Annotated in this window: 76 protein-coding genes (1 of these 76 only partly in view); 16 read left to right on the top strand and 60 right to left on the bottom strand. The window is 37.2% G+C overall.

Annotated elements, in window-relative coordinates:
• Positions 1-172 precede the first annotated feature (172 nt).
• Together radC and GYY69_RS04315 are read left to right on the top strand one after the other, a co-directional pair.
• Entirely contained in the window at positions 173-841 is a 669-nt protein-coding gene (radC, locus tag GYY69_RS04320; RefSeq protein WP_174796561.1) for a RadC family protein, read from the top strand.
• Positions 842-900: 59 nt separating this feature from the next.
• Positions 901-1,104, top strand: a complete 204-nt coding sequence (locus GYY69_RS04315) for a SlyX family protein (protein ID WP_085247156.1) — start codon at positions 901-903, stop codon at positions 1,102-1,104.
• A 191-nt stretch (positions 1,105-1,295) separates the two neighbouring features.
• On the opposite strand, the gene rplQ is transcribed toward GYY69_RS04315, so the two are convergent.
• The 35 genes from rplQ to iscR all read right to left on the bottom strand — a co-directional run bounded on the left by rplQ (position 1,296) and on the right by iscR (position 20,633).
• Positions 1,296-1,682, bottom strand: a complete 387-nt coding sequence (gene rplQ / locus GYY69_RS04310) for a 50S ribosomal protein L17 (RefSeq protein WP_034884211.1) — start codon at positions 1,680-1,682, stop codon at positions 1,296-1,298.
• 29 nt (positions 1,683-1,711) lie between these two features.
• The gene (locus tag GYY69_RS04305; protein WP_034911133.1) at positions 1,712-2,701 is read right to left on the bottom strand and encodes a DNA-directed RNA polymerase subunit alpha; all 990 of its coding nucleotides are present in this window, start codon (positions 2,699-2,701) and stop codon (positions 1,712-1,714) included.
• Between the two features lie 25 nt (positions 2,702-2,726).
• Positions 2,727-3,347 carry a 30S ribosomal protein S4 gene (rpsD, locus tag GYY69_RS04300; protein WP_065567150.1) on the bottom strand — a complete coding sequence of 207 codons (621 nt, stop codon included), beginning with the start codon at positions 3,345-3,347 and terminating at the stop codon, positions 2,727-2,729.
• Between the two features lie 41 nt (positions 3,348-3,388).
• Positions 3,389-3,778, bottom strand: coding sequence for a 30S ribosomal protein S11 (rpsK, locus tag GYY69_RS04295; protein ID WP_025314405.1), 390 nt, complete (start codon positions 3,776-3,778; stop codon positions 3,389-3,391).
• Positions 3,779-3,793: 15 nt separating this feature from the next.
• Positions 3,794-4,150 (bottom strand): 30S ribosomal protein S13, encoded by a 357-nt coding sequence (gene rpsM / locus GYY69_RS04290; RefSeq protein WP_065638313.1) that lies wholly within the window; start codon positions 4,148-4,150, stop codon positions 3,794-3,796.
• A gap of 169 nt (positions 4,151-4,319) precedes the next feature.
• The gene (gene rpmJ, locus GYY69_RS04285) at positions 4,320-4,433 is read right to left on the bottom strand and encodes a 50S ribosomal protein L36 (RefSeq protein ID WP_025314403.1); all 114 of its coding nucleotides are present in this window, start codon (positions 4,431-4,433) and stop codon (positions 4,320-4,322) included.
• A gap of 26 nt (positions 4,434-4,459) precedes the next feature.
• Positions 4,460-5,800, bottom strand: a complete 1,341-nt coding sequence (gene secY, locus GYY69_RS04280) for a preprotein translocase subunit SecY (protein WP_174796560.1) — start codon at positions 5,798-5,800, stop codon at positions 4,460-4,462.
• A gap of 8 nt (positions 5,801-5,808) precedes the next feature.
• Entirely contained in the window at positions 5,809-6,243 is a 435-nt protein-coding gene (gene rplO / locus GYY69_RS04275) for a 50S ribosomal protein L15 (protein ID WP_065567153.1), read from the bottom strand.
• Between the two features lie 5 nt (positions 6,244-6,248).
• Positions 6,249-6,428 (bottom strand): 50S ribosomal protein L30, encoded by a 180-nt coding sequence (gene rpmD, locus GYY69_RS04270; protein ID WP_025314400.1) that lies wholly within the window; start codon positions 6,426-6,428, stop codon positions 6,249-6,251.
• Positions 6,429-6,434: 6 nt separating this feature from the next.
• Complete coding sequence (gene rpsE, locus GYY69_RS04265; RefSeq protein ID WP_025314399.1) at positions 6,435-6,935, bottom strand: 30S ribosomal protein S5; 501 nt, start codon at positions 6,933-6,935, stop codon at positions 6,435-6,437.
• A 14-nt stretch (positions 6,936-6,949) separates the two neighbouring features.
• On the bottom strand, positions 6,950-7,303 hold the full coding sequence (gene rplR / locus GYY69_RS04260; RefSeq protein ID WP_025314398.1) for a 50S ribosomal protein L18: 354 nt from the start codon (positions 7,301-7,303) through the stop codon (positions 6,950-6,952).
• A 9-nt stretch (positions 7,304-7,312) separates the two neighbouring features.
• Positions 7,313-7,846, bottom strand: a complete 534-nt coding sequence (gene rplF, locus GYY69_RS04255; protein ID WP_065638311.1) for a 50S ribosomal protein L6 — start codon at positions 7,844-7,846, stop codon at positions 7,313-7,315.
• An 11-nt stretch (positions 7,847-7,857) separates the two neighbouring features.
• The gene (rpsH, locus tag GYY69_RS04250) at positions 7,858-8,250 is read right to left on the bottom strand and encodes a 30S ribosomal protein S8 (RefSeq protein ID WP_065567155.1); all 393 of its coding nucleotides are present in this window, start codon (positions 8,248-8,250) and stop codon (positions 7,858-7,860) included.
• Between the two features lie 17 nt (positions 8,251-8,267).
• A complete protein-coding gene (gene rpsN / locus GYY69_RS04245) occupies positions 8,268-8,573 on the bottom strand; it encodes a 30S ribosomal protein S14 (RefSeq protein ID WP_025314395.1) in 306 nt (101 codons plus the stop codon).
• A gap of 11 nt (positions 8,574-8,584) precedes the next feature.
• Positions 8,585-9,124, bottom strand: a complete 540-nt coding sequence (gene rplE, locus GYY69_RS04240) for a 50S ribosomal protein L5 (protein WP_065558584.1) — start codon at positions 9,122-9,124, stop codon at positions 8,585-8,587.
• A 17-nt stretch (positions 9,125-9,141) separates the two neighbouring features.
• On the bottom strand, positions 9,142-9,456 hold the full coding sequence (gene rplX / locus GYY69_RS04235; RefSeq protein ID WP_065561017.1) for a 50S ribosomal protein L24: 315 nt from the start codon (positions 9,454-9,456) through the stop codon (positions 9,142-9,144).
• 10 nt (positions 9,457-9,466) lie between these two features.
• Positions 9,467-9,838 carry a 50S ribosomal protein L14 gene (gene rplN / locus GYY69_RS04230; protein ID WP_025314392.1) on the bottom strand — a complete coding sequence of 124 codons (372 nt, stop codon included), beginning with the start codon at positions 9,836-9,838 and terminating at the stop codon, positions 9,467-9,469.
• Positions 9,839-10,032: 194 nt separating this feature from the next.
• Entirely contained in the window at positions 10,033-10,293 is a 261-nt protein-coding gene (rpsQ, locus tag GYY69_RS04225; RefSeq protein ID WP_034911151.1) for a 30S ribosomal protein S17, read from the bottom strand.
• Position 10,294: 1 nt separating this feature from the next.
• A complete protein-coding gene (gene rpmC / locus GYY69_RS04220; protein WP_034902373.1) occupies positions 10,295-10,486 on the bottom strand; it encodes a 50S ribosomal protein L29 in 192 nt (63 codons plus the stop codon).
• A complete protein-coding gene (rplP, locus tag GYY69_RS04215; RefSeq protein WP_034911153.1) occupies positions 10,487-10,897 on the bottom strand; it encodes a 50S ribosomal protein L16 in 411 nt (136 codons plus the stop codon). It lies immediately after the preceding gene.
• 12 nt (positions 10,898-10,909) lie between these two features.
• Entirely contained in the window at positions 10,910-11,647 is a 738-nt protein-coding gene (rpsC, locus tag GYY69_RS04210; RefSeq protein ID WP_065638310.1) for a 30S ribosomal protein S3, read from the bottom strand.
• 14 nt (positions 11,648-11,661) lie between these two features.
• Positions 11,662-11,994: a 50S ribosomal protein L22 gene (rplV, locus tag GYY69_RS04205; protein ID WP_034884235.1), complete on the bottom strand. Its 333-nt coding sequence runs from the start codon at positions 11,992-11,994 to the stop codon at positions 11,662-11,664.
• Positions 11,995-12,007: 13 nt separating this feature from the next.
• Entirely contained in the window at positions 12,008-12,286 is a 279-nt protein-coding gene (gene rpsS / locus GYY69_RS04200) for a 30S ribosomal protein S19 (RefSeq protein ID WP_024496505.1), read from the bottom strand.
• 19 nt (positions 12,287-12,305) lie between these two features.
• Positions 12,306-13,130 carry a 50S ribosomal protein L2 gene (gene rplB / locus GYY69_RS04195; RefSeq protein ID WP_065558580.1) on the bottom strand — a complete coding sequence of 275 codons (825 nt, stop codon included), beginning with the start codon at positions 13,128-13,130 and terminating at the stop codon, positions 12,306-12,308.
• A gap of 18 nt (positions 13,131-13,148) precedes the next feature.
• Positions 13,149-13,451: a 50S ribosomal protein L23 gene (gene rplW, locus GYY69_RS04190; RefSeq protein ID WP_034885052.1), complete on the bottom strand. Its 303-nt coding sequence runs from the start codon at positions 13,449-13,451 to the stop codon at positions 13,149-13,151.
• A complete protein-coding gene (rplD, locus tag GYY69_RS04185) occupies positions 13,448-14,050 on the bottom strand; it encodes a 50S ribosomal protein L4 (protein ID WP_174796559.1) in 603 nt (200 codons plus the stop codon). The genes rplW and rplD overlap by 4 nt, the downstream gene beginning before the upstream one ends.
• Before the next feature lie 16 nt (positions 14,051-14,066).
• Positions 14,067-14,693, bottom strand: coding sequence for a 50S ribosomal protein L3 (gene rplC, locus GYY69_RS04180; RefSeq protein WP_174796558.1), 627 nt, complete (start codon positions 14,691-14,693; stop codon positions 14,067-14,069).
• Between the two features lie 31 nt (positions 14,694-14,724).
• Positions 14,725-15,036 (bottom strand): 30S ribosomal protein S10, encoded by a 312-nt coding sequence (rpsJ, locus tag GYY69_RS04175; RefSeq protein WP_006120582.1) that lies wholly within the window; start codon positions 15,034-15,036, stop codon positions 14,725-14,727.
• A gap of 374 nt (positions 15,037-15,410) precedes the next feature.
• Complete coding sequence (gene fdx, locus GYY69_RS04170; RefSeq protein ID WP_065638308.1) at positions 15,411-15,749, bottom strand: ISC system 2Fe-2S type ferredoxin; 339 nt, start codon at positions 15,747-15,749, stop codon at positions 15,411-15,413.
• Positions 15,750-15,763: 14 nt separating this feature from the next.
• Positions 15,764-17,623, bottom strand: coding sequence for a Fe-S protein assembly chaperone HscA (gene hscA / locus GYY69_RS04165; protein ID WP_174796557.1), 1,860 nt, complete (start codon positions 17,621-17,623; stop codon positions 15,764-15,766).
• Between the two features lie 36 nt (positions 17,624-17,659).
• Complete coding sequence (gene hscB, locus GYY69_RS04160) at positions 17,660-18,178, bottom strand: Fe-S protein assembly co-chaperone HscB (RefSeq protein WP_174796556.1); 519 nt, start codon at positions 18,176-18,178, stop codon at positions 17,660-17,662.
• A gap of 15 nt (positions 18,179-18,193) precedes the next feature.
• Positions 18,194-18,517 carry an iron-sulfur cluster assembly protein IscA gene (gene iscA, locus GYY69_RS04155; RefSeq protein WP_065638305.1) on the bottom strand — a complete coding sequence of 108 codons (324 nt, stop codon included), beginning with the start codon at positions 18,515-18,517 and terminating at the stop codon, positions 18,194-18,196.
• On the bottom strand, positions 18,517-18,903 hold the full coding sequence (iscU, locus tag GYY69_RS04150) for a Fe-S cluster assembly scaffold IscU (protein ID WP_065586702.1): 387 nt from the start codon (positions 18,901-18,903) through the stop codon (positions 18,517-18,519). The genes iscA and iscU overlap by 1 nt, the downstream gene beginning before the upstream one ends.
• A gap of 15 nt (positions 18,904-18,918) precedes the next feature.
• A complete protein-coding gene (locus GYY69_RS04145; protein WP_174796555.1) occupies positions 18,919-20,133 on the bottom strand; it encodes an IscS subfamily cysteine desulfurase in 1,215 nt (404 codons plus the stop codon).
• A gap of 44 nt (positions 20,134-20,177) precedes the next feature.
• The gene (gene iscR, locus GYY69_RS04140; RefSeq protein ID WP_065638303.1) at positions 20,178-20,633 is read right to left on the bottom strand and encodes a Fe-S cluster assembly transcriptional regulator IscR; all 456 of its coding nucleotides are present in this window, start codon (positions 20,631-20,633) and stop codon (positions 20,178-20,180) included.
• A 164-nt stretch (positions 20,634-20,797) separates the two neighbouring features.
• On the opposite strand from iscR, the gene sltY reads away from it, so the two are divergent.
• The gene (sltY, locus tag GYY69_RS04135; RefSeq protein WP_174796554.1) at positions 20,798-22,738 is read left to right on the top strand and encodes a murein transglycosylase; all 1,941 of its coding nucleotides are present in this window, start codon (positions 20,798-20,800) and stop codon (positions 22,736-22,738) included.
• A gap of 11 nt (positions 22,739-22,749) precedes the next feature.
• On the top strand, positions 22,750-23,040 hold the full coding sequence (gene trpR / locus GYY69_RS04130) for a trp operon repressor (protein WP_202984945.1): 291 nt from the start codon (positions 22,750-22,752) through the stop codon (positions 23,038-23,040).
• A 45-nt stretch (positions 23,041-23,085) separates the two neighbouring features.
• Here the strand turns inward: trpR and robA are convergent, their stop codons facing one another.
• The 3 genes from robA to GYY69_RS04115 all read right to left on the bottom strand — a co-directional run bounded on the left by robA (position 23,086) and on the right by GYY69_RS04115 (position 25,452).
• Positions 23,086-24,003: an MDR efflux pump AcrAB transcriptional activator RobA gene (robA, locus tag GYY69_RS04125; protein WP_174796552.1), complete on the bottom strand. Its 918-nt coding sequence runs from the start codon at positions 24,001-24,003 to the stop codon at positions 23,086-23,088.
• A 95-nt stretch (positions 24,004-24,098) separates the two neighbouring features.
• Positions 24,099-24,674: a Fe-S biogenesis protein NfuA gene (gene nfuA, locus GYY69_RS04120; protein ID WP_174796594.1), complete on the bottom strand. Its 576-nt coding sequence runs from the start codon at positions 24,672-24,674 to the stop codon at positions 24,099-24,101.
• A gap of 106 nt (positions 24,675-24,780) precedes the next feature.
• Entirely contained in the window at positions 24,781-25,452 is a 672-nt protein-coding gene (locus GYY69_RS04115; protein WP_174796551.1) for a phosphoribosyltransferase family protein, read from the bottom strand.
• Between the two features lie 276 nt (positions 25,453-25,728).
• On the opposite strand from GYY69_RS04115, the gene GYY69_RS04110 reads away from it, so the two are divergent.
• Positions 25,729-26,295 (top strand): peptidylprolyl isomerase, encoded by a 567-nt coding sequence (locus tag GYY69_RS04110; protein ID WP_174796550.1) that lies wholly within the window; start codon positions 25,729-25,731, stop codon positions 26,293-26,295.
• Positions 26,296-26,354: 59 nt separating this feature from the next.
• Here the strand turns inward: GYY69_RS04110 and pepB are convergent, their stop codons facing one another.
• Entirely contained in the window at positions 26,355-27,635 is a 1,281-nt protein-coding gene (gene pepB, locus GYY69_RS04105) for an aminopeptidase PepB (RefSeq protein WP_174796549.1), read from the bottom strand.
• A gap of 103 nt (positions 27,636-27,738) precedes the next feature.
• Between pepB and GYY69_RS04100 the strand changes: the two genes are divergently transcribed.
• Positions 27,739-28,512 (top strand): tyrosine-protein phosphatase, encoded by a 774-nt coding sequence (locus GYY69_RS04100; protein WP_174796548.1) that lies wholly within the window; start codon positions 27,739-27,741, stop codon positions 28,510-28,512.
• Positions 28,513-28,562: 50 nt separating this feature from the next.
• On the opposite strand, the gene GYY69_RS04095 is transcribed toward GYY69_RS04100, so the two are convergent.
• Positions 28,563-29,180, bottom strand: a complete 618-nt coding sequence (locus GYY69_RS04095; protein ID WP_174796547.1) for a 4'-phosphopantetheinyl transferase family protein — start codon at positions 29,178-29,180, stop codon at positions 28,563-28,565.
• Between the two features lie 120 nt (positions 29,181-29,300).
• Here GYY69_RS04095 and metC point away from each other — a divergent pair, with 120 nt between their 5' ends.
• From metC to GYY69_RS04075, 4 genes are all read left to right on the top strand, one after another.
• On the top strand, positions 29,301-30,518 hold the full coding sequence (gene metC / locus GYY69_RS04090) for a cystathionine beta-lyase (protein ID WP_174796546.1): 1,218 nt from the start codon (positions 29,301-29,303) through the stop codon (positions 30,516-30,518).
• A gap of 32 nt (positions 30,519-30,550) precedes the next feature.
• Positions 30,551-31,849 (top strand): tRNA lysidine(34) synthetase TilS, encoded by a 1,299-nt coding sequence (tilS, locus tag GYY69_RS04085; RefSeq protein ID WP_174796593.1) that lies wholly within the window; start codon positions 30,551-30,553, stop codon positions 31,847-31,849.
• Between the two features lie 154 nt (positions 31,850-32,003).
• On the top strand, positions 32,004-32,312 hold the full coding sequence (locus tag GYY69_RS04080; protein WP_174796545.1) for a hypothetical protein: 309 nt from the start codon (positions 32,004-32,006) through the stop codon (positions 32,310-32,312).
• A 39-nt stretch (positions 32,313-32,351) separates the two neighbouring features.
• Positions 32,352-33,752 carry an FAD-binding oxidoreductase gene (locus tag GYY69_RS04075; RefSeq protein ID WP_174796544.1) on the top strand — a complete coding sequence of 467 codons (1,401 nt, stop codon included), beginning with the start codon at positions 32,352-32,354 and terminating at the stop codon, positions 33,750-33,752.
• A gap of 103 nt (positions 33,753-33,855) precedes the next feature.
• On the opposite strand, the gene GYY69_RS04070 is transcribed toward GYY69_RS04075, so the two are convergent.
• On the bottom strand, positions 33,856-36,045 hold the full coding sequence (locus tag GYY69_RS04070) for a heavy metal translocating P-type ATPase (protein ID WP_174796543.1): 2,190 nt from the start codon (positions 36,043-36,045) through the stop codon (positions 33,856-33,858).
• Positions 36,046-36,164: 119 nt separating this feature from the next.
• A complete protein-coding gene (gene suhB / locus GYY69_RS04065) occupies positions 36,165-36,968 on the bottom strand; it encodes an inositol-1-monophosphatase (protein WP_174796542.1) in 804 nt (267 codons plus the stop codon).
• 181 nt (positions 36,969-37,149) lie between these two features.
• On the opposite strand from suhB, the gene GYY69_RS04060 reads away from it, so the two are divergent.
• Together GYY69_RS04060 and GYY69_RS04055 are read left to right on the top strand one after the other, a co-directional pair.
• Positions 37,150-37,293: a hypothetical protein gene (locus tag GYY69_RS04060; RefSeq protein WP_174796541.1), complete on the top strand. Its 144-nt coding sequence runs from the start codon at positions 37,150-37,152 to the stop codon at positions 37,291-37,293.
• Between the two features lie 701 nt (positions 37,294-37,994).
• On the top strand, positions 37,995-38,330 hold the full coding sequence (locus GYY69_RS04055) for a zinc ribbon domain-containing protein YjdM (RefSeq protein ID WP_174796540.1): 336 nt from the start codon (positions 37,995-37,997) through the stop codon (positions 38,328-38,330).
• Between the two features lie 285 nt (positions 38,331-38,615).
• Here the strand turns inward: GYY69_RS04055 and GYY69_RS04050 are convergent, their stop codons facing one another.
• The 14 genes from GYY69_RS04050 to fliF form a co-directional block, all read right to left on the bottom strand.
• A complete protein-coding gene (locus GYY69_RS04050) occupies positions 38,616-38,960 on the bottom strand; it encodes a hypothetical protein (RefSeq protein WP_174796539.1) in 345 nt (114 codons plus the stop codon).
• A gap of 176 nt (positions 38,961-39,136) precedes the next feature.
• Positions 39,137-39,931: a flagellar biosynthetic protein FliR gene (gene fliR / locus GYY69_RS04045; protein ID WP_174796538.1), complete on the bottom strand. Its 795-nt coding sequence runs from the start codon at positions 39,929-39,931 to the stop codon at positions 39,137-39,139.
• Between the two features lie 5 nt (positions 39,932-39,936).
• Positions 39,937-40,206 carry a flagellar biosynthesis protein FliQ gene (gene fliQ, locus GYY69_RS04040; RefSeq protein WP_174796537.1) on the bottom strand — a complete coding sequence of 90 codons (270 nt, stop codon included), beginning with the start codon at positions 40,204-40,206 and terminating at the stop codon, positions 39,937-39,939.
• Between the two features lie 8 nt (positions 40,207-40,214).
• On the bottom strand, positions 40,215-40,952 hold the full coding sequence (gene fliP / locus GYY69_RS04035) for a flagellar type III secretion system pore protein FliP (RefSeq protein ID WP_342354059.1): 738 nt from the start codon (positions 40,950-40,952) through the stop codon (positions 40,215-40,217).
• A gap of 6 nt (positions 40,953-40,958) precedes the next feature.
• On the bottom strand, positions 40,959-41,396 hold the full coding sequence (gene fliO / locus GYY69_RS04030) for a flagellar biosynthetic protein FliO (RefSeq protein ID WP_174796536.1): 438 nt from the start codon (positions 41,394-41,396) through the stop codon (positions 40,959-40,961).
• Entirely contained in the window at positions 41,396-41,776 is a 381-nt protein-coding gene (gene fliN, locus GYY69_RS04025) for a flagellar motor switch protein FliN (RefSeq protein ID WP_238786513.1), read from the bottom strand. The genes fliO and fliN overlap by 1 nt, the downstream gene beginning before the upstream one ends.
• Entirely contained in the window at positions 41,769-42,818 is a 1,050-nt protein-coding gene (fliM, locus tag GYY69_RS04020; protein WP_174796534.1) for a flagellar motor switch protein FliM, read from the bottom strand. The genes fliN and fliM overlap by 8 nt, the downstream gene beginning before the upstream one ends.
• Before the next feature lie 5 nt (positions 42,819-42,823).
• A complete protein-coding gene (locus tag GYY69_RS04015) occupies positions 42,824-43,291 on the bottom strand; it encodes a flagellar basal body-associated FliL family protein (RefSeq protein ID WP_174796533.1) in 468 nt (155 codons plus the stop codon).
• A gap of 172 nt (positions 43,292-43,463) precedes the next feature.
• The gene (locus tag GYY69_RS04010) at positions 43,464-44,648 is read right to left on the bottom strand and encodes a flagellar hook-length control protein FliK (RefSeq protein WP_174796532.1); all 1,185 of its coding nucleotides are present in this window, start codon (positions 44,646-44,648) and stop codon (positions 43,464-43,466) included.
• Positions 44,638-45,102, bottom strand: coding sequence for a flagellar export protein FliJ (gene fliJ / locus GYY69_RS04005; protein ID WP_065586391.1), 465 nt, complete (start codon positions 45,100-45,102; stop codon positions 44,638-44,640). The genes GYY69_RS04010 and fliJ overlap by 11 nt, the downstream gene beginning before the upstream one ends.
• A 9-nt stretch (positions 45,103-45,111) precedes the next feature.
• Entirely contained in the window at positions 45,112-46,485 is a 1,374-nt protein-coding gene (gene fliI / locus GYY69_RS04000; RefSeq protein ID WP_342354058.1) for a flagellar protein export ATPase FliI, read from the bottom strand.
• 1 nt (position 46,486) lies between these two features.
• Positions 46,487-47,251, bottom strand: coding sequence for a flagellar assembly protein FliH (locus tag GYY69_RS03995; RefSeq protein ID WP_174796530.1), 765 nt, complete (start codon positions 47,249-47,251; stop codon positions 46,487-46,489).
• Positions 47,238-48,236, bottom strand: a complete 999-nt coding sequence (gene fliG, locus GYY69_RS03990) for a flagellar motor switch protein FliG (RefSeq protein ID WP_065637743.1) — start codon at positions 48,234-48,236, stop codon at positions 47,238-47,240. Before fliG ends, GYY69_RS03995 begins: the two co-directional genes overlap by 14 nt.
• The gene (fliF, locus tag GYY69_RS03985; protein ID WP_174796529.1) at positions 48,233-49,942 is read right to left on the bottom strand and encodes a flagellar basal-body MS-ring/collar protein FliF; all 1,710 of its coding nucleotides are present in this window, start codon (positions 49,940-49,942) and stop codon (positions 48,233-48,235) included. Before fliF ends, fliG begins: the two co-directional genes overlap by 4 nt.
• A gap of 174 nt (positions 49,943-50,116) precedes the next feature.
• Between fliF and fliE the strand changes: the two genes are divergently transcribed.
• Complete coding sequence (gene fliE, locus GYY69_RS03980) at positions 50,117-50,425, top strand: flagellar hook-basal body complex protein FliE (RefSeq protein ID WP_174796528.1); 309 nt, start codon at positions 50,117-50,119, stop codon at positions 50,423-50,425.
• A gap of 9 nt (positions 50,426-50,434) precedes the next feature.
• On the opposite strand, the gene GYY69_RS03975 is transcribed toward fliE, so the two are convergent.
• On the bottom strand, positions 50,435-50,626 hold the full coding sequence (locus GYY69_RS03975) for a hypothetical protein (protein ID WP_174796527.1): 192 nt from the start codon (positions 50,624-50,626) through the stop codon (positions 50,435-50,437).
• A gap of 84 nt (positions 50,627-50,710) precedes the next feature.
• On the opposite strand from GYY69_RS03975, the gene GYY69_RS03970 reads away from it, so the two are divergent.
• Together GYY69_RS03970 and GYY69_RS03965 are read left to right on the top strand one after the other, a co-directional pair.
• A complete protein-coding gene (locus tag GYY69_RS03970) occupies positions 50,711-51,058 on the top strand; it encodes an STY0301 family protein (protein WP_174796526.1) in 348 nt (115 codons plus the stop codon).
• A gap of 89 nt (positions 51,059-51,147) precedes the next feature.
• The gene (locus tag GYY69_RS03965) at positions 51,148-52,266 is read left to right on the top strand and encodes a hypothetical protein (protein ID WP_174796525.1); all 1,119 of its coding nucleotides are present in this window, start codon (positions 51,148-51,150) and stop codon (positions 52,264-52,266) included.
• A gap of 67 nt (positions 52,267-52,333) precedes the next feature.
• On the opposite strand, the gene fliT is transcribed toward GYY69_RS03965, so the two are convergent.
• Genes fliT through fliD form a run of 3 tightly spaced genes read right to left on the bottom strand, consistent with a single transcriptional unit; the run spans position 52,334 to position 54,517 of the window.
• Positions 52,334-52,681, bottom strand: coding sequence for a flagellar protein FliT (gene fliT / locus GYY69_RS03960; RefSeq protein WP_174796524.1), 348 nt, complete (start codon positions 52,679-52,681; stop codon positions 52,334-52,336).
• A gap of 12 nt (positions 52,682-52,693) precedes the next feature.
• Entirely contained in the window at positions 52,694-53,074 is a 381-nt protein-coding gene (fliS, locus tag GYY69_RS03955) for a flagellar export chaperone FliS (RefSeq protein ID WP_174796523.1), read from the bottom strand.
• Positions 53,075-53,083: 9 nt separating this feature from the next.
• Positions 53,084-54,517 carry a flagellar filament capping protein FliD gene (gene fliD, locus GYY69_RS03950; protein ID WP_174796522.1) on the bottom strand — a complete coding sequence of 478 codons (1,434 nt, stop codon included), beginning with the start codon at positions 54,515-54,517 and terminating at the stop codon, positions 53,084-53,086.
• Positions 54,518-54,854: 337 nt separating this feature from the next.
• On the opposite strand from fliD, the gene GYY69_RS03945 reads away from it, so the two are divergent.
• Positions 54,855-54,877: the start of a flagellin N-terminal helical domain-containing protein gene (locus GYY69_RS03945; protein ID WP_174796521.1), read on the top strand. The gene runs 790 nt beyond the window's last position; the window shows 23 of its 813 coding nt (coding positions 1-23); the start codon lies at positions 54,855-54,857; its stop codon lies off the right edge, out of view.

Here is a 54,877-nt window from a genome sequence, read left to right as displayed (position 1 = left end):
CCACCTATTAAAATGAAATTATAAAAGGCGCTGTATAGCGCTTTTTATTTGCCATCTATTAAATTTTACTTAATAAGTTGTGAAATAACTCCCAATATTTTACATTACAATTTTACCTTGCTAATTTTTCCTATAATAATCTGAATTTTACAATTATTGGAACCTAACAATTATGCCTTCACAATCAGTTGCATTAATGCCACGTGAAAAGCTTTTGAAATTTGGGGTTGAAACACTCAGTGATGCAGAATTACTGGCTCTTTTTTTACGCACTGGCACACGTAATTTACCGGTTTTAGAGTTATCGCAAAAATTATTAAATGAGTTTGGTTCAGTTTATCATCTAATAAATGCAAGCCATAATGATTTTTGCCAAAAAAAAGGATTAGGTACAGCCAAATACACACAATTAAAAGCGGTTGTTGAACTTTCACATCGATATTTAAAAGTTAAAATGACCAAAGAAAATTCGCTTACCTCACCAACTCTAACACATCACTATTTAGCGAGTCGATTAGCGAATAAAGATCAAGAAGTTTTTATGGTGATTTTTTTAGATAATCAAAATCATGTGATTTATTCAGAAGAGATGTTTATCGGTACCTATAATTGTGTAGAAGTTCATCCACGCGAAATAGCAAGGCGAGCATTACAACATAATGCAGCAGCATTAATTTTAGCGCATAATCACCCTTCAGGAGTGTCAGAACCAAGTCAAGCTGATCGTATTCTTACCCAAAAAATCGAACAAGTATGTGACTTAATTGATATTCGAATCGTTGATCATATCGTGATCGGAAAAGGTGAGTACGTCTCTTTTGCTGAACGCGGATGGATTTAATCGCTATTTTTACTTACAATGTAGTTTATTATCTAATAACTTATACATGAACATATTTTATGAATAAACAACTAGAACTACTTGAAACTAAAGTTGCCTTTCAAGAAGTCACCATTGAAGAGTTAAACCAAATGGTGACACACCTTCAGGCAGACATTAGTAAATTAAAAGAACAATTAACGTTATTGTCCCAAAAACTGCAAGCTACTCAGCCATCAAATATTGCAAATTTATCTGAAGAAACACCACCACCGCATTATTAATGCTGCTTATACAGTAAATCGTTGTCATTTGGAAATTTATCTACCAAATCATTAATATCTTGGATACCATTTAGTAGATAGCAATCCCTTAATAAGTTTAACGAACTGTAAAATCAGGTAGTGACGATCAATCTAAATTAGAAAATAAAAAACCGGCATATAGCCGGTTTTAATACACAATGATTTAATAATTATTCAGCTGCTGCTTCTGCTTCTACTGCAGGGCGGTCAACTAATTCAATATAAGCCATTGGAGCATTATCTCCATCACGGAAACCACATTTTAAAATACGTACATAACCACCAGGACGGGTAGCAAAACGTGGACCTAAATCTGAAAATAATTTTTTAACTGTATCTTTATCACGGATACGAGCAAAAGCCAGACGGCGATTAGCTACGCTATCGCTTTTGGCTAGCGTAATTAACGGTTCAACAACACGACGCAACTCTTTTGCTTTAGGCAATGTAGTTTTGATGATTTCATGTTCAACAAGTGAACTAGTCATGTTACGAAACATTGCTTGACGATGGCTGCTATTTCGGTTCAGTTGACGACCACTTTTACGATGGCGCATAACTTTATCCTTCTTATATAAATTTTATCTTAGTCTTCAACAATACTTGCTGGTGGCCAGTTCTCAAGACGCATGCCTAAAGATAAACCACGAGATGCGAGTACATCCTTAATTTCAGTAAGCGATTTCTTACCAAGATTAGGGGTTTTAAGTAACTCAACTTCGGTACGTTGCACTAAATCACCAATATAATGAACTGCTTCTGCTTTTAAGCAATTAGCAGACCGAACAGTTAATTCCAAATCATCTACTGGACGTAAAAGGATTGGATCAAACTCCGGTTTATCTTCTTTCACTTCAGGTTGACGCACATCACGTAAATCAACGAAAGCTTCAAGTTGTTCAGCCAAAATAGTTGATGCACGACGAATAGATTCCTCAGGATCGATAGTACCATTGGTTTCCATATCGATAACAAGTTTATCTAAGTCCGTACGTTGTTCCACACGAGCAGCATCAACAGAATAAGCAATACGCTCGACAGGACTATAACATGCATCAACTAACAGACGACCAATTGGTCGCTCTTCATCTTCTGACTTAACGCGAGCAGAAGCAGGGACATAACCACGTCCTCGTTGTACACGAATACGCATACTAATTGAAGCATTGGCATCAGTAAGATGACAAATTACTAAATCAGGATTAACAATTTCAACATCACCATCATGAGTGATGTCAGATGCGGTTACGGCACCAATACCTGATTTGTTTAAAGTCAGCATCACATCATCTTTAGTATGTACTCGTACAGCTAATTTTTTTAAATTAAGCAAAATATCAAGCACATCTTCTTGAACACCTTCTTTAGTACTGTACTCATGCAGAACACCGTCAATTTCAACTTCGGTTACTGCATATCCCGGCATAGATGATAATAAAATGCGGCGCAGTGCATTACCTAAAGTGTGACCAAAACCACGTTCAAGTGGCTCTAAAGTCACTTTAGCATGTGTTTGGCTGTATTGAACAACATCAACTAGGTGAGGTTTTAAAAACTCTGTTACAGAACCCTGCATTATGTCCTCTCTTAAGTGCTAAACTTTACTTAGAGTAAAGTTCGACGATCAAATGTTCGTTGATGTCAGCAGATAAATCTGAACGTTCTGGTAAGCGTTTAAACACACCTTCCATTTTGCTAGCATCAACTTCTAACCATGTTGGTTTTTCACGTTGTTCAGCTAACTCTAAAGCGGCTTTAATACGTGCTTGTTTTTTTGATTTTTCGCGAACACTAATCACATCTTCTGGTGAAACTTGATAAGATGCAATATTAACAACGCGACCATTAACAAGAACAGCTTTATGACTAACTAATTGACGGGCTTCAGCACGAGTCGCACCAAATCCCATGCGATAAACAACGTTATCTAAGCGACGTTCTAAAAGACCAAGTAGGTTTTCACCGGTATTGCCTTTAATACGCGCAGCGCTTTTATAGTAATTACGGAATTGACGTTCTAAAATTCCATAAATACGTCTAACTTTTTGTTTTTCACGTAACTGAACACCATAATCTGATAAACGCGGTTTACGCGCACCATGCTGTCCAGGAGCTTGTTCTAATTTACATTTACTATCAACCGCTCGGACGCCAGACTTAAGGAATAAATCTGTACCTTCACGACGACTTAATTTGAGTTTTGGTCCCAAATATCTTGCCATTTTATTTCTCCAATAATCCTAAACATTCAATGTTTAAAAAATTAAACACGACGTTTCTTTGGTGGACGACAACCGTTATGAGGAATCGGAGTAACATCAGTAATGTTAGTGATGCGATAACCCGCTGCATTTAATGCACGAATTGTTGACTCACGACCAGGACCAGGTCCTTTAACCATAACTTCTAGATTCTTAATTCCGTAATCTTTCACGGCTTCAGCACAACGTTCTGCGGCCACTTGAGCTGCAAACGGAGTTGACTTACGAGAGCCACGGAAACCAGAACCACCAGCGGTTGCCCAACCCAACGCATTACCTTGACGATCGGTAATAGTTACGATTGTATTGTTGAATGATGCATGAATATGAGCTATACCATCAGAAACTTGCTTTTTTACACGTTTACGTGTACGAACAGGTGTCTTTGCCATTTAATTATACCTCAATTATTTCTTGATTGGCTTACGCGGTCCCTTACGGGTACGAGCGTTAGTCTTTGTGCGTTGGCCACGGACCGGTAGTCCACGACGATGACGCATGCCACGATAACAACCAAGGTCTAATAAACGCTTGATACTCATAGTTACTTCACGACGTAAATCACCTTCAACTGTGAATTTAGCGACTTGTTCACGTAACGTTTCAATCTGATCTTCAGATAGTTCTCTGATCTTCACATGTTCAGGAATACCCGCTTGAGCACAAATAGTCTTAGCGCGAGTACTTCCAATTCCATAAATTGCTTGTAAAGCAATTACAGCATGTTGTTGATCAGGAATGTTAATGCCTGCTATACGGGCCACTATGCACTCCTTTATTGTTAATGTTTAGCGAATTCACCATACTGAAAAGCCCGTTTTCAGGATACTCAAACAGTGAACTCACAAATAAAACTAGGCTGGCTATTCTAGCCAGCTTTACTATACTTTGGCAAGAAAAATATGCAAAAGCGCAACTTTTCGGCTAAACAAATTAACCTTGACGTTGCTTGTGTTTACCTTCAACGCAAATAACACGAACAATGCCATTACGTTTAATAATTTTACAATTTCTGCATAATTTCTTGACTGAAGCACGAACTTTCATTTTTTTCTCCGTAACTTCTGGCTAACTTATCGACCGTAGCCTTTAAGGTTCGCTTTCTTTAACATTGACTCATAACGATTTGGTATCATTAAAGTCTGTACTTGTGCCATAAAATCCATGATTACAACAACAACAATTAATAAAGACGTTCCACCAAATTGAACAGGAACATTCATTGCGCTTGTCATAAACATTGGTACCAAACATACAAAAGTAATGTAGATTGCGCCAATTAGCGTTAAACGAGTCATTACTTTGTCGATATACTTAGATGTTTGTTCACCTGGGCGAATACCTGGAATAAATGCACCAGATTTTTTAAGCTGATCTGCTGTTTCTCTTGGATTGAAAACCAATGCTGTATAAAAGAAACAAAAGAAGACAATCGCTGCTGCAAAAAAGATTATGTATAATGGTTGCTCATGAGAAAAATATTGCCCAATAAGTACAATAATATATCTCCATCCTTCACCATCTCCTTGAAACCAAGAAGCCATCATAGACGGTAACATAGCAATTGTTGAGGCAAATATTGCTGGAATAACACCTGCCATATTAATCTTTAATGGTAAATGTGTACTTTGTGCCGCATAAACACGACGACCTTGCTGCCTTTGTGCATAGTTAACAACAATACGTCGTTGACCACGTTCAACAAACACAACAAAATAGGTTACACCTACCACCAATGCAGCAACTACTAATAATAAAATCGGATGCAATGAACCAGAACGAGCTTGTTCAATTGTTTCATATATTGCATGAGGTAGACCAGCCACGATACCCGCAAAGATAATGATGGAAATACCATTACCTACACCTCGCTCTGTGATCTGTTCACCTAGCCACATAAGAAACATAGTGCCAGTAACTAAGCTAACCGATGCAACAAAATAGAAAGAAAATCCTGGATTAATCACAACTTTCTCATAACCAGGAATATTTGGCAAACCAGTCGCAATACCAACTGCCTGTACAATTGCCAAAGCAAGCGTGCCATAACGAGTGTACTGACTAATTTTTTTACGACCTGATTCACCTTCTTTCTTCAATTCTGCTAGTTTAGGGCTAATTGACGTTAATAACTGCACAATAATTGACGCAGAAATATAAGGCATTATCCCTAAAGCAAAAATTGAAGCACGGCTTAAAGCACCACCAGAGAACATATTGAACATACCCACAATACCATTTGACGATGCTTGTGTTAGTAAGTCCGATAACGCTTTAGTATCAATACCAGGAACAGGAATGTAAGAGCCAAGACGAAAAACAATAAGTGCTAAAAGCACAAACATCAAACGTCTTTTAAGCTCACCACTACCACTTCGTGCACTTTGAAAATCTAATCCTGGTTGCTTTGCCATCTTTCTAATTATTCCTCAATTTTTCCGCCAGCAGCTTCAATTGCAGCTTTAGCACCTTTAGTTACCCGAATACCACGAACAGTTACTGGTTTAGTTACCTCACCAGATAACATAATTTTTGCATATTCGATATGTGAATTAATCACATTAGCAACTTTCAAGCTATTTAGGTCAACAATATCGCCTTCGACTTTCATCAAATCAGAAAGACGAACTTGAGCTGTAACTAGAGCTTTACGTGAGGTAAAACCAAATTTTGGTAAACGACGATATAAAGGCATTTGACCACCTTCAAAGCCGCGACGAACGCCACCGCCTGAACGAGATTTTTGACCTTTAACACCACGAGTACCGGTTTTACCTAGTCCAGAACCGATTCCTCGGCCTAAACGTTTTGGTGCATGCTTTGAACCTTCCGCAGGAGATAAAGTATTTAAACGCATTACTATTACTCCTCTACTTTAACCATGTAATAAACTTGGTTTACCATACCGCGAATAGCCGGAGTATCCTCACGCTCAACAGTATGACCAATGCGACGTAATCCAAGACCAACTAACGTCGCTTTGTGCTTCGGTAGACGACCAATAGAACTACGAGTCTGTGTAATTTTAATTGTTTTTGCCATGGTTAATTACCCCAAAATTTCTTCGACGGTTTTACCACGTTTAGCAGCAACCATTTCGGGTGATTTCATATTTTCTAAGCCATCAATCGTTGCACGAACCACATTAATTGGGTTAGTAGAACCATATGCTTTAGCTAGAACATTACGAACACCAGCAACTTCTAAAACGGCACGCATTGCACCACCAGCGATAATACCAGTACCTTCTGATGCTGGTTGCATATAAACACGAGAACCTGTGTGAGCACCTTTAACTGGATGCTGTAATGTATCGTTATTTAATGCAACATTGATCATATTGCGACGTGCTTTTTCCATTGCTTTTTGAATTGCTGCTGGCACTTCACGTGCTTTACCATATCCAAAACCTACGCGGCCATTACCGTCACCAACAACTGTTAGTGCAGAAAAACTAAAAATACGACCACCTTTTACGGTTTTAGAAACTCGGTTAACTGCGATTAGTTTTTCCTGCAGTTCACCAGCTTGTTTTTCGATGTTTGACATCTTTAACTCCTACCTTAGAACTGTAGGCCAGCTTCGCGAGCAGCATCTGCTAGCGCCTGAACTCGACCATGATATTGGAAACCTGAACGATCAAATGAAACTTCTTTGATATCTTTCGCTAATGCACGTTCAGCAATTGCTTTACCAACCGCCGCCGCTGCATCTTTGTTTCCGGTGTATTTTAAACTTTCACTGATAGCTTTTTCTAATGTAGAAGCAGCTGCCAGTACTTCTGATCCGTTTGGTGCGATAATCTGCGCATAAATATGACGCGGAGTGCGATGAACCACTAAGCGAGTTGCAAGTAGTTCATGCATCTTGCGACGCGCTTTAGTTGCACGACGGATACGAGCTGATTTCTTATCCATAGTGTTACCTTACTTTTTCTTAGCTTCTTTAGTACGCACAACTTCATCTGCGTAACGAACACCTTTACCTTTATAAGGCTCAGGACGACGATAAGCACGGATATCAGCAGCTACTTGTCCAATTAACTGTTTATCAGCACTTTTTAGCACGATTTCAGTTTGAGAAGGACATTCAGCTGTTACACCTGCAGGTAATTGATGTTCAATTGGATGTGAATATCCAAGAGATAAACCAATTGCATTACCTTTAACTTGTGCACGATAACCGACACCAACTAGCTGAAGTTTTTTAGTAAAACCTTCAGTAACACCAATAACCATTGCGTTAATCAATGCGCGAGCAGTACCTGCTTGAGCCCAAGCATCTGCAAAACCATCACGAGGAGCAAATTTAATTTGACCTTCTTCTTGATTAATCACAACCGCATTATTTATTGTGCGAGATAACTCGCCATTTTTACCTTTAATCGTAATTACCTGACCATTGAGTTTTACCTCTACGCCAGCAGGAACAACGACAGGTGCTTTTGCAACACGAGACATCTTTTTCTCCCTTACGCTACGTAGCAGATAATTTCACCACCAAGACCTGCTTGGCGTGCTGCACGATCAGTCATAACACCTTTAGAAGTAGAAACAACTGCGATACCTAGTCCAGCCATAACTTTTGGTAATTCATCTTTACGTTTATAAATACGTAAACCTGGACGGCTAACACGTTTGATACTTTCTACAACAGCTTTGCCTTGGAAATATTTTAAAGTAATTTCCAATTCTGGCTTAGTGTCACCAACAACTTTATAGTCCCCGATATAACCTTCTTCTTTTAGCACATTGGCAATAGCCACTTTCAGCTTAGAGGAAGGCATGGTGACTGCAACTTTATTCGCAGATTGACCATTACGAATACGGGTCAACATATCTGCTATAGGATCTTGCATGCTCATCTATAACACTCCCCTGATTACCAACTTGCCTTTTTAAGACCAGGAATCTCACCACGCATGGCTGACTCACGAACCTTAATACGACTTAAACCAAACTTACGAAGGACGCCATGAGGACGACCAGTTTGACGACAACGACGACGTTGACGTGATGGACTAGAATCACGAGGAAGCGTTTGCAATTTAAGCACTGCATTCCAACGATCTTCATCTGATGCATTAAGATCAGAGATAATCGCTTTTAATTCTTGACGCTTTGCAAAATATTTTTCTGCTAGCTTTACGCGTTTTTTATCGCGTTCAATCATTGATTGTTTAGCCATTATGCCCTACCTTACTTACGAAATGGGAAGTTAAAGGCAGATAATAAAGCTCGGCCTTCTTCATCTGATTGTGCACTTGTTGTGATAGTAATATCTAAACCACGAACACGATCAACTTTATCATAATCGATTTCAGGGAAAACGATTTGCTCACGAACACCCATGCTATAGTTACCACGACCATCAAAAGATTTTGCGCTTAAACCACGAAAATCTCGAGTACGAGGAAGAGCAATATAAACTAGACGTTCAAAAAATTCCCACATACGTTCGCCACGTAAAGTGACTTTACAACCAATAGGATACCCTTGACGGATTTTAAAACCAGCAACTGATTTGCGTGCTTTAGTGACAAGCGGTTTTTGACCACTGATTGCAGCTAAATCTGCAACCGCATTATCTAATAATTTCTTATCAGTAATTGCTTCACCCACACCCATATTCAAGGTGATCTTTTCGATCCGAGGGACTTGCATGACAGATTTGTAGCCAAACTGTTCTTGCAGTTTATTTACTACCTGTGCTTTGTAGTAATCATGCAGTTTCGCCATCGTACACTCCAAATTACTTAATTGATTAATTCATTAGTAGACTTATAAAAACGGACTTTTTTACCGTCTTCAATACGAAAGCCTACGCGATCTGCTTTGCCTGTAGCTGGGTTGAAAATTGCTACGTTAGAAACATTAATTGCTGCTTCTTTTTCAACAATTCCACCTTCTTGATTTAATGCAGGTACTGGTTTTTGATGTTTTTTCACCAAATTAATACCTTCAACAATCACTTTTCCTGTAGACAAAACGCTTTTTACTTTACCGCGTTTACCTTTATCTTTACCGGTTAACACGATAACTTCATCTTCTCGACGGATTTTCGCTGCCATTACCCGCTCCTTACAGTACTTCTGGTGCTAATGAAATGATCTTCATAAACTTCTCAGAACGAAGTTCACGAGTGACCGGTCCAAAAATACGCGTACCAATCGGTTGCTCACTGTTATTATTTAAAATAACACAAGCATTACGATCGAAACGAATGACAGATCCATCAGGACGACGAACACCTTTTCTAGTGCGCACTACAACAGCTTTAAGCACATCACCTTTTTTAACTTTACCACGTGGAATTGCTTCTTTAATGGTAACTTTGATGATATCACCTACCGCTGCATAACGACGGTGCGATCCACCGAGAACCTTGATACACATTACGCTACGTGCGCCAGAGTTATCGGCAACATCTAGCCTAGTCTGTTCTTGGATCATTTTAATGCTCCGTATAAATAAATTATTGTCTAATCTACCTTCATCCACTTCAACTACCATGGATAAGAATAGACAACCAAAAACCCACTTACGTGAGGGCGGATAGTATAACACCACTCAAGTAAAATGGATAGCATAAAATAAACGGCCACTCAGCCGTTTATTATATTATGTACAGTTTTTAATCAAAAAGATTAGATAACTGCTTTTTCAACGATTCGAACAAGAGTCCAAGATTTGGTTTTTGATAATGGACGACACTCTTTAATTTCTACAGTATCCCCAATACCACACTCGTTGTTTTCGTCATGTACATGCAATTTAGTCGTACGTTTAATGAACTTACCATATAACGGATGCTTCACTTTACGTTCTATAGCTACAGTAATAGATTTATCCATTTTGTCGCTAATAACACGACCTTGCTGAGTACGAATTTTTACTTCAGTAGTCATATTACGCACCCGCCTTCTCAGTTAATAATGTTTTAACACGTGCAATATTACGACGCACTTGTTTTAACATATGAGTCTGTGTTAACTGACCTCCAGCTAATTGCATACGTAAGTTAAATTGCTCACGTAATAAATTAAGAAGTTCAGTATTTAACTCTTCAACGCTTTTTTCGCGTAGCTCTTTTGCTTTCATTTACATCACCGTCTTAATCACAAAGGTGGTTTTAATTGGCAGTTTTGCAGCTGCCAACGCAAATGCTTCACGAGCAACTTCTTCCGGTACACCGTCCATTTCATAAAGGACTTTACCTGGTTGAATCTGTGCAACCCAGTATTCAACGTTACCCTTACCTTTACCCATACGCACCGCAAGTGGTTTTTCGGTAATTGGTTTATCAGGGAAAACTCGAATCCAGATTTTACCTTGACGCTTAACTGCACGAGTCATTGCACGACGTGCCGCTTCGATCTGGCGCGCAGTCAAACGACCACGACCTACAGCCTTAAGACCGAATGTACCGAAACTAACATCAGTACTTACAGCTAGACCACGATTGCGGCCCTTGTGCACTTTACGGAATTTTGTACGCTTTGGTTGTAACATCAGCGACGCTCCTTATTGTTTTCGGCCTTTGCGCTGCTTTTTCGGTTGAGCAGCAGGTTGTTTTTCTGCTTGTTCAACGGCAGCCATACCACCAAGGATCTCACCTTTGAAGATCCACACTTTAACACCAATAATACCATAGGTAGTTAATGCTTCAGACAATCCATAGTCGATGTCAGCACGTAATGTATGTAAAGGCACACGTCCTTCACGATACCATTCACTACGAGCAATTTCAGCGCCGCCTAAACGACCACTTACTTCAACTTTGATACCCTTAGCACCCGCTTTCATTGCGTTTTGTACCGCACGTTTCATCGCACGACGGAACATAACACGGCGTTCTAACTGAGAAGTAATGCTATCAGCAACTAATTTTGCGTCTAGTTCTGGTTTACGAACTTCGGCAATATTAATTTGTACTGCAACATCACGTTTCTCTTTTTTGTCTTTATATTTATTGACAATAGAAGCTACGGCATTACGTAATTTTTCAACGTCCTCACCTTTTTTACCAATCACAATACCCGGACGAGCAGTGTGAATAGTAATGCGAACGTTAGTTTCTGCTGAACGATCGATCACAATTTTAGAGATTGATGCTTGTGCTAATTCTTTGTTCAAGAATTGACGCACTCTAAAATCACTTTCTAAATTATCAGCGAATGTCTTTGTACCCGAATACCATGTAGATGTCCAAGGCTTGACAATGCCTAATCGGATACCATTTGGATTTACTTTTTGACCCATTGCTATTCTCCAGCCTAGCGATCTGAGACGATCACGGTGATGTGACTCGTACGCTTCAAAATTCGATCTGCGCGACCTTTCGCACGAGGCATAATACGCTTCATGGTTGGGCCTTCGTCTACGAAAATTTTCGCAACTTTTAGATCATCAATATCAGCACCATCGTTATGCTCTGCATTAGCAATAGCAGACTCTAATACTTTTTTAACAAGTACAGCCGCTTTTTTATTGGTGTACGTTAAAATATCTAGTGCCTGAGACACTTTCTTACCGCGAACAAGATCTGCAACTAAGCGAACTTTTTGTGCAGAAGAACGAGCGTGGCGGTACTTTGCAATTGTTTCCATCTCTTTCTCCTACTTATTTCTTCTTAGCTTTCTTATCAGCTGCGTGACCGCGATAAGTACGAGTCGGCGCGAATTCACCCAATTTATGACCAACCATTTCGTCGGAAACATAAACTGGAACGTGCTGACGACCATTATGGACAGCGATGGTCAATCCGATCATATTAGGAAAGATCGTTGAACGACGGGACCAAGTACGAATTGGTTTCTTGTCCCCGCTTTCCACCGCTTTCTCTACCTTCTTCAGCAAGTGTAGGTCAATGAAAGGACCCTTCTTGAGAGAACGTGGCATAGCTAATCCTCTATATTAATTATTTCTTATTGCGACGGCGAACAATATACTTATCAGTACGTTTGTTGCTACGCGTTTTCAATCCTTTGGCTTTTTGACCCCATGGAGACACAGGATGTTTACCAAAGTTACGACCTTCACCACCACCATGTGGATGGTCTACCGGGTTCATTGCTGTACCGCGAACAGTAGGACGAACACCACGCCAACGCGTTGCACCCGCTTTACCTAATACACGAAGCATATGCTCTGAATTACCCACTTCACCAATAGTAGCACGGCAATCAGATAATACTTTACGCATTTCACCTGAACGCAAACGCAATGTTACATATGCACCATCACGCGCAACGATTTGAACATAACTACCAGCAGAGCGAGCAAGTTGTCCGCCTTTACCTGGTTTCATTTCAATATTATGCACGGTAGAACCGACTGGGATGTTGCGCATTGGTAAACAGTTACCTGTTTTAATTGATGCGTCAACGCCAGATTGGATCTGATCACCTGCTTTTAAGCCTTTAGGCGCTAAAATATAACGACGTTCACCGTCTTTATATAAAACTAATGCAATATTTGCACTACGATTCGGATCGTATTCCAAACGTTCAACAACTGCTGGAATACCATCTTTATTGCGCTTAAAGTCGACAATACGATAATGTTGTTTATGACCACCACCAATATGACGGGTAGTGATTCGACCATTATTATTGCGACCACCAGTTTTGCTTTTTGAATCAAGCAACGGTGCATAAGGCTTACCTTTATGCAACTCTGGGTTAACCACTTTAACAACGTGGCGACGACCCGGAGATGTAGGTTTACACTTAACAACTGCCATTGTTCTTACTCCTCCGAATTACTCAGCGACGCCAGCAAGGTCTAAATTTTGACCTTCTGCTAAAGTAACGTAAGCTTTTTTCCAGTCGCTACGGCGACCGATTTGTTGACCACGACGTTTAACTTTACCTTTAACAACAAGGGTATTAACGTCATCTACTTTAACTTCAAATAGTTGTTCAACTGCGGCTTTAATCTCTCTCTTAGTAGCATCTTTAGCAACTTTCAATACTAATGTATTTGTTTTTTCCATTGAAATAGATGCTTTTTCAGAAACATGTGGTGCTCGCAGGACTTTAAGCAGACGCTCTTCACGAATCATGCTAACATCTCCTCTACTTGTTTAACGGCATCAACAGTGATAACCACTTTGTCAAATGCAATCAAACTAACTGGATCAATACCTGCCACATCACGCACATCAACTTTATGCAAGTTACGTGCTGCTAAGAAAAGATTTTCATCAACTTCAGAAGCGATAATAAGAACATCGTTAAGGTTCATATCACTTAATTTCTGAGTTAATAATTTAGTCTTAGGTGCTTCAACAGTAAATGTTTCAACCACAACTAAACGTTCTTGACGCACTAATTCAGAGAAAATACTCTTTAATGCACCACGATACATTTTACGGTTAACTTTTTGGCTATGATCTTGCGGTTTTGCTGCAAATGTTACACCACCACTGCGCCAAATTGGGCTCTTAACAGAACCTGAACGAGCACGACCTGTGCCTTTTTGACGCCATGGTTTTTTGCCTGAACCAGCGATTTCTGCACGAGTTTTTTGTGCGCGTGAGCCTTGACGAGCAGCAGATGCATAAGCAACAACTACTTGGTGAACTAACGCTTCATTAAACTCACGTCCGAAGGTAGTTTCGGAAACAGAAAGCGCTTGCGCGTCTTTTACTACTAATTCCATCTCTATCTCCTCGACGTTAAGCCTTGATTGCCGGTTTAACAATTACGTCACTATTGATTGCGCCAGGAACTGCACCTTTAATTAATAAAAGATTACGTTCAGCATCAACACGCACAATATCTAAGTTTTGAACGGTTACACGTTCATTACCTAGGTGACCTGCCATTTTACGACCTTTAAACACTTTACCCGGAGTTTGGTTTTGACCAATAGAGCCATGACCACGGTGTGCCAAAGAGTTACCATGAGTTGCATCTTGTGTACGGAAATTCCAACGCTTAGTGACGCCAGCAAAACCTTTACCTTTAGATATTCCAGTAACATCAACTTTTTTAACGTCTGTGAAAATATCAACGTTAATACTTTGACCTACAGTAAATTCGCCTTCTTCAAAACGGAATTCCCATAGACCACGACCAGCTTCAACGCCAGCCTTAGCGAAATGACCTGCTTCAGGTTTGTTTACGCGGCTTGCTTTTTTACTGCCAGTAGTAACCTGAATAGCTTGATAACCATCATTCTCAAGGGTTTTTACTTGAGTAATACGGTTGCTTTGAACTTCTACTACGGTGACAGGAATAGAAACACCTTCTTCGGTGAAGATACGTGTCATTCCTACTTTACGACCGATTAAACCAATCATTGTTTCGACCTCTCAATCATTCAGCTTAGGATTAACCTAAACTGATCTGCACATCAACACCGGCAGCAAGATCTAGACGCATTAAAGCATCAACTGTTTTTTCAGTTGGCTCAACGATATCAACTAGACGTTTATGAGTGCGAATCTCGTATTGATCACGCGCATCTTTATTAACGTGCGGAGAAATCAATACAGTAAAACGCTCTTTGCGTGTCGGTAATGGAATAGGACCACGAACTTGCGCACCAGTGCGCTTCGCAGTTTCTACAATTTCAGCAGTTGATTGATCAATCAAACGATGATCAAACGCTTTTAACCGGATACGGATTCTTTGGTTCGACATGAGACCAGAGCTCCATTATTTAAAAGTTATAACAAAAGACTACTCCTCTTTCCCTGTTTCGATTGACAGGAGAGTGTAATCCGTTCTTTTTCGTAACCCCCAAATCGGGAGTATTGTTGATATAATTAGCTATTTTCTACATAACGATTATATCTTTTTATCATTTGCTTATATAAAGGCAATAAACAAAGTGGATGGATTATACCCCTTTAGTTAACTAACGGCAAGAAATAAATACAGATATTTGGGTTTAAAGATAAAGCGTTTTTTCTGGTTATTGATTTACAAACATCAAATTTCAATCAAATAACCAGATTTAAGATTAATTTTTATAGTGAACTATAATGGGTATCATTCGTCATTATGATAGCAAATTAATGATCTTCTTTGGCATGATTCAGGCTATATCTTGGAATCTCAACCTCTAGATCTTGATTCGTGACGCGAGCTTGGCAACTTAAACGGCTATGAGGTTCAACACCCCACGCTTTGTCTAACATGTCGTCTTCCTGCTCATCACTTTCTTCTAGAGAATCGAACCCTTTGCGAACAATACAGTGGCATGTAGAACAAGCACATGACATTTCACACGCATGCTCAATTTCAATATCATTGCGCAATGCCACTTCTAAAATAGATTCGCCTTCTTGCGCCTCAACAGTTTTTCCATCTGGGCAAAGATCGGCATTCGGTAAAAAAGTAATTTTTGGCATAATAATCTCGTTAGTTAAATATCATCAACTCTATGACCAGTTAAAGCATGACGAATAGACCTGTCCATTCGCTTGGCAGCAAAATCTTGTGTCAGGTTATCAACAATTTTTATTTGCTTTTCAATTGCGTAACTATTATCTGATTCACTCGCTACTTGTAATTGATGCTTAGCTGCTAAAATCAGGCTCAATTCCTTTTCATTTAATAAGTCAGCATCTTTATCTAAAGCGCTTTGTAAGCTTTCAAGTACTCTAGCTGCCTCAACTTTTTGTTCAGCAAGCATTCGAATCTGTTTATCTTGTTCTGCATTACTGATTGAATCTTGAATCATATCAGCAATTTCATTATCAGTTAATCCATATGAAGGTTTTACTTGGATAGTGGCTTCAATACCCGTTGATTTTTCCATTGCTGTAACATTTAATAAACCATCGGCATCAACTTGAAAAGTCACCCTAATGTGCGCACCACCGGCTGGCATTGGTGGAATACCTTGCAATGTAAAACGAGCCAACGATCGACAGTCAGCGACACTTTCACGTTCTCCTTGTAAAACATGAATCATCATCGCAGTTTGACCATCTTTAAAAGTGGTAAACTCTTGAGCCCTTGCACACGGAATCGTACTATTACGTGGAATGATTTTTTCAATCAATTCGCCCATGATTTCAATGCCTAACGACAATGGGATCACATCAAGCAATAACATATCCGAATCAGGTTTATTTCCAACCAAAATATCAGCTTGAATAGCTGCACCAATGGCAACTACTTTATCAGGATCAATAGATGTTAACGGATGTGTTTTGAAATAATGTCCCACTGATTGCCGTACTAATGGCACGCGAGTAGAGCCACCAACCATAACAACTTCAACCACTTCATCCACACTAATCTCTGCATCTTTTAACGCTCGGCGACAAACGGCCAAAGTACGTTTAACCAATGGCTCAATTAATTGTTGAAATTGCTGGCGGGTAATAGTCAATGACTGATTATCAAGCGACAATACAGCCGAATCTTGACGACTCAGTAAAATCTTTATTTCAGTCGCTTGGTTACTGATTTTTTGATTAATATAAGGGTCTATATTATTAACTAACCCTAATTCCCTCTTTATATAGTCAGCCAATAACCGATCAAAATCATCACCACCAAGTGCAGAATCACCACCGGTTGCTAGGACTTCAAAAACACCTTTATTTAAGCGCAAAATAGAAATATCAAAAGTACCACCACCTAAATCATAAACAGCGATAACACCTTCTTTTCCTGAATCTAAACCATAGGCAATAGCAGCAGCTGTGGGCTCATTGAGTAAACGCAATACATGCAAACCGGCTAACTTTGCAGCATCTTTCGTTGCTTGCCGTTGTGCATCATCAAAATAAGCTGGCACAGTAATAACTACACCATCAATTTCACCTTGCAAACTCTCTTTTGCCCGCTCAGATAAAGCGGTGAGAATTTCTGATGAAACTTGTATCGGATTGACTTGAACATTAGACAAGTTTAATAAAGGAACACCATTTTCAGTTTGCGAAAAAGTATAAGGAAAATACGATAAATCTATATCAGATAAACTTCGCCCCATTAATCGCTTAATAGAGCTGACAGTATTTTGCGGATCATTAACGGCATTGTCTTTAGCATTTTTTCCAATTGTAATAATAGGGTTATCATCATAATCAACACCATAATGCACAACGGATGGTAACAGTAAATTACCTTCTAAATCAGGTAATACCTCTGCTTTTCCGCTTCGAACCGTCGCTACTAATGAATTCGTTGTACCAAGATCAATCCCCACCGCAAGGCGACGCTGATGTGGTAGTGGAGTTTGCCCTGGTTCACTGATCTGTAATAATACCATTTAATCTATCTCTATCGATACGTTACTTATTTTAAATTATAAATCAAATTGCTTTTCTTGTAACTTTTCGATTTGTTCAATCAACCTAGCAAGATAGCGGATTTTATAGATCTGATTAAGTGCAGTTGACCAATCTTGATTAGCAATAAATTGTAATAATCCGTTATAAACAATATTCTGTCGCGCAACAACCTCAGCTTGAAAATCATCTAATAATTCAAAATTCCCTTTACTCTCGATTTCATCAAGCCTTTCACGTAAAACAAATTGCTCCATTAAAAAATCGGCATCATGAATAATATTTTGTTCAGTTGCCACATCAAAACCTTGTAGAGATAAAAAATACTCGGCAGCTTTGATTGGATTTTTTAACGTATGGTAACCATCATTAATGGTTGCTGATTTTTGAACAATTGCCACTTTATCATTATCGGTTGCAACGGCAAAATTATCTGGGTGATATTGCCTTTGCAATTGTTGATAACAAGTCGTTAGCTCAGCGGTATTCACCGGTAATTGAACCGGCAAATTAAATAGCTCAAAGTAATTAACCATAATTATTGTGTCCAATTACACATTAAAGCTTTCACCGCAACCGCATTCGTGTTGCACATTAGGATTATTAAACTTGAAACCTTCGTTTAATCCTTCTTTAACAAAATCAAGTTCAGTGCCATCAATATAGACTAAGCTCTTTTTATCCACGATAACTTTGACTTGTTTGTCTTCAAAGACACTATCATCATCATTAATCACATCGGCAAACTCTAAAACATACGCCATACCAGAACAACCGGATGTTTTAACACCTAATCGTAACCCAATACCTTTTCCTCGATTGGCAAGGAAAGCTTGGACACGATCAGCTGCGCTATTAGTCAATGTGATTGCCATTAGCGTTGTCCTTTTTTGGTTTTATAGTCTTCAATAGCTGCTTTAATTGCATCTTCCGCTAGTATCGAACAATGGATTTTTACTGGAGGTAAAGCAAGCTCCTTAGCAATATCCGTATTTTTGATCGCTCCTGCTTCGTCTAATGATTTACCTTTTATCCATTCTGTAACCAAGGAACTTGATGCAATTGCACTACCACAACCATAAGTTTTGAACTTAGCATCTTCAATAATCCCATTATCATTCACTTTGATTTGTAGACGCATCACATCGCCACACGCTGGCGCGCCAACCATACCGCTACCAACATTAGGATCATTTTGATCAAATGAACCAACATTACGTGGGTTTTCATAATGATCAACGACTTTTTCACTATATGCCATAATTTACTCCTAATTTTAATGTGCTGACCATTTAATTTTTGTTAAATCAATGCCATCTTTAAACATTTCCCAAAGTGGCGATAAATCTCTTAATTTTCCAATAGATTCTTTAATTAATTTAATAACATAATCAATTTCTTCTTCTTTGGTAAAACGGCCTATAGAAAAACGAATTGAACTATGCGCAAGCTCATCATTCAGACCTAATGCTCGAAGTACATAAGAGGGTTCCAAACTTGCAGATGTACAAGCTGAACCAGATGAAACGGCTAAATCTTTTAAAGCCATCATCAATGATTCACCTTCAATATAAGCAAAGCTCACATTTAAAATATTTGGCACACTATGTTCTAAAGATCCATTAAGATAGACTTCCTCAATATCTTTTAAACCATTCCATAAACGGTTTTTTAGGGCTAATAAGCGTGGCATTTCGGTTGCCATCTCTTCTTTAGCAATACGATATGCTTCGCCCATCCCTACAATTTGGTGTACAGGTAAAGTACCTGAGCGCATCCCACGTTCATGGCCACCACCGTGTATTTGTGCTTCAATGCGCACACGTGGTTTGCGTCTTACATAAAGCCCACCAATACCTTTTGGCCCATAAATCTTATGACCCGAAAATGACATTAAATCAACTTTTAAGTTGGTCACATCAATGGGCAATTTACCAACCGATTGTGTTGCATCAACATGAAAAACAATACCTCGCTCACGACACATCTCACCAATTTTTTCAATGTCTTGTATTACACCTGTTTCGTTATTAACATGCATAATTGATACAACGGTTGTATCACTGCGCATTGCTGCTGCAAGTTTATCTAGATCGAGTATACCATTAGATTCTGGTGCTAAATAAGTCACTTCATAACCTTCTCGCTCAAGTTGGCGACAAGTATCAAGCACAGCCTTGTGCTCAGTTTTACAAGTAATAAAGTGCTTACCTTTGGCTTGATTAAAATGAGCAGCACCTTTGATTGCTAAATTATCGGCTTCAGTTGCACCTGACGTAAAAACGATTTCACGAGAATCTGCTCCGATAAGATCGGCAATTTGATTACGTGCAATATCAACGGCTTCTTCCGCTTGCCAACCAAATTTATGGGAACGAGATGCTGGATTACCAAATATACCGTCTGGCGTTAAATATTGCATCATTTTTTCAGCAACTCTAGGATCTACGGGCGTTGTCGCTGCGTAATCCATATAAATAGGTAGTTTCATTAAGTACTCCCAATGACAAATTCTGTATTGTATATTGTATTTTATTAATTAATTTGAACGTGTTGTATATTACTTTGTCGACTAGCTACGGCTTTAACTTCTTTATTATTAACTAGTTCACTCAATGTAATGCTCGTTAAAAAGTCCTCAATTCGTTCACTTAAATCATTCCATAGTGTATGAGTTAAACACCTAACACCGCCTTGGCATCCATCTTGCCCGTGACATTTTGTTGCATGCACTGTCTCATCGACAGCTTTAACAATTGAACTAATAGCAATTTGATCCATAGAACGGCTCAGTATATAACCACCGCCAGGACCTCTGACACTCTGAACCAAACCATTTTTTCGTAATCGAGCAAACAATTGTTCCAGATAAGAAAGTGAAATTTCTTGACGCTCTGAAATATCAGCAAGTGATACCGGTCCTGAATCAGCGTGTAGAGCAACATCAAGCATTGCCGTCACCGCATATCGTCCTTTTGATGTCAGTTTCATTGATTATTCCCCTATATTTGTTAACGCTTATTGTATATATCCTCTTAATTTAGTCAAGTATTTAGTTGAGTGTTTTAGTAGGAATTAAGCGGTAGTTCATCATCGACGAATCATAGCTTAATATGCTAATCTAATAAAAATGAATTCTCATAGGGGGTTAAAGGATGAAATTAGTTTTACGTTATTTTTTAATAATAGGCCTACTGTTCACAAGTAACACTTACGCGACTGATTCTCAACAGGCGCTGAGAGAACATTATCAAAGATGGCTTAATTCTTATCAATCACTGACTTTTGAAGAACAGCAAACATTGCTCACTGCCATAAAAGATTATCCATTGTACCCTTATGCTGCCATACAGTTTTTTCAGAATAATATTAGATTAGTTTCACCACAAATGGTAAGTGATTTTGTCAAAAAATATAATGACTTTCCGCTAACAGCTTCATTAACGCAATCTTATCTAACGGAATTAAGCAATCGTCAAGATTGGAATACAATCGTTTCATTTCCCAAAGATAATTCCACACTCTCTAATTGTCGCTATCAATATGCATTGGTACAACAAGGAAATAACGAGGCGGCCTTTAGTGCTATTGAATCGCTTTGGATGACCGGTAAAGAACTTCCTTCTGCATGCGATCCATTACTCGACGCATGGGCTCAAGCAGGTAAGCGAACAGCTAATTTAGTACTATTACGTATTGAACTGGCTATTGAAGCAAATAATTTAAAATTAGCCAGACATCTAGCTAACTTACTTGATGACAACTACAAAACAACCAAAAGTCATTTACTTGCTGTACTTGATAATCCTAAAAAATTAGAAGCTTTTTCAAAAAATATTAAAGCTAGCCCTTTCACTAAAAAGATCGTTCTAGCATCATTTTCTCGCTTAGTAAAAGCAGATAGCAACTTAGCGGCATCGTTATTGCCAAAACTGGTTAAACAGCAAACGTTAAGTGAAGCTGAGCAAGTTGCATTACAAAAGAGTTTGGCTAACAACTACTTTAAAGATTCTGCAACTGATGAACAAATTAAATGGCGTGATAACTATATTGCCAAATATCATGATACTACATTAGTTGAAAAGCGCATCCGTCTTGCTATCGATGCCTATAACTTTACTGACATTGCCTATTGGCTAGCACAATTATCGCCGGAAGATAAATTGAAAGAAGAATGGCAATATTGGCAAGCTCGAGTATTACTCAATAAAAATCAAAAAAATGAAGCTAACCAAATTTTACAAACACTGACAACCAAACGTGGATTTTATGGTATGGTAAGTGCACAAACACTTAATCAACCTTATTCGCTCAATAACCAATCTAAAAAGATTACACCATCTGAAATATCAACACTAAAAACCAAATATGATAATCAACCCTATGTAAAAAGAATTAACGAATTATATTATTTTGGTATGGTATCAGAATCAAGCAACGAATGGCGATATATGTTAAATAAACAAACCAACAAAAATGAATATTTAGCATTAGCTCAATATGCCTTACAAAAAGGCTGGGGTGATCTTAGTATTCAAGCAACCATTGTTGGTAAGCTTTGGAATAACTGGACTGAACGTTTACCGATTATGTACAAGGACTTATATAACAATGCATTAAAAGATAAAGCGATTGCGTTATCTTATGCTTTAGCTATTTCTCGTCAAGAAAGTGCGCTGGATACCACTGCCAAATCCCCTGCTGGCGCCCGCGGACTTATGCAATTAATGCCAGCGACAGCAAAAGAAACCGCTAAAAAAGTTAATTCAGTCACTTATGTTTCATCGGGACAATTGTTTGATCCTAAAACAAATATAGAATTAGGTACTTCCTATTTAAACACTGTTTATCAACAAAATGAAAATAATCGTATATTGTCTTCAGCAGCTTATAATGCAGGCCCTAATCGTGTAAAAAGATGGCTTAATAATAGTCATGGAAAACTGGATGCTATTGCATTTATTGATAGCATACCATTTACCGAAACGCGTAATTATGTGAAAAATGTATTGGTATATGATTACATTTACCAAATAATCTTAGGGCAAAAAAATGTCAATATTCTTAATTCAAATGAATTTAATAAACAATATTAATGGTGATTATAATGAAAACTAACGAATGGAAACAGACAGTTGCAATATTACACCAAGCATTTAACGATGGTTATTCACTTGATATATTAAAATTATTAATGACCGCTGATGAACGCGATGCTTTAATTACTCGCGTCAAAATTGTACATTCATTACTTGATGGTTCAATCAATCAACGTCAACTAAAAGAGCAACTTGGGATAGGAATTGCAACTGTAACACGTGGATCGAACAGTCTAAAAGAAGTAACCCCAGAATTCAAAAAATGGTTAGAAAATATCTTGTTAAATTCAAATAATTAAATACATCAGTCAATATCTATTAACCGATTTTTATATCACACTATACTATAAATTGGATTGGATATTGACTTCACTTTCAGTAACAACCGGCACACAATAATCACACTCCATACGTGTGATATCCTTAACCGATTCGGCGGTGCCATCATGATGGTTATGATGAATTTCAATTACACAACTAGAGCTACGCAAACGCACTTTTAATGCTGGCATAGCGGCTAAATGCACTTGCGAAATAAAATCACTAAACTCATCAGGAGAGCCAATATATTTAAAACAAAGATACAAACCACCTTCACTCACAACCTGTTCAATACCTTCAAGATTATTATTATGATCTAAAGCAATGGTATAAAAAAGCTCTTGTTCATTAGCATTCTCTTTGCTTTTCAATATACGACTAAAAGCATAAATTTTATCTGGTAGATTTTCACATTTATGATTACAGCGGGATATATAATTATAAAAAAATTGCGATCTTAGTTTATTTTCTTCATCTAATAATTGGCTCAAATTACAATTATTCTTAAAGGTAATACCCCAAAAAGTTTGTTTTGGCATATTAATAAATTTTGGTTCAGGCAATGACAGCCTGTTTTTATTGAGCTCAATAGCTGGTGTTAGCCCTGTAGGATCCCAAAACTCCCCTCGCCGGTAGCTTGCTGGGGTTTCATTAAATTGTTTTTTAAAAGATCGGGTAAATGTTTGCTGGGAGTCAAAACGATATTGCATTGCAATATCTAAAATCGGTTTACTTGTCATACGTAAAGCAAGTGCAGCATACGTTAAACGGCGATGACGAATATAAGTACCAAGAACTTGGCCTGTGACTTCTTTAAACATACGTTGTAAATGCCACTTTGAATAACCTGATTTTTGTGCAACATGATCAATAGATAATGGTTGTTCCAAATTTTTTTCAATCCAAACGATAAGATCTGAAATAATACTCACTTGATTCATATAACCCCATCAGAATATCAAATGGCAAACGTCACCCGATTATGACTTAATCCCAGCAATAAGCAAGGCTTAAATAAAAATTATTTTCTTCATTTTTAGCAAAAAGAATGCGCTCCAGCTTGATGTTCAGTAATATCTTTTACACCAGCAAGTTCAGGAAACTCTGCCATTAATTGTTTTTCGATACCTTCTTTCAAAGTGTAATCAACCATTGAACAACCATTACATCCACCGCCAAATTGCAATATAACATAATTATCGTCGGTCAACTCAACTAAACTCACATGCCCGCCATGGCTGGCTAACTGAGGATTAACCTGCGCTTGAATTGCATAATTAACACGTTCAATAAGTGGTGCATCATCAGCCACTTTTTTCATTTTTGAATTTGGTGCTTTTAATGTTAACTGCGAACCTAACTCATCAGTCACATAATCAATAACCGTTTCCTCTAAAAATGGTGCACTCATTTCATCAATATAAACAGAAAAATCAGCAAACTTTTCTTCTATGTCGCTATCTTCTACAGTATCAGCCGGACAATACGAAACACCACATTCTGCGCTTGGCGTACCGGGATTCATAACAAAGACCCGAATTTGTGTTCCTTCAGGTTGATTAGCAAGCAATTTTTTAAAATGCTGTTGAGCTGACTCAGAAATAGTGATAATAGACATAATCCCTCACTTTAATGTAATTAGGTAATAAACAGACCTAATATCATTGATAATAATAGTTGACTAACTTTCTTGGTTATTATAGGGGTTGTTCAGGATTTTACAATACTGTACGACATAAACAAACTACATGAACACTTGTTGCACCACATTTTTTTAGTTGCTGACTAATAGCATTAATCGTATTACCAGTTGTAACGATATCGTCAATAAGCATGACCGATTTGTGAGAAAGATCTTGGTGGCACATAAAAAGTGTTTCGACATTAGCGATTCGTTCGGTAAGCGATAGATTTTTTTGATCTTGCATAGTTGGCTGTCGAGATAACAAATAAGGAGAAAAGTCACGATTTAACCATCTTGCAATCGGTTTTGCTAATAACTCAGCTTGATTAAAACCACGAGACCAATAACGAATATGGTGCAATGGCACACAAGTGACCAAATCAGGTTTAATTAAAGCATCGACTTCTCGCCGTTGATACCAAGCTAAAAACATCAATCTTGCCAATGCCGTATTCAGTTCAATTTTTCTATAGAACTTTAAATGATGAATCAATTTTTTTAGTGGATTAATATATTCAGAAACAGCAATAAGCTCATCCCAGTATGGTTTCTTTGCACGGCACCGATAACATATATCTGTTGATAAAGAATGCGGCAAACAGCACTGATGACAGACCTTATTAAATTTAGGTAAATTTTTAACGCATTGACAACAAATACCCTGATGAGGCAAAGATAAAGGCATATCACACAAAATACACCGCATAGGATCCTATATACTTATTGGTAAAAAAGTTTCAGGTAACTTGACGTTACAATATAAAAATTAAATTCATAAAAAACCATTTTTTATAACTCCTGACTTTTGCTTTTCTTATCAAGCAAGACCAATATAATAAGCAAATCCATCTTATAACTGCACACAATTAAATACTTCTACGATCGACAACACAAAAAATTATCTGATTTTTCATAATAGTTATTTATAATAATCAAATATTCGGTATAATCAGCCTCCCTCCTAGGTTCAAGGAATTAATATATGAAAAAAATCAAACTATTATTTATTACAATATTACTAACTTTGCTTTCTACCGTTGCTTTAGCAGACACCAAAGTATTATTACAAACCAGCATGGGCGACATTGAAATTGAACTAGATAGCGAACATGCCCCAATTACCACTAAAAATTTTCTTGATTATGTCAATAGTGGCTTCTATGAGAATTTAACTTTCCATCGCGTCATTCCTGGATTTATGATTCAAGGTGGTGGTGCTGATGATCAACTCAAATTCAAAGACAATAACCCACCCATTAAAAATGAAGCAGATAACGGCTTAAAAAATGATCGCGGCACCATTGCAATGGCAAGAACCAGTGAAGTAAATAGTGCAACTAGCCAATTTTTTATCAACGTAGTCAATAATGATTTTCTTAATTACCAATCTCCAGAAAGGTACGGTTATGCGGTGTTTGGTAAAGTGATTAAAGGTATGGAGGTTGTTGACAAAATTGTTAATGTACCAACTAAACGTATGGGTCCACATAGAGATGTTCCTGTTGAACCAATTTATATTAAAAAAGTTGCTGTTATTAAAAATAACTAAACAATATTTACTTATTTAAAAAAAATAAAAAACCACTTTTTCAAGTGGTTTTTTCAATATTATTTAAGCTGACAAAGTAAATTAGCAATTGTCCTCACCCCAATTCCCGTTGCGCCTGTTGCCCATAATGCTGTAGCGCTTTTACGGAATGTTGCGGAGCAATCAACATGTAACCAGTTTTGTTGATAGTTTTTAATAAAATGTGATAAAAAAGCTGCGGCAGTACTCGCACCAGCGGTATTCGGTAAACCTGAATTTGCCATATCGGCAAACGATGACGGAAATTGAGAACGGTGAAATTCGGCTAATGGTAATCGCCAGAAAGCTTCATGTTCCATATCGCTACTCACTAACAGTTGATTAGCGAAGCTATCGTCAAAAGAGAGCAAGGATTGATAATCGTTCCCCACTGCAATTTTAGCAGCACCTGTTAACGTTGCGCAGTCAATAATATAATGAGGTTTGTCATTATCAGCACAAATCAGGCCATCCGCTAATACTAAACGCCCTTCGGCATCGGTGTTATCAACTTCAACTGTTTTACCATTACGATAACGAATAATATCGCCAAGTTTAAAGGCATTGCCACTGACTAAATTATCGGCACAACATAAATAGAGTTTGATCCGATGATGTAGCCCTCGTGCAATCGCTAGCGCTAAAGCTCCCGTTACTAATGCAGCACCGCCCATATCTGAACGCATTGATTCCATAAAGCTACTTGGTTTTAAACTATAACCGCCCGAATCAAACGTAATCCCCTTGCCAACTAAACAAGCAGTAATCGGTGCGTTAGGGTCTTTAGTGGGATTATAATCAAGCTCAAGTAACGTAGCCGGCCTATCTGACCCCTTACCTACCGTATAAATCCCCATATAATCGCGCTCTTTTAAAGCCTCGCCTGAAATGATGTTATAAGTGATATCAGCTGAATAGGCACTGACCAATTTTGCACTTTGTGTTGCTAGTGCTAACGGACTTAATGTTTCGGCTTGCTCATTAACAATGTCCCGACACCAATCAATAATCGCTAAGCGATGTTTTAATTCTTGCTTATCTTTGCTATTGAGTTTTGGCCAAGTTACCTTGGTGCTTTTTTTGGCATTACGATAACCTAACCAAAAATGCCAACAAGCCTCAAGATCCCAGTTTTCGCCACTTAGTTTAACCAAATTTATTCCTTGCTGATCAAGTTTTCTTCCCGCACGTTGAATCGCCCCTAAGCGATGCTCCGGTTTATAGTGAATAGTAATTGTATCGTTCGAAAAACTCAGCAGTGCATCTTTTCCCCATTGCGTTGGCGCAGCTTTATCAGAAAGTAAAACAGATAACATCGACATAATAAGTACCTTAAATCATTCGTAATAGTAGAAACAGTGGATTAATTCTAATCAGAAACATGTTAATATAGCAAGTAAAGTTAAGTATAAATAAGGGGTAGTAATGACTTATGTTGTACCAATAAAAAATGGAGTTAATTTTCGTGATTTAGGTGGAATCAAAACAACCGATGGACGTCAAATTCGATCGGGTCTGCTATACCGCTCAGGTGCATTCTCATTGATCACGCCAGAAGAGCAATCTTTTTTATCTGATGAGTTAAACCTGCACTATATTTTAGACTATCGCGATCCTGATGAAATTGCTCGAAATCCAGATAAATTATGGCAAAACACTCATTATATTAATGTACCTGCTAACCCTTTGAGCGATACAGTCACCGCAAGTTTAACAAGCGATCTAGATAATGCCCACCAAACACTGAAAAAAAATGCACCATTTGATTTTATGGTTAAGCTATACCAGCTTCTACCATTTAATAACCCAGCATACCAAAAACTTTCGTCAATCTTACTGAACTCACAAGGTAAACCATTAGTGCAACATTGTGCAGTGGGTAAAGATCGTACGGGTGTTGGCGTCGCATTAACGCTGTTTGCTTTAGGTGTGAGTGAAGAAGTTATCATGCAAGATTATTTGCTAACTGAACAACTATTGTCGGATTATCGTGAAAATCTATTACGCCAATACCAACATAAGGTTACTCCTGATGAATTTGAAAACCGCAAATTAATTTTTGCCGCCAAAAAAGAGTATTTAACAGCCGCATTTGACGCAATTAAAATGCGTTATGATTCTATTGACGATTGGTTATCACAGGAATATCAATTAAATGCAAACAATAGAAAAAGAATCCAAGATATCTATCTAGTTTAATAAATTGTAATGATTTATTTTGCCATAAAAGATAATGGCAAAATGCTATATTAAGATAACAAAATCCATTTAGAAATCGGTTGATTACTGTTTACAGACAGATGAACATCGCCCACTTGACGATATTGATAATAAAAATCTTGCCCAAAAGGCGCTGTAATCATCTGCTGTTTTAAGTTAACTTTAACCGATTTTATTTGCCAAACCCCTTTGGCATACAACTTTAACGCCGACTCTTTCAATGTCCATAATTGCCAAAAAGCCCTTAATGCATCATCTTGCTTAAGTATCCATTGAAACTCATCATCCGCAAAAAAATTTTTAGCCACATTCAGATAATTTTTACGCGGGCGTGCCACTTCAATATCTAAACCAACCTTATCTGTTAACGAAATTGCGACTGCCACCCAATCTTGGCTATGACTGATATTAAAATCGGGTAGCTGTTGCTGTAAAAAACAGGGACGACCATTATCACCAACCTTAATAGTGGGTAACACCGAAATATCACAATACTGTTTAAGTAAGCTAGCCAATATTGAACGACAAACTAAAAACTGTTTTTTGCGTTGACCATGTAATTTATTGGCTTCATCAAGAAGCTGGGGTGACAACAGTGAAACATCAATGTCGGCATCATTAAGATTAGCGAGTTGAACTATAAGCATAATCGGAACGAGAATATTAATAAAATTTATTTTTTACTATTTTAACAGCATGCTATGCTAACTGTTATCAAAATTAATCAAAATACCAACATTAATAAATAGCAGCAAAGGTGTCTTATCATGTCATTACCAACAAAATTAGTTCATGCAGGACGTAAAAAGCGATATACACAAGGTGCGGTTAATTCGGTTATTCAACGTGCATCATCACTGGTTTTTGATTCTATTGAAACCAAAAAAGAAGCCACAAAAAATCGTGCCAATGGCGCATTATTCTACGGCCGCCGCGGCACATTAACCCATTTTGCACTACAAGAAGCGATGGTTGAAATTGAAGGGGGAGCGGGTTGTTACCTTTATCCATGTGGTGCAGCGGCTATAACTAATGCCATTTTAGCTTTTGTGAAAACTGGCGATCATATTTTAGTATCAGAAGCCGTTTACGAACCCACTCAAGATTTTTGCCAACACATTTTAAAAGATTTTGGTGTTCAAACCGATTACTTCTCGCCATTAATTGGTCGCTATATCACAAATCACATTAAGCCGAATACCAAAGTCGTATTTTTAGAATCACCAAGCTCAATTACGATGGAAATTCACGATATACCATCGATTGTTAAAGCCATTCGCAGTGTTAATCCTGAAATCATAATTATGGTAGATAACACATGGAGTGCCGGAATTTTATTTAAAGCGTTAGAGCATGATATTGATATCTCAATACAAGCGGGTACTAAATACCTTATCGGCCATTCTGATGCCATGATAGGTACTGCGGTTGCTAACGAGCGCTGTTGGGAAACTTTGCGCGAACGTTCTTACTTAATGGGACAAATGTGTGATGCGGATACCGCCTATATGGCTGCACGCGGTTTACGCACATTAGCAATAAGATTAAAACAACATCACGAAAGCGGTTTAAAAGTAGCAAAATGGTTAGCTAGTCACCCAAAAGTGGCGACCGTCAATCACCCAGCATTAGAAAGTTGTAAAGGACACGAATTTTTTAAACGTGACTTTTCGGGCGCAAGTGGCTTATTTTCATTTATACTCAAAGATCGATTAACCGACGTGCAATTGTCTGATTTTCTTGATAACTTAACTTATTTCTCAATGGCTTATTCATGGGGTGGATTTGAGTCATTAATTTTAGCTAATCAACCCGAAGAACTTGCAAACATTAGACCTGTATCTGGCATAGACTTTGCGGGAACACTAATTCGGCTACATATAGGTCTTGAAGATCCTGATGATTTAATTGCCGATCTTGCGGCTGGTTTAGACAGAATCAAACAACACAAAAATAAAGCCAATGCATTACAAAGCTTAGTGTAATAAAATAGAAGATGAATAACCCACACCAAACAATGTTTGATGAAAGCATCAAACAAACAATTATGCATAAAATCACACACCACAAAGCACTACTGGTTGCTTATAGTGGTGGTGTGGATTCAACCGTATTAATGCATGCACTAGTTGCACTTAAACAGCAATTATTACCTGATTTAAAGCTAAGGGCAATCTATATTCATCATGGTTTGAGCAGCAATGCTGACAACTGGGCAATGCATTGCCAAAAACAATGCCAAACATGGCAAGTTCCACTGATTATTGAAAAAGTCAAACTCGACCCTAATGCAGGAAATATCGAAGAACAAGCCAGAAATGCGCGTTACCAAGCTATCTATCGTCATTTAAAAAATGACGAAACCTTATGCACTGCGCAACATCTTGATGATCAATGCGAAACATTCCTTTTAGCATTAAAACGTGGTAGTGGTCCTGCGGGATTGGCCGCCATGCCACAGGAAAATCAGCAACATTTTCGCCCTTTATTAACAATTTCACGCGCACAAATTGAAGCTTATGCTAATCAGCATCAACTCAACTGGATAGAAGATGAAAGCAACCAAGATGATCGTTATGACCGCAATTTTTTACGCTTAAAGGTCTTACCAATACTGAATCAACGCTGGCCACATTTTTCGCAAATGGTGGCACGCAGTGCTGAATTATGTCAGCAACAAGAAGCGTTAATTAATGAATTATTATTAGTTGATTTTCAACAAATGGTTAGCCAACAAGGACAGCTAAATCTAGCGCCTTTAATGGCGTGTTCAGAATATAAACGCAATGCTGTGTTGCGCATGTGGCTACGTTCCCAACAAATGACGATGCCGAGCCAAAAGCAATTAGCACTCATTTGGCAAACGGTTGTGCTAGCAAAAGAAGATGCCAACCCTAAATTCATACTACATTGCAGGCAAATTCGTCGCTATCAAAATCAACTCTATTTATTACCGTTATACCAAAATATTGAACAACAAATCCTCAACTGGGATTTGGCTTTACCTTTAATTCTGCCAGATAATGTTGGTGAATTGCAGATTAATTATCGCACTGATTTATCTTGCCGTTTACCATATGCAGATGAACAAGTCACCGTACGATTTCATGCTCAAGGGCAATTTCAAATTATCAATCGCAATGGCTCGCGATCAATAAAAAAGCTATGGCAAGAACATAACATTCCACCGTGGATGCGTACACGAATCCCATTGATTTACTATAATGAACAACTGATCTGCGCTGTTGGCAAGTTTGTTACCGAACAAGGAAAAGGCACACAAATCGGTTTTAATCTCGTGAATAATGGCTTATAGGTTTTATCGATGATGTTTAATATGCAAAACAATAATACACTTAAAAGATTAGCTAAAATAATCATATTTGTTAAAGGCAATATAGCTTAGTTAAATAAACAAAAGCTATTAAGGTTAATATGATTATCAGCAAATATCAGGATTTATCACCATTATGCTTCTATCTGATTATCTAAAATCTACAGATATTGAATTAATCCATAATAGGTTAAAAAAACTAGCCATGACAAGCTTAAAGCACATTCTTAATAATAACTACACCGAATTAGAGCTTAATACTAAGCAAGATATCAAAACACTGACTTTTCGTGAAAGTCTAAGTTTAATTTTAACGGGAGGTTATACTGAACCCGTTTTTCAAATGTGCTTAAAAATTTATAAAGATGAAATGTATCTTGGTTATTATCACTATTTGACAACATTAGACCTTACCTTTGTTGATGAATTCTTTGTAATCAGATAGAATCAGTTATTTTATTATAGATCAAGTAGATATTAATTTATGATGAAAAAATTACATTTATTAAGCTGCTGTCTTTGTCTGTTACTACCATTAAAAACGCAAGCAGTTGTTGTCAATGATGTTACAGGTATGACACCAGTACAAGTCGCTGCGATTGTGCAACCAGAATCGACCCAGCAGGTGGCCGAACTGGTCAAAAATGCCACTGGTCCAATTAGTATCGCTGGAGGAAAATATAGCATGGGTGGACAAACAGCAATAACAGGCGCAATCCAAATAGATACGCAAAAGCTGAACCATGTGATTGATTTTAATCCTGAGCAAAAACGTTTAACCATTGAGACCGGCGCAAGTTGGCGTCAAGTACAAGAACTTATTGATCCCTATAACTTATCGGTAAAAATTATGCAAAGCTATGCCAATTTCAGTATTGGCGGTTCACTGAGTGTGAATGTACACGGTCGTTATATTGGGGAAGGACCCATTATCCTATCTGTCGAACAGTTCAAAATCGTACTTGCCGATGGTTCAGTAGTAATAGCCAGCCCAGAAGAAAATCAGGATATATTTTATGGTGCTATTGGTGGTTATGGTGGCTTAGGCGTTATCACAGAAGTCACATTGCAACTTACTGATAATGTTAAGGTAAAACGTATTAATGAAGTTATGCCAATGACAAAGTATCACTCGTATTTCACTCAGCATATCCGTCCTGATAAAACCGCAATATTTCACAATGCCATAATCTATCCGCCTGATTTTAAAAAAGTCCGTGCAGTCACATTTAAACAAACACAAGAACCACTGACTATTTTGGATAGATTAAGACCTAACGATAAATCTTCAAATAATCAACAGGTAAAACTAAAAATCGTCTCTTCATCCACTTTAGGCAAAGAATTACGAAAAGTTCATGATGATGTCGATTATGTAAAACAACCCGTGATGTGGCGTAATTATGAAGCCAGTTACGATGTAGCCAGTTTACAGCCTATTGCTGAAAAAAACAAAAGTTATGCGCTACAAGAATATTTTATACCGGTAGAACGGTTTGATGATTTTTATCCCCAATTAATTGCCATTGTGAAAAAACATCAGGCGAATATCATCAATATTTCTATTCGACATGCAAATCCAGATAGCGGTTCGTTGCTGGCATGGGCCAAAACGGAAGTGTTTGCTTTTGTTATTTATTATCAGCAAACGACCGATGAACACAGTAAAGAGCAGGTAGGGATCTGGACTCGAGAGTTAATCGATGCGGTATTAGCCAATGCTGGCAGTTATTATTTACCCTATCAATTACATGCAACCGCTAAACAGTTTCAGCGCGCATATCCACAAGCAGAGCGTTTTTTTAAACTTAAAGCACGGTTAGATCCAGAAAATAAATTTAGTAATATGCTGTTGGATCGATACCGTCCTAAAACGATTCAGTAACCAAAACAAAAATATAGTTATCTTGGTTATTATTCTATTCAATGACTTTTAATTCTAACCAAAAATAAAGGAGGCTATAGCCTCCTTGCCAAACCAAACTACACTATCTATTTTCCGATCTTGCTTTCCAACGTTTAAGTAACAACGCATTAGTAACCACACTCACGCTACTTAACGCCATGGCAGCACCAGCTATCATTGGATTTAAAAAACCGAATGCCGCTAGCGGAATACCAATCAAATTATAGAAAAATGCCCAAAATAGATTTTGTTTAATTTTATGATAAGTTCGGCGCGAAATATCAATTGCATCAGCAATTAAAAACAGATTACCACGCATGAGAGTAATACTTGCTGCATGCATAGCCACATCGGTGCCCGTGCCCATGGCTATACCAATATCCGCAGCAGCCAATGCTGGCGCATCATTAATCCCATCCCCCACCATTGCCACTCGATTATGGCTATCAACATGACTTTCTTTTTGTAATTGATAAATATAATTGGCTTTATCTTGCGGTAATACTTCAGCAATGACTTTATCCAAGCCTAACTGCTGCCCAACGTAATTCGCCGCTTTCTGGTTATCTCCGGTTAACATAACGTTTTTTACATTTAACTGATGCAATGCTTCAATGGCATTTTTTGCTTCTTGCTTGATTACATCAGCAAAACCAAATAGCGCTAATATCACCACATTACCTTCTAATTGCTGTTTAGCTAAAAATGAAATGGTGTAACCTTTACTGGCTAACTCATTAATCTTATCGTCCATGCCAACAAAATAGGCATTTAATGATTTCATCCATCGCAAGCTACCTAAATAATACTGCGTATTATCAACAGTTGCCATCACCCCCGATCCCGCTACCGAGGTAATATTTTGAGCATAACCATACTCTTTAGCCTTACTTAAAATGGCTTTAGCAAGTGGATGCTCACTACCGGCTTGTAATGATGCGGCTAGCGATAAAATTTGATCGGGCGTCTCACTGCCTATAATATCCATTTCGACTAATTCAGGCTTACCGATGGTGAGAGTACCGGTTTTATCAAATGCGACCGTATTAACATTGTGTAACGTTTCTAACGCTTCGGCATCTTTAATTAAAATACCATGGCGAGCAGCCACCCCAGTCCCCACCATAATCGCGGTTGGTGTTGCCAAGCCTAACGCACATGGGCAAGCAATCACTAACACCGCAACGGCATAAAGTAATGCTTGCTGCCAATCATGCAATATCACTCCCCAAGCCAATAGCGTAACTAGTGCAATCAATAAAATCACCGGCACAAAAATCGCACTAATGCGATCAACAATTCGTTGAATCGGTGCTTTTTTGGCCTGAGCCGATTCAACCATTGCAATGATTTTGGATAAAGTAGAATCGGCCTGAATAGCTGTAGTTTTAACAAGCAATAAGCCTTCACCATTAATCGTGCCACCAGTCACCACATCGTTAACGGATTTATTTACAGGCAAGCTCTCACCGGTTAACATCGACTCATCGCTACTTGATGCGCCTTCAATCACAATACCATCAACCGCAATACGCTCGCCGGGCTTAACAATAACAATATCCCCCACATTCACTTGGCTAATGGGTAAACTCACTTCTTGATCACCTTGCTTAACTAACGCAACATCAGGCCGTAGCGCACCAAGCGCTGCAATTGCTTGGGTGGTTTGATGTTTAGCGCTTGATTCTAGCCATTTACCGATCAAAATTAAGGTAATAATAATAACTGACGATTCAAAATAAAGATGTTCACCCTTGCCAGTCATCACCTGATAAACCGATAATCCATACGCAGCACTTGTGCCGATAGCAACCAATAAATCCATATTGCCAGACCCTGCTTTAACCGCACTAAAGCCACTTCGATAAAATTTAGCCCCCAAGCCAAATTGTACAACCGATGCAATCCCCCATTGCAACCAAGCCGGCATCATCCAATTTATCCCAAACGGCGCTAATAACATAGGCAGCACAAAAGGAATAGCCAGTATTACAGCGGTGACAATAGTCCAGTGAGGTGATGGTTTTTTCGATTTTTGTTGATCACCTGCTGACTCAGTGATTTTAACCGCATGATAACCCGCTTTATCAACCGCAGACATCAATGTTTCGAGCTTTACATGTTCATCAGCATCAACTGTTGCTTTTTCGGTTGCGAGATTAACGCTAACATCAATCACACCATCGACTTTTTTGAGTGCTTTTTCAACGCGCCCAACACAAGATGCGCAGCTCATATCTTCAACAATAAAATGATATTGGACCGTTTTCATGATATATACCCTATATGGTTTATCGAGTTTAAAGTTAGTATATACTGAATATTAAAGGTTATGCACAAAAATAAAGCGGTGATCACAGGGCTTATAAAACCCTGTGAAAAGAAAGGAAATTAGTTACGTAATTTTTCTGGCCAATCGTTTTGGGTAGAAACTAATAAATCTTTTACAATTCTAGGATTACCAGCCACAACATTGCCCGAAACCATATAATTATTACCACCAGCAAAATCGGTAATAACGCCACCAGCCTCACGCAAAATCAGCTCACCAGCAGCGATATCCCATGGTTTTAAGCCAATTTCAAAAAAGCCATCTAAACGACCTGCGGCAACATAAGCCAAATCTAAAGCGGCCGAACCTGCGCGACGAAAATCGCCACACTTAACAAACAACTTTTGCAAAACGGCAAAATAGCTGTCGCTGTATTGTTTAGCTTTAAACGGGAAAGCTGTTGCCAGTACGCTACCTTCTAAATCTTTGGCATTACTCACTCGAATACGGTAACCATTAAGTTGAGCACCTTTACCACGAGCAGCAGTAAACAGCTCATTACTCATTGGATTATAAACCACGGCAATTTCGGTTTTCCCTTTAACTCGCGCCGCAATTGATACAGCAAAATGAGGGATATTTTTGATAAAGTTAGTCGTACCATCAATCGGATCGATTATCCACTGTGTATCGGCATCATTACCTTTAGCAAGCCCACTTTCTTCGGCAATAATAGTATGGTCGGGATAGGCTTTTTTGATTGTCTCAATAATCAAAGCTTCAGCCGCACGATCTGCATTAGTGGCAAAATCATTAGCGCCTTTGGCTTCGATTTCGATTGAACTAGGATTTTCATAAGCCTTAATGGCCACATTGCCTGCTTTACGAGCAGCGCGAATAGCAATATTCAGCATCGGATGCATAATTTTCTTCCAATTGATGATGTTAAAGAACGGATTGATTTAGTAAGACTGATTCAGAGATACTAAAAATTACCGCATAGTATAAAGGTTTTGCTACTTTATTGCCAGAGTGTGTTGGAATTGATAGGTAAAATAGTTTTGGCTGGGCTGTTAGTAAAAGCCATGGAAACTTGGGGGGATTATGGTCAAAAAACAGCACAAAATAGAACATTCCATTTATAACACCGAAAGACCGCATAAGGCATTAAATAATATGACATCCATTGAATATAAAACACTAAAACAAGCAACGTCATTTTCTACATCAGTTGTATGCTCACTATGAGTGTATTTACATCACTGTTCACTTTTTAGGTTATATGTTTTGTAAAAAATATTCAGGATTCTATACCGTTTCATGATTAATGGAAGCTTAGCAGTCACTATTCGTTAAAACCTGCGATCAGCATCGTATCAATCAGAAATTCACAAAACCGCCTAGCTCAAACAACGGGGAAAGCTGAAAACGATAGGAACTTTCATGAATTTTAGACTGTATTTTTGTAAAAAATATTCAGGATTCTATACCGTTTCATGATTAATGGAAGCTTAGTAGTCACTATTCGTTAAAACCTGCGATCAGCATTGTATCAATCAAAAATTCACAAAACCACCTAGCTCAAACAACTGAGAAAGCCGAAAGCGATAGGGACTTTCATGGCGATGTGGCATAACCAGAAAATAGTTAGAGATTTAAAAGAGAGAGAACAAAAGCTTAAGCAATGTCTGGTAAAAAGCCCTATGTGCTTTTAGCGGGTTAATTTTATCATGAAATATAAATAACCCGATATTTTCTTATAATTTATTCATATTAAGCGGTGAATTAATTATTAACTTTTACAAACAACATCATCAATACCTGCTATATTTTCATCGCCACTATTTTTGAGAATCTGACAGTAATCAAATAGACAACATCCATGACTTAATAGCATTTTTTTGCTATAGTAAACGCCATTTTTATTTAATCTGGAAGAATTGTAAACTATGGAATCTATCCCTAATTGCCCTGTTTGCCAATCTGAACATACTTATCATGATGGTTCGTTTTATGTTTGCCCTGAATGTGCCCACGAATGGGATCCTAACGAAGTTGTATCTTCTGATGCTGGATTACAAGTAAAAGACAGTAATGGGAATTTGCTTGCCGACGGTGACGATATTATTTTGATTAAAGATTTGAAATTAAAAGGCTCTTCAACAGTACTTAAAAAAGGGGCTAAAGCCAAAGGTATTCGTTTAGTCGAAGGTGATCACGAAATCGATTGCAAAATTGACGGCATGAAAATTATGCTTAAAGCTTGCTTTGTTAAAAAGGCTTAATCAAAAATTTTCATTAAAAAGCCTAATTAAAAGACGCGATTAATGCTGATTTTATCAGCATTAAGATGCTTAGTTTTAGATATTGCTTAATATGCTTTATCACACAATAAAAACATTCACATAGAACATTGTTTTTTCATTTAACTGTTTTTTATTTATCAAAAAATCAATACGTTAAAATATAAACTTCGATAAATAGCCACAAAAAACAAGTACAAATTACATCGTACTTTGCAACCGTTTTCTGCAATTAGTGAGCTGAAATAACAATATTGTTTGATTTGATTATTGATGGCGTTGAATAAAGAGTGCTTCGTGAGCTCGACCTAATAGCAATCGTTCATATGCGTTATCAGTTTGTTCTATTATATGGTCTAATTGCTCCTCGGCATCATCAGGCAGTGGATAAGTGTTAATAAGCTTTCGGACTTTATTATTAAGCATATTAAAATGCTCCCTTGAACATAATGCTTCTTCAAATGCTATATAGAAAAATGCAATAACTCGAGACCTCATTTCAAGATCGGTTTCATCTTTGAGTAAAGCCTTAAGTTGCTCAAAAGGTTCTGCGCAATCAGGAAGTGAAGCGAGTTTTTCTGCCTGCTTTATTAATTCTTGTTCTTTGCTCATAGTCAATTGTTAATCCATCATCATTGAGCAAGTAAATAATTAGAATAATAAACAAGACTTGCTTTCGGTTGCTTAGTTTATCATTGTTTATTTTCCGAATAAATTCTCGTTCAACGATGGAATAGTGAGTATTAAACATCTAATAATAATTTAATCATGTTTTTTGCTGGCAAGTATCACTGAGTTAAATACCACAATATGTTAGCAATGCGTTCAAATACTTGTTCAAAAATAAATTCTGCAAACGTGGGCAGCGTCGTAATTAGGTAAGTTAGCATGACTAGCCCTAATAATAGTGTTGCTGGATAGCCAACCACAAATATCGATAATTGTGGTGTCATTCTATTAAGTAATCCCAATGATATGTTGATGATTAACAGTAAAGTCATTAAGGGGAGTGCTAGCATAATACCATTAATAAATAATAGTTTACTAGCATCAATGAGTGCTAAGTATCCGTTTGCTTGTAATGGCATCACAGCAATTGGAATGATTTCAAAACTATTTGCGATGCCATATAAAAGCCATAAATGGCCGTCCAAACTCAAAAATATTAATAGTGCAATAATGTTAATTAAGCGTGATAATACTGATGTGGATGGGCCACCAATAGGGTCAAAGAAAGTTGCCATGCCCAGCCCCATTTGCATACCAATTAATTCGCCTGAAAATCGTACCGTCATAAATGCCAACTGCATGGTAAAACCAATTAGCGCACCAATCATTATTTGCTGCGCGATAATCCATATTCCTATCAAAGAGTATATTTTGATATTGTCATCAAGATGAGGAAGTGGCAGTACAATCGCAATCAGTAGCGCCAAGCTAATTTTAACGCGATTGGGGATTTCTTTTTCGCCAAAAATCGGCGCCACCCTAATCATCGCTAAAATACGAACAAAGGGAAAAAAGCAGTCCTTAGCCCAAGAAAAGAGATCAATATTAAATATAGTATTACTGTTAAAATCCATCTAATTTAACGAGTTAAGTTAGGAATATCGGTGATAACGGTTTGAATATAATCAATCATCAATGATAACATTGAAGGTCCTAAAATAATTAATACAGCAATCACCGCCAAAATTTTGGGAATAAATGATAATGTCATTTCGTTAATTTGCGTTGCCGCTTGTAATAAGCTAATGATTAACCCTGTTACTAATGCCACTAACAGTAATGGCCCTGCCAGTGATCCAGCAACTTTTATGGCTTGCGTTGCTAAGGTGCTAATATATTCAGGTGACATGGTGCAACTCAACTAAAAAAGCTTTGTGCCAGCGAACCGAGTAATAAGTGCCAACCATCGGCCAATACAAATAACATTAATTTAAATGGCAGTGATACCGTTGCTGGTGGCACCATCATCATCCCTAATGCCATAAGTGTGCTGGCGACTACTAGGTCAATGACTAAAAAAGGAATAAAAATGGTAAAACCGATTTGAAATGCTGTTTTTAATTCACTCACCACAAAAGCGGGAACCAACACTTTTAGAGGGATGTCTTCGCGTGTTTGAATATCGTTTTGATGAGACATGTTAACAAATAACGCTAGGTCGTTTTCTCGCGTTTGGGTAAGCATAAATTCTTTTAACGGTTTTGTTGCTTTGGTTAAACCTTCTTGCATGGTGATTTGATGTTGCGAATAGGGCACATAAGCGTCTTGATAAATGTTATCAATCACCGGCGACATAATAAAAAAGGTCATAAACAATGCAATCCCTAAAATAACTTGATTAGGGGGCGCGGATTGCGTACCAAGGGCATTACGTAACAGACCTAACACAATGATGATGCGTGTAAAGCTGGTCATCAAAAGTAATATTGCTGGTATAAAAGTGAGTAAGGTCAAAAAGACTAATGTCTCAACTGGTAATGACCAATTTTGCCCACCACTCAAGGGCTGGTTCATGACGGATAATGCAGGAATTTCAGCATGGCTCGATAGGCTAAACAACAATAAGCTTAGCAAAATAGTTAAATTTAACCGCACTTGTTGTTACTCCTTTTTCGGTTTTAAAGCGGATTGTAATATCTGCTGAAAGGTGTGATTTTTCGTCAGGTTTTTCTCTGCCACATTTTGCGCAAGTAACATTTTGCTGCGTTGTTCATCGATGGTATGTAATAATGTCATTTGTTGAGAAGTTACACCTACCACTAATAGTTGGTTATCAACATGAACCACCATAATACGTTCTTTAGGCGTAATACTGTATGTGGCTTTGACATCAATCCATTGGTCGGCTTTTTTTTTCCAACCCATTCGTTTAGCAAGCCATGCTAACAATAAAATACAACCAATGACCACAATCAGCATTAATCCCATTGATGATCCAACTTCGGTGTAAATATTGGCCTGAGAAGATGGCACCAATAAGGTATTGGTGTTGGCTGTTGGAACCACTGGTTGTGCCAAATTTGTCTGCTTTATTGCCATTAACGACTCAATCTTCGTACACGCTCTGATGGGGTAATAATATCGGTGATGCGCACACCATAGTTATCGCCAACCACCACAATTTCACCTTGGGCAATTAAATAACCATTAATTAATATATCCAAGGGTTCTCCGGCAAGTCCATCTAATGCAATTACCGATCCTTGAGTTAGGTTTAACAGATCTTTAATGGCTATTTTGGTTCGGCCAAGCTCGACACTTAGTTCTACAGGAATATCTAATATAAGATTAATATCTTGCTTTTTGTCTTCCGTGTGTTGCGGAGATAGTGTTTCAAAAATCGCTTCTTTCGTGATGAGCTCGTCACTTGCTACTGTTGTTTTTTGGTTTTCGTCGTGATTTGGTTTGGTGTCAGTCATTGAACACTCCCTCATTCAATTGTTCTATCACAGGATTAATCACCTGTTCTACTTGAATTGCATATTGTTTATTTACTTTACCGTAATGGCCTTTTAATACTGGTACGCCACCGACTGTTACATCTAAACTTGTTGGTTTATCGATCACTAAAATATCATCCACTTTTAAGGCTAACAGTTTGTTAACGGTTGTGTGAATATGGGTAAAGTTAGCGACTAATTCGACGGTTGATTGTTTGATTCCAGTCGTTAATGAACTCATCCAAACATTATCATCTTGATAAGTCTGTGGCTCGACAGGCGGTTTTATTAGCAACTCTTTGATTGGCTCGACCATAGAATAAGGAATACAAACACAAAAGGTTGCTTTACTATGCCCCACTTCAACTTTAAAGTTTGTTGTTAACACAATATCATCAGGTGAACTGGTAATATTGGTAAATTTACTTTGCATTTCAGATCGAATATATTCGGCTTCAATCGGGTAGACATCAGCCCATGAATTTTGATAAATAACTAATGCTAACTCTAGTACTCGTTTAATGATCTGTTGTTCGGTATGGGTAAATTCACGCCCTTCTGTTTCTATTTGAGTTGTATGTCCATCACCACCAAATAACGAATCGACAATAATAAAAACTAATTCAGGTGAAAATGAAAATAAACTTGAACCTCTTAGTGGGTTAAGATGCACTAAATTTAAATGGTTTGCCGATGAAATATCAGAAAACTCTTTGAACGTATGAGGCTCAACGGGTGAAGCCACCACATCAGTATTGCGACGTAATCGGTTGAATAAACCAATTCGAAATTGACGGGCAAAACGTTCATTTATAATTTCTAACGCAGTTAAACGCTCAGGAATAAAGCGATGTTTGACCGATAGATCATAGGGTTTAACGTCGGCTTTTTTCCCAGAAGGTAACGAGACAACGGAAGCACCAGTATTGTCATCATCTTCAGCTATCACAAAACTTTCAGATTGTTGTGCTACGTCATCCTTTTCATTTATATCTGTTGTGGCTTCGATCTTATCGGGCATAATAATCACCGTATAATAAAATCAGTAAATAGAACTTCATCAATCTTTACCGAATGTTTTGCATCATATTTTCGCGATAACGTATTTTTAATTTGTTCTTGTAAATTGATTTTCCCTGATTCTTGCTTTAGTTGATTAATATACTGTTTTGACGTTAAAAGCAGCACATCACTTCTCACTTCTGGCAAATAATCTAATAGCACCGTTTTTTGATCTTCATTAGCAACTCGTAAAACGATACCAATATAAAGAATTTTGTTGATATCGATATTTTCTTCTGAAACAGGTAATGAAATCGTAAATGGTTTTAATGTTAAAAATACAGGCGACAAGATTTCGGGTTCTTCTGGCTCTGTATGGGTGTTTGGTGAATGGTTTTGAAACCATAAATAAGCCGCAAAGCTTATCGCTGATAGCGTAATCAGAGTAAGGATTAAATTTAAAACACTGACTTTTTTTGAGGCTGTAGGCATATTTATTCTTGTCTCTATAAAATTTAAAAAGATCTCTAATCCATTAGCTGGACATGGTTACAAGAATAATAAAGCATATTTTTAAAATCGATTTGAAGAATAGGCAATAAAACATTACCTATTTATGCGCTTCAAATTATTTACATCGAAAATTAAAAAATAATGTCAATCGTTAAGCAAATATGCTAAGACCACAGTTGTGCGAACGATTTTCAACGATGATTTGCTCAACACCAGCATCGGTCGCATCAAGCGTTTGCACGGTCGGTAACGGGTTATTTTTTGTTTGTTGATGCATATCGGATTGCTGTGAATCGTTCATCATCGAAAAGTCACCAATATTGGCTTGCTCTAGCATAATGCCTTGATCTTCCAATGATGTTCTTAAAAAAGGTAATGCCGATTCTAACATACCTTTAACAACACTATGCGCAGCCATCATATGAAGATTCATCTTATCGTCATTCATGGCAAGTTTAATATGCAATGATCCTAACTCTTGTGGATGTAATTTGATGTCGGCAGTTTGAATACCTTGACGATTAAACATAATAATTTGTTCAGTTAATGAAGTTTGCCATTGCGCTATATTCACTGGCGTTGATAAATTGATTGTAGCTGATGTGGCGGTGGCATTAGATGGCGATAATAAGGAACTTAATCCATTTGCATTAGTCGTCAACGAGAATTCTTGATTAGTATGCACTGCCACATCTTTATCATATTGATTTGCTATAAATTGAGTTTGAGCTGTCGCTAATTTTTGCATAATATCATTAGCATTTTGCGTATTATTTGTTTGATTAACATACAAATTATTAAGACCGCCTTTAATGCTGGTCGCTTTTTTATGAGCAACGTCAAGCTTTATCCCCTTGTTATCGTTCGTTAACGACGCTACATCTGTTTGTGGTGTTACTTTATTAATTAAATCTTCACTGTCATAGATAGAGGTAAGTAACTGCGTTGCCTGCTCATTTTCCCATGTTTCTGACGATGAATGATCAAATAAATTAGTATTTAGATTATTTGTTCTCAATGCATTGAAACGAGTTGTTATATCACCATTTTGTGCTGTACTTACAAGGGCACGTTTTTCTTGCTCAAAATCCTGTATATTAATGGGATAAATAGACATCATTAATACCTCGTCTTTAAGGTCATTATCTTCGTGCTCATCTTCGGTCACATTTGACTTGGCATTAACTGATTTTTCCCCCTGCTCTGCTTGATTTTCGCTTAGTCGCAATAGTTGTTGTTGAAAGCAATCATTATCATCAGCCATTACGTCCGTTTCAACACTCTTTGATTGATGAGAAGTGGTCATGTTCAAATCATTAATAAGATTAATATTCATTTAATGCTCTCCTTGCTAGTTGTAACTGTGCAAATTCATCTGTCAGTTTTTGTTGTAAACGATTTTGTTGTTGTTGCTGTTTTTTATATTGCTTGTCTAATAGTGTCGTATAGGTATTTAAGCTTTTTTGCGATTGATTAAGTTGATTGGTGATTTGCTTTTGCTTAATATCCAACGTTAACAATACTTTTTGCTGTTGCGCAATGCCTTGCTCAATAGTTGAAATAAAGGCATTAAAATTATTCAATTCACCGCCTTTAATACCACGAGATAAAGCGTTATTTAATTTTTGTTGATATTCAGCATAATAATCATTTAATACATGCAGTTGCGATTGTGCATGACGATGATTTTCATGCGCTTTTTTTAACTTAATTAAAGTCTCATCGACCGATTTTTTTGCTAGTTTTTTTAATGTTAAAAACGCAAATTGCCCAGAATTTTTATTTGCCATTACGCTTTCCTAACTCGTTACTGTTGGTTCGACAATGCTCACTAATTGTTGATAAGCATCTTGATAGCTACAATGTTCATTAATACTTTGCTGTAAAAATTTTTGCATGGCAGGAAACAATACTATCGCCCTATCCAATAAAGGATCAGTACCCGTTACATAAGCTCCCACATTGATCAAATCGCGATTTCGTTGGAAGCTTGAAAACAATTGTTTAAATAATCGGGATTTTTTTTCGTCTTCAGGCGCAGTAAGATCGGTCATCACCCGACTAATTGAAGCTTCAATATCAATGGCAGGATAATGCCCAGACTCAGCAAGCGAGCGAGATAAAACAATATGCCCATCTAAAATCGCTCTGGCCGAATCGGCAATCGGATCTTGTTGATCATCACCTTCTGTCAATACCGTATAAAATGCCGTAATGGAACCTTTTCCGTTTTCATCATTACCCGCTCTTTCAACTAATGCCGGTAATTTGGCAAAGACCGAAGGAGGATAGCCTTTCGTTGCTGGAGGTTCTCCTATCGCTAAAGCAATTTCTCGTTGTGCCATTGCATAACGCGTTAAAGAGTCCATAATAAGTAAAACGTTAAAACCTTTATCGCGAAAGTTTTCGGCAATTTTTGTTGCATACGCAGCACCTTGTAAGCGCAATAATGGTGACACATCGGCGGGAGCCGCTATAACAACCGCTCGAGCTAATCCTTCTTCGCCTAAAATATTTTCGATAAAATCTTTAACTTCTCGCCCACGCTCACCAATCAGACCAACAACAATAATATCCGCTTGCGTGTAGCGTGCCATCATGCCAAGTAAGACACTTTTGCCAACCCCAGATCCTGCAAATAAGCCCATTCGTTGCCCTTTACCAACGGTTAATAAGGCATTTATGGCTCTGACACCAACATCAAGTACCTGATGAACAGGGGTGCGTTGTAATGGGTTAATCGCTTTATGAGATAATCCTTCAAACTCAACCTGCTCAGGTAACGGTTTACCATCTAAAGGTTTCCCCATAGCATCAACCACTCGACCTAATAAAGCCATTCCCATTGGTAAGACTTTATGACTAAAGTGTGTTAGATTATATTGCTTAGTATAGACGCGTGCGCCTAATAAAATACCGTCCGTTGATTCAAACGGCATTAAGTAAAGTGTTTTATCATTAAAGCCAACTACTTCGCATTCAACTGGCTCCGTTTGACCATTGGTTTGTCGTTCAACCAAGCAATTAGATCCCAAAGGTAATTTTAATCCAACTGCTTCAAGCACCAATCCTGATGCTTTAACTAAGCGTCCGTATTGGCGAATTAACGATAGTGATTCAAGTTGTTGTGTAGCTTGGTCAATTTTACTTAGCCATTGTGAAGAATATTTCACGTTAATAATCATCCTCTTTTAGGCTATCAGATATTATTTGCCAGTGGTCATTGATATTGGCATCAATTTCATTAGTATCGGTTATAATTTTGCAACTGCCTATTTCAATGTTAGGATCGGCAATCAATTGCCATTGTTCTTTCTGATTTTCTTCATTAAATAGGGGTTCTAACCATTGCAAATCAGTAGGATTAAGATGTAACGATATCGGTTCTGATAAAAGTGGACACTGCTCAACTAATGTTTGTATGGTATGGATTAACTGCTTTTGTTTTACTTTAGCCATGCTGCCTACTGTTTTTTGTGCCGCAATTAACGCCAAATCAAACAATTTAGGCACAATTAACTCATCAATATCATTAATTGATTGTTGAAAGTTACTGACTAAATCAGTTATAGCATGAACTGTTTTGCGTTTTTCATCATTAAGCTGCTGTTCAATCTGTTCACGTCCCTCTTGTTGTCCAAGGCGATATCCTTGTTCATAGCCAGCTTGTTTACCTTCTTCAAAGCCTTCAGATCGACCTAAATTAAACCCTTCTTGGTAGGCTTTAGCTTCAATCTCCTGCTTTAACTGCTCCAATGTTTGTTCGATCTCGTTAGGCTCAATGGGTTCATGCTCAAAATCAGGAGCAGACGCTGGTTCACTAACCTCTAGTTGCTCAATCTCATTGCTTTTGCTTAATTCTGATAGCTTAGATGATGCTAAATCGCGAAAGCTTAATGGTTCCCAATTTAATCTATCGGGCTGATTATACATATTCATCATCACCGCTAGTTAGAATCATTTCACCGCTTTCAGCTAATCGACGAGCAATAGCCAGAATTTTCTTCTGTTCGGTTTCTACTTGAGATAAACGTACAGGCGGCCTATTTTCTAAATCTTCACGTAAAATAGATGCAGCTCGCTGTGACATATTTTTCAATAGTTTGTCACGTAATTCAACTGATGCCCCTTTCAATGCAATAATCAATATTTCATTATCGACTTCTTTAAGTAAGCGTTGGATACTTCTATCATCCACTTCAACAAGATTTTCAAACAAGAACATTTCATCAATAATTTTTTGCGTTAACTCTCCATCATAATCACGCAATGCATTGATAACCTGCTCTTCTTGTTGTGTTTTCATTAAGTTAATAATTTCTGCCGCAGTACGTATTCCACCAAGATTATTCAGTTTGATATTTTGACCATGTAATAATGTCGATAATGAGGATGAGAGTAATTGCAGCGCAGAAGGCTCAACCCCACCAAAAGTCGCAATACGTAACATAACATCGTTACGCAATTCATCATCAAACAGATTTAAAATTTCTGCTGCTAAATCACGATTTAGATGAACTAAAATAGTCGCAATGATTTGCGGATGCTCTTTTTTGACCAGATCAACTGCTCTTGTCGCATCAACATAGTTGAGCATTTCAAGACCATCGGTCGCTTCTTCTTGATCAGTCGATAATAGTTCATCAAGTAAACGTTCAGCTTTCTCAGCACCTAATGAGCGCCCTAATATTGAACGTAAATAGCCATTTGGATCGGTATTTAAAACCGCACATTCTTCAAGAGCAACTTGGCATTCGTTAAGTATGCCTTTCAATTGTTCTTGTGAAAACTGAGGTAATGACATCATAGCGCTACTAATTTGTTGCACTTCTTTTTGACTAAGATGTTGCATGACCTGTGCTGCAAGCCCTTCACCTAACACCATTAAAATCGCAGCGACTTTTTGAGATTCACTTAAAATCATTGTTTAGCTTCCTCTTTATTGATCCAACTACGAATAATTAATGCCATGACACGAGGTTCTTTCTCAACTATTTTGCGTATGTGCTGTTGTTGTTGCATATTATCTTCAAATATTTTGTGCTGTTGTTTACTGTGTGCTTTATAATCTAACTTTTCTTCTACTGTTGATTTAGGATTCAATGATTCCTCTTTTCCGATCAAGAATTGACGTTGTAATTTCAACCATAATGAACGTAATACCTTGCGCCACATAATCCAGATAATGAGAATATAAATGAGATATTTAATCCCTGTTTTAACAGAATCATAAAATTCATTAGTTTTCCAAAATGCGATCTCGTCATTGTCATCAAGTGCTTGATCGGAAAATTTCAAATTCGCAACAGTTAATGTATCGCCACGTAAATCAGAAAAGCCCATTGCCTGACGCGCGAGTGCTTCAATATTTTGAAGTTCATCATTATCTAGCTTGACCCATTGTTCTGTTATAGAAGGTGACGGGCTGTCATCTTCTTCAGATTTAGCATTGTCTGACTCAGCTGTAACAAATTTATAATTAACCAAAACAGCAACCGATAAACGTTTAATCCGACCTTCAGGTATTTGACTGCGTATCACTTGTCTATTGACTTCAAAATTAACGGTATTATTTGATTGTAAGTTATAAGATGCTTGTTTATCGTTTTTTTCAGGCGATTCATCTTTTTCATCAATCGGTGCGCTAGATGTCGGTACAGGTTGATTCGATAATGCCCCAGGCACCCCACCTATAGCATAACTTTTAGCGGATTGGCGATTTTCGACTTGTTGCTTACTGCGAATAGTTTGATTGGCAATATCGCTATTTGGATCATAAGTTTCTGAAGTCGATTCTTGTCGGCTAAAATCAACATCGGCATTAACTTGTACCTTAACATTCTGTTTACCCAAAATTGGGATAATGATTTTTTCTACTCGCTCACGAACACTATTTTCAATTCGCTCACTAAATTCGAGTTGAGCCACATTGGTATTTCTATCTCGGTAGCCTTCTCCGGTTAATAGGTGACCATGCTGATCAATAATGGTCACTTTATCTGCATGTAATTCTGGCACACTACTTGAAATTAAATGGATAATGGCATCAATTTGGCCTTGTGATAATGAGCGACCAGGTAATAACGTTAATGCCACCGATGCTGAAGGGGATTTTCTTTCCCTGACAAATAAAGATGGCTTAGGCATTGCCAAGTGCACTCTGGCATCATTAATACTACTGATGATGGATATGGTTCGAGATAATTCCCCTTCTAAAGCCCGCTGATAATTGATTTGTTCATTGAATTGGCTCATACCAAAACTTTCTTTATCGAGCAATTCAAAACCAACGGATCCACCTTTAGGTAAACCTTGTTGTGCAATACGTAATCGGGTATCGTAAACTTTATCTTGTGGAATTAAAATAGCTGAGCCAGAAGATGAAAATTGATAAGGAATATTCATCTTATCAAGCTGGCTAATAATTTCGCCACCATCTTTATCATTTAAATTACTAAACAAAACACTATAAGACTCATCTTTAGCCCATAAATAGATGAAACTAATAATCGCTATTGTAATTACACCGGCAATTAACAATGCCATTTTGGTGTTTTGTTTTAGTTGATTGACAAAAGGCAACTTATTTAAGATTGATTCACCTTTATTATTGACTGCTTCGCTAGCCATAGCATCCTGACTCTAAACTATTTAGATTAACTCTGTAGTTTATTATCCATATATTTGAAAAATTCAATGGCGAGAAAAGCGTGCAGTTTTTCCCTTACTTAAACCCTTTGGTTTTTTATTTATATGTTAAATTTAGCCATACAGTAACAAAAGAGCTAAAAAGCAGTTATCAAAATGAATACAATCAACACATTCAATCCAATTGAATTCACTAATTTAAATGAATCAACGTCAATATCTCCAAAAACGCATTTTGCAGATAAAAACTTTGTTGCAGAATTAAAAACCGCTTTAGATAACATCAGCCAACTACAAATACAGGCAAATAATGAAGCCAAAGCTTTTGAAATGGGAGAGGCGAATATTTCATTGAATGAGGTTATGGTTAATATGCAAAAATCATCGGTTTCATTACAGTTTGGTATTCAAGTGCGCAATAAACTGGTTGCTGCTTATCAAGAAATTATGAATATGAATGTCTAATTAATGACATCAAATATAATTACCATATCCTAAATTTTGCATTTTACTTTTACAGATAACCATTAATTTTAGTCTAAATGCGATAATCAACTCACCACACCATTCAATTTTAAAATAAGCATCACTCATATTTTTGATGCTTGTTGTACTGCTAAATATATTATTTTCGTTATCAACTGATGGCTCAAAAAACTTTACCATTTTTACTATACTATTTAAAACAATAACGACATAATGCCATCATTTAATAAAAAAACAATCAATGAAATACATAAAGGATTCAAAGTGATAACATTCAAAAAAATAATATTATTAACTAGCCTATTACTTAGCATAGTATCAATCAATTGCCATGCTCAATCCCCTGTTGTGAGTTGCCCTGCAACTTTTTCTGATGGACACCACGTTTACCAGCTTGATAATGCCAAACTATTTGATGGTCCAATCTGTAATAAAGTAGATTTAGTGCCCGAATTTAAAAAAGAAAAAGTAATATGGGAACTTACCCCACAAATAAAGCCGTATTTAGTCTGCGAATATGCTGGAACCAATCATTACATTGTTCTTTATGCCAAGGGAGCAGCTTATTGTGAAAGATACGAAGCACCAGTACAAGCACATTGTATGTCATAACAACTTTTACAGTATGATTTTGAGAAAATAGCAATATAACTATCACCATTTAGTAAAAAATAACGAATAAAATACATTAAGGATCCAAAATGATAACACTAAAAAAAGCCAATATAGCCTTAAATGAACAGCATCTCGACTACCCAACGTTAGGACAACTGATTGTTCTGACATCGCTTGATGGTTTTTCTACTACAAGGGCAATTTGTTATCAAGAAAAGCTTGTTATTGCTGCTAATTTTTATCCACAAAACGGGGATGATTATAAGGTTATATATGTTGTTATTGAACTCGATAAGAAAAATACTCATTATTATTATGAGTCTGATGGAATTCTACCCGATTTTTTTGTCAGCCCTACTGGTAAGGATTATGTGTCTATTACTGTGTACCATCCAGATAAAGATTTAGAAATTATGCTCCCATTATTTGATAGAGAAAATATCACCTATCCAAAGCCCAAACGCCCTATTGTCGGCGATTTTAAGGGAATATGTCATGATTTTTCTATTTTCCATTATGTTGATATTTTTTCAGAAACAAAACCAGATAAATTGATTGCAGTTGCATTTAAAAATGATGATATAAAAAAAACCTATACCAATAAAATTCCGCTTCCAAAACATAACAAATTATTTATTGATTCTTTGCACAATCTTCATCTACTTGCTTGTGTTGACAATGGTTGGTTACATCGCCAAGTTGATGAGATGGGGAACGTTTTACAGTCAAGAAATATCAACACAGGAAAGCGTTTTTATCTAACTTGCGTATTGAATTTAAGCTTTTCTAATACATCAAGTATTTTAAATATTGATGAAAAAGGTAAGTTTTATTTAATCAATGTTTTACCCAACGGAGAAATCGAACAAAATCTATTGCTCGATATGGAAAGACAAATTTATTCTATTTGGGAACCGATAAAAATCGCCGCAGAAACGTTTGTTATGCGATTCACAGATGAAATCGGCAATGGGTGGATTACAATTCAAAATAATCAGGTGATCGAAGCCTTTTCTCAGGAAACCGTAGGTTGCTATATAAACCTATACTCAAAAGAAGTGTTTAAATTATCCACAAAAGAATTAATCATTAGTGAGATCGTCAAAACCAAAGATGCCAATTATACTGTTGTTTTTTACGGAAAAGAAGAAGACAATAACACAAAAAACAAAGAGTTAATTATTTTAAATCGCGATATTGATTAAGGCTGTTTAACGAGATGCTTGCTTGGTTCCTATCGATGAATAAGATTCAAGCAAGGCATCTACAAACTTACATTAAACAGGCAATTTTTTGATAGCTACCGATTTTAGTTTGATAATCGGCATGCTTGCCAATCAATTCTCTAAGCTGAGAATGGCGAGTAATCATTAATTGGGTTAACTGCTGCTGATAGCTAAGTATATTTTTGATATACATTCGAATCATGTCTTGATGTTGCAATGGCATGTTTTCAATTTTCGAAAAATCATCAACCAACATAATACCTTTCGATAATTGATGGTATTTCGCCTGCCAACTCAACAATAAATCCCAGTTTTCATTCTGGGCATTTATCAACATTTGTTCAACAACATAATTAAATTGTTCGTATTGTTCTAATAAGTTATTTCCTTGCATAATCATCCTTTTTTATTTTGCAATTTCACGCCAAGATTCGGCAATATTATTTAATAAATCGAAACAGGTTTGTAATTTTTCTTTATCATTATGTAAATTGGCTAGAACTAACTGTTGGCTAATATACCGATATAGACGATCTAAATTTTCAGCAATTTCACCACCTTTTTCTAAATCTAAGCAACTTTTAAGCCCATTATCAACAATATTAATCGCTTTAGAAATCGCGTTACCTTTACCTACAATATTGCCCTTTTCGATATACAAGTTAGCCAATTTAATTGCATTAAGTGCACCATCAAATAATAAAACGATTAATTGATGAGGGGATGCCTGATTAACACGGGTTTCTAAATTCACTTGCTCATAGGCTTTAGAACCTAATTTGTACATTACTTCCCTCTATTTTTTTAAGTTTGCCATCATATCAAATTGGGTAGTTAAATAATTACTCATGCTATTTAACGAGTTAATTAAAATATCCAATTGGGTAAATTGAACTCGGTAACGTTCAATGGTTTGTTCGATAGAATTACTCACTTGTTCATGGCGTTTATCTAATGATTTTAATGTGGTATTTAACCCATTAGTTGCCGAATCAATCATACCATCACTATCAATAAATCCACTGACTTTGGCAAAAACCTCATTGGCAATCCCTGTGTTTTTGCCATCACCTGTAAACAGTGTTGCCACTGCATCACTATTTTCATTCAGTGCTTTTTTTAGCTCATTTTCTTTGATCGTTAACGTGCCATTCTTGTCCATATTAATACCGATTTGAGCCAATACCGAATATTCACCCGATTGTCCTTTGGCAAAGATAGAACGGATACTTTGGTCAATATTGCGTAATGTCGCATCACCAACAAGTGGACCATTACTACTATTTAATTCCTTTGAATTTTTATCTTCTGTGGTGAATTTAGTTAACGTTGATATTGTTGACTGTAATTGATTAAATGCTTCGACCCATTCTTTAATGGCTTCTTCTGTTTTTTCGTTATCTGCACTTATAGTCAGGTTTTGGCTGGTTGTCGTAATCTCTTTTAACGTAATATCAACGCCATCTATTACATCTTTAACGGTATTTGAAGCGCTAGTTATCGCAATACCATTAAACGAAAACTTGGCATCTTGCGCTTTTGCAACTTCAGCCATAGGACTATTGCTCGCCTGATTAATGTCAAATCCAATAATATTGTTTAACTTATCATCATCGGATGAAATAGAGGTAATGGCTTGTTGTTCCCCCGTTTCTTTCGACGTAATCACTAATTGATAGCCATCGGTCCCCGAACGAACAATCGCCGCATTCATTGTCGAAGGACTTGTTGTGCCATCCTCATTAACCACTTGAGCATTGTTAATAGCATTTGCTATTGATTCTAAAGATGTTTCATCTTTAGATAAAGTCACATTCAGTTTATTACCATTGGCTTGCTCAATGGTAATCGTGCGAGTTTCATTGTCATTACCCAATTGAGCACTTTTATCATTGATTGCCGATGTGGCAATACGATGAGAAGTTGCTAATTGATCAACAGTAACCGCATAATCACCTAACACCGCTTTGCTATTTGTCTTTACTGAAAAATAATCGTTATTACCTGTCGCTATACGGCTTTGAAATAACTCTTTTTTTTGGAGTTTTGCCGTTGCTGTATTAAACGTTGTTAATGCACTTTTTAACTTACCAAAACCACTAATTTTGGCATTAATCGCTTTTTGTTGTGTAGTGATTGGTGTTAAGCGTGTTTTTTCTGCCGCTTCTAATTGATTTAAAATTTCACCAAGATCGATCCCCGAACCGATTCCCAATGCGCTCATTGCCATGATTTCATCTGCCTATCACAATTATTCAATATTTTTTATATCGGCTAATTTTTTCAAAAATTTAGTCGTTAACAGAATTTTTATTTAATAGATAAAGGTGTCTGTGGTTTTGCGAACAAAAAATCATCATTAAAAATTTATTTTAAAATAAGTTAATTATATGATTTATTTATTAATATCAATTATATTCTGGATTAAATTTGCTGTTTACAAAAAGAGAATCATTAAAAAAATTAAAGATCCCAATTTTATTACCGATAAGTTATTCATCAGCAAAGATATTGAATTAAATTTCGATATATCGTTGATTTCAATATTCATATTAACGGAGATAAAAATGGCACAAGTAATTAATACTAA

The sequence above is a fragment of the Gilliamella sp. ESL0250 genome, assembly GCF_013345045.1.
Lineage (GTDB): Bacteria > Pseudomonadota > Gammaproteobacteria > Enterobacterales > Orbaceae > Gilliamella > Gilliamella apicola_H.
The sequence above is the reverse complement of the archived record's forward strand: the minus strand, read 5'-3'. Positions and strand labels throughout refer to the sequence as shown.

What these genes read in the sequence shown, in the direction of transcription:
- fliM (WP_174796534.1), bottom strand. Translation starts at nt 42,818, where the DNA reads ATGCCCGATAAGATCGAAGCCACAACAGATATAAATGAAAAGGATGAC.
- GYY69_RS04145 (WP_174796555.1), bottom strand. Translation starts at nt 20,133, where the DNA reads ATGAAACTACCTATTTATATGGATTACGCAGCGACAACGCCCGTAGAT.
- fliJ (WP_065586391.1), bottom strand. Translation starts at nt 45,102, where the DNA reads ATGGCAAATAAAAATTCTGGGCAATTTGCGTTTTTAACATTAAAAAAA.
- fliE (WP_174796528.1), top strand. Translation starts at nt 50,117, where the DNA reads ATGAATACAATCAACACATTCAATCCAATTGAATTCACTAATTTAAAT.
- rplW (WP_034885052.1), bottom strand. Translation starts at nt 13,451, where the DNA reads ATGATTCGTGAAGAGCGTCTGCTTAAAGTCCTGCGAGCACCACATGTT.
- sltY (WP_174796554.1), top strand. Translation starts at nt 20,798, where the DNA reads ATGAAATTAGTTTTACGTTATTTTTTAATAATAGGCCTACTGTTCACA.
- rplF (WP_065638311.1), bottom strand. Translation starts at nt 7,846, where the DNA reads ATGTCTCGTGTTGCAAAAGCACCTGTCGTTGTTCCTGCTGGCGTAGAG.
- metC (WP_174796546.1), top strand. Translation starts at nt 29,301, where the DNA reads ATGTCATTACCAACAAAATTAGTTCATGCAGGACGTAAAAAGCGATAT.
- rpsD (WP_065567150.1), bottom strand. Translation starts at nt 3,347, where the DNA reads ATGGCAAGATATTTGGGACCAAAACTCAAATTAAGTCGTCGTGAAGGT.
- rplO (WP_065567153.1), bottom strand. Translation starts at nt 6,243, where the DNA reads ATGCGTTTAAATACTTTATCTCCTGCGGAAGGTTCAAAGCATGCACCA.
- GYY69_RS04070 (WP_174796543.1), bottom strand. Translation starts at nt 36,045, where the DNA reads ATGAAAACGGTCCAATATCATTTTATTGTTGAAGATATGAGCTGCGCA.
- iscA (WP_065638305.1), bottom strand. Translation starts at nt 18,517, where the DNA reads ATGGCAATCACATTGACTAATAGCGCAGCTGATCGTGTCCAAGCTTTC.
- rpsC (WP_065638310.1), bottom strand. Translation starts at nt 11,647, where the DNA reads ATGGGTCAAAAAGTAAATCCAAATGGTATCCGATTAGGCATTGTCAAG.
- rpsK (WP_025314405.1), bottom strand. Translation starts at nt 3,778, where the DNA reads ATGGCAAAGACACCTGTTCGTACACGTAAACGTGTAAAAAAGCAAGTT.
- rplQ (WP_034884211.1), bottom strand. Translation starts at nt 1,682, where the DNA reads ATGCGCCATCGTAAAAGTGGTCGTCAACTGAACCGAAATAGCAGCCAT.
- GYY69_RS04015 (WP_174796533.1), bottom strand. Translation starts at nt 43,291, where the DNA reads ATGCCTACAGCCTCAAAAAAAGTCAGTGTTTTAAATTTAATCCTTACT.
- GYY69_RS04075 (WP_174796544.1), top strand. Translation starts at nt 32,352, where the DNA reads ATGATGAAAAAATTACATTTATTAAGCTGCTGTCTTTGTCTGTTACTA.
- GYY69_RS04060 (WP_174796541.1), top strand. Translation starts at nt 37,150, where the DNA reads ATGGTCAAAAAACAGCACAAAATAGAACATTCCATTTATAACACCGAA.
- rplC (WP_174796558.1), bottom strand. Translation starts at nt 14,693, where the DNA reads ATGATTGGTTTAATCGGTCGTAAAGTAGGAATGACACGTATCTTCACC.
- rplN (WP_025314392.1), bottom strand. Translation starts at nt 9,838, where the DNA reads ATGATCCAAGAACAGACTAGGCTAGATGTTGCCGATAACTCTGGCGCA.
- radC (WP_174796561.1), top strand. Translation starts at nt 173, where the DNA reads ATGCCTTCACAATCAGTTGCATTAATGCCACGTGAAAAGCTTTTGAAA.
- rpmC (WP_034902373.1), bottom strand. Translation starts at nt 10,486, where the DNA reads ATGAAAGCAAAAGAGCTACGCGAAAAAAGCGTTGAAGAGTTAAATACT.
- fliT (WP_174796524.1), bottom strand. Translation starts at nt 52,681, where the DNA reads ATGCAAGGAAATAACTTATTAGAACAATACGAACAATTTAATTATGTT.
- rpsQ (WP_034911151.1), bottom strand. Translation starts at nt 10,293, where the DNA reads ATGACTACTGAAGTAAAAATTCGTACTCAGCAAGGTCGTGTTATTAGC.
- GYY69_RS04095 (WP_174796547.1), bottom strand. Translation starts at nt 29,180, where the DNA reads ATGCTTATAGTTCAACTCGCTAATCTTAATGATGCCGACATTGATGTT.
- fliG (WP_065637743.1), bottom strand. Translation starts at nt 48,236, where the DNA reads ATGATTTTAAGTGAATCTCAAAAAGTCGCTGCGATTTTAATGGTGTTA.
- rplX (WP_065561017.1), bottom strand. Translation starts at nt 9,456, where the DNA reads ATGGCAGCGAAAATCCGTCGAGAAGATGAAGTTATCGTGTTAACCGGT.
- hscB (WP_174796556.1), bottom strand. Translation starts at nt 18,178, where the DNA reads ATGGTTAATTACTTTGAGCTATTTAATTTGCCGGTTCAATTACCGGTG.
- iscR (WP_065638303.1), bottom strand. Translation starts at nt 20,633, where the DNA reads ATGAAACTGACATCAAAAGGACGATATGCGGTGACGGCAATGCTTGAT.
- rpsH (WP_065567155.1), bottom strand. Translation starts at nt 8,250, where the DNA reads ATGAGCATGCAAGATCCTATAGCAGATATGTTGACCCGTATTCGTAAT.
- rplB (WP_065558580.1), bottom strand. Translation starts at nt 13,130, where the DNA reads ATGGCAGTTGTTAAGTGTAAACCTACATCTCCGGGTCGTCGCCACGTT.
- tilS (WP_174796593.1), top strand. Translation starts at nt 30,551, where the DNA reads ATGTTTGATGAAAGCATCAAACAAACAATTATGCATAAAATCACACAC.
- GYY69_RS03965 (WP_174796525.1), top strand. Translation starts at nt 51,148, where the DNA reads ATGATAACACTAAAAAAAGCCAATATAGCCTTAAATGAACAGCATCTC.
- fliR (WP_174796538.1), bottom strand. Translation starts at nt 39,931, where the DNA reads ATGGATTTTAACAGTAATACTATATTTAATATTGATCTCTTTTCTTGG.
- rplD (WP_174796559.1), bottom strand. Translation starts at nt 14,050, where the DNA reads ATGGAATTAGTAGTAAAAGACGCGCAAGCGCTTTCTGTTTCCGAAACT.
- GYY69_RS04115 (WP_174796551.1), bottom strand. Translation starts at nt 25,452, where the DNA reads ATGCGGTGTATTTTGTGTGATATGCCTTTATCTTTGCCTCATCAGGGT.
- secY (WP_174796560.1), bottom strand. Translation starts at nt 5,800, where the DNA reads ATGGCAAAGCAACCAGGATTAGATTTTCAAAGTGCACGAAGTGGTAGT.
- GYY69_RS04110 (WP_174796550.1), top strand. Translation starts at nt 25,729, where the DNA reads ATGAAAAAAATCAAACTATTATTTATTACAATATTACTAACTTTGCTT.
- rpsS (WP_024496505.1), bottom strand. Translation starts at nt 12,286, where the DNA reads ATGCCACGTTCTCTCAAGAAGGGTCCTTTCATTGACCTACACTTGCTG.
- GYY69_RS04315 (WP_085247156.1), top strand. Translation starts at nt 901, where the DNA reads ATGAATAAACAACTAGAACTACTTGAAACTAAAGTTGCCTTTCAAGAA.
- rplE (WP_065558584.1), bottom strand. Translation starts at nt 9,124, where the DNA reads ATGGCGAAACTGCATGATTACTACAAAGCACAGGTAGTAAATAAACTG.
- pepB (WP_174796549.1), bottom strand. Translation starts at nt 27,635, where the DNA reads ATGTCGATGTTATCTGTTTTACTTTCTGATAAAGCTGCGCCAACGCAA.
- GYY69_RS04100 (WP_174796548.1), top strand. Translation starts at nt 27,739, where the DNA reads ATGACTTATGTTGTACCAATAAAAAATGGAGTTAATTTTCGTGATTTA.
- fliQ (WP_174796537.1), bottom strand. Translation starts at nt 40,206, where the DNA reads ATGTCACCTGAATATATTAGCACCTTAGCAACGCAAGCCATAAAAGTT.
- robA (WP_174796552.1), bottom strand. Translation starts at nt 24,003, where the DNA reads ATGAATCAAGTGAGTATTATTTCAGATCTTATCGTTTGGATTGAAAAA.
- fliO (WP_174796536.1), bottom strand. Translation starts at nt 41,396, where the DNA reads ATGGCAATAAAGCAGACAAATTTGGCACAACCAGTGGTTCCAACAGCC.
- rplR (WP_025314398.1), bottom strand. Translation starts at nt 7,303, where the DNA reads ATGGATAAGAAATCAGCTCGTATCCGTCGTGCAACTAAAGCGCGTCGC.
- GYY69_RS03975 (WP_174796527.1), bottom strand. Translation starts at nt 50,626, where the DNA reads ATGGTAAAGTTTTTTGAGCCATCAGTTGATAACGAAAATAATATATTT.
- GYY69_RS04305 (WP_034911133.1), bottom strand. Translation starts at nt 2,701, where the DNA reads ATGCAGGGTTCTGTAACAGAGTTTTTAAAACCTCACCTAGTTGATGTT.
- fdx (WP_065638308.1), bottom strand. Translation starts at nt 15,749, where the DNA reads ATGCCAAAAATTACTTTTTTACCGAATGCCGATCTTTGCCCAGATGGA.
- GYY69_RS04050 (WP_174796539.1), bottom strand. Translation starts at nt 38,960, where the DNA reads ATGAGCAAAGAACAAGAATTAATAAAGCAGGCAGAAAAACTCGCTTCA.
- rpsJ (WP_006120582.1), bottom strand. Translation starts at nt 15,036, where the DNA reads ATGTCGAACCAAAGAATCCGTATCCGGTTAAAAGCGTTTGATCATCGT.
- fliF (WP_174796529.1), bottom strand. Translation starts at nt 49,942, where the DNA reads ATGGCTAGCGAAGCAGTCAATAATAAAGGTGAATCAATCTTAAATAAG.
- trpR (WP_202984945.1), top strand. Translation starts at nt 22,750, where the DNA reads ATGAAAACTAACGAATGGAAACAGACAGTTGCAATATTACACCAAGCA.
- GYY69_RS04080 (WP_174796545.1), top strand. Translation starts at nt 32,004, where the DNA reads ATGCTTCTATCTGATTATCTAAAATCTACAGATATTGAATTAATCCAT.
- GYY69_RS04055 (WP_174796540.1), top strand. Translation starts at nt 37,995, where the DNA reads ATGGAATCTATCCCTAATTGCCCTGTTTGCCAATCTGAACATACTTAT.
- GYY69_RS03995 (WP_174796530.1), bottom strand. Translation starts at nt 47,251, where the DNA reads ATGAATATGTATAATCAGCCCGATAGATTAAATTGGGAACCATTAAGC.
- suhB (WP_174796542.1), bottom strand. Translation starts at nt 36,968, where the DNA reads ATGCATCCGATGCTGAATATTGCTATTCGCGCTGCTCGTAAAGCAGGC.
- iscU (WP_065586702.1), bottom strand. Translation starts at nt 18,903, where the DNA reads ATGGCATATAGTGAAAAAGTCGTTGATCATTATGAAAACCCACGTAAT.
- rplP (WP_034911153.1), bottom strand. Translation starts at nt 10,897, where the DNA reads ATGTTACAACCAAAGCGTACAAAATTCCGTAAAGTGCACAAGGGCCGC.
- fliD (WP_174796522.1), bottom strand. Translation starts at nt 54,517, where the DNA reads ATGGCAATGAGCGCATTGGGAATCGGTTCGGGGATCGATCTTGGTGAA.
- rpmD (WP_025314400.1), bottom strand. Translation starts at nt 6,428, where the DNA reads ATGGCAAAAACAATTAAAATTACACAGACTCGTAGTTCTATTGGTCGT.
- fliS (WP_174796523.1), bottom strand. Translation starts at nt 53,074, where the DNA reads ATGTACAAATTAGGTTCTAAAGCCTATGAGCAAGTGAATTTAGAAACC.
- rpsN (WP_025314395.1), bottom strand. Translation starts at nt 8,573, where the DNA reads ATGGCTAAACAATCAATGATTGAACGCGATAAAAAACGCGTAAAGCTA.
- hscA (WP_174796557.1), bottom strand. Translation starts at nt 17,623, where the DNA reads ATGGTATTATTACAGATCAGTGAACCAGGGCAAACTCCACTACCACAT.
- rpmJ (WP_025314403.1), bottom strand. Translation starts at nt 4,433, where the DNA reads ATGAAAGTTCGTGCTTCAGTCAAGAAATTATGCAGAAATTGTAAAATT.
- rplV (WP_034884235.1), bottom strand. Translation starts at nt 11,994, where the DNA reads ATGGAAACAATTGCAAAGTACCGCCACGCTCGTTCTTCTGCACAAAAA.
- rpsE (WP_025314399.1), bottom strand. Translation starts at nt 6,935, where the DNA reads ATGTCAAACATCGAAAAACAAGCTGGTGAACTGCAGGAAAAACTAATC.
- fliN (WP_238786513.1), bottom strand. Translation starts at nt 41,776, where the DNA reads ATGACTGACACCAAACCAAATCACGACGAAAACCAAAAAACAACAGTA.
- GYY69_RS04010 (WP_174796532.1), bottom strand. Translation starts at nt 44,648, where the DNA reads ATGAATATTAATCTTATTAATGATTTGAACATGACCACTTCTCATCAA.